Origin of the sequence: Brevibacillus reuszeri (assembly GCF_002897295.1) — a bacterium.
GTDB lineage: Bacteria > Bacillota > Bacilli > Brevibacillales > Brevibacillaceae > Brevibacillus > Brevibacillus reuszeri_A.
Window position 1 is genome coordinate 1 of the sequence record NZ_BEXF01000014.1, and the last position, 57,671, is coordinate 57,671.

At 48.3% G+C, this 57,671-nt stretch carries 49 protein-coding genes, 15 tRNA genes, 1 rRNA gene and 2 riboswitches (1 of these 67 running past the window's edge); of the genes, 55 read left to right on the forward strand and 10 right to left on the reverse strand.

Translation table 11 applies throughout. The annotated features are described in order from the left end of the window. The 43 genes from C3B52_RS20840 to ggt all read left to right on the forward strand — a co-directional run. Positions 1-114: ribosomal RNA gene (locus C3B52_RS20840) — 23S ribosomal RNA — on the forward strand; the annotation flags it as partial. Between the two features lie 53 nt (positions 115-167). Beyond that, positions 168-243, forward strand: a tRNA-Asn gene (locus tag C3B52_RS20845). 5 nt (positions 244-248) lie between these two features. Further along, positions 249-339 (forward strand) — tRNA-Ser (locus C3B52_RS20850). A 27-nt stretch (positions 340-366) separates the two neighbouring features. Next, positions 367-443: transfer RNA gene (locus C3B52_RS20855), tRNA-Met, on the forward strand. 9 nt (positions 444-452) lie between these two features. Further along, a tRNA-Leu gene (locus tag C3B52_RS20860) sits at positions 453-537 on the forward strand. A 20-nt stretch (positions 538-557) separates the two neighbouring features. Continuing rightward, positions 558-634 (forward strand) — tRNA-Glu (locus tag C3B52_RS20865). 3 nt (positions 635-637) lie between these two features. Next, positions 638-713, forward strand: a tRNA-Val gene (locus C3B52_RS20870). Positions 714-793: 80 nt separating this feature from the next. Continuing rightward, positions 794-870, forward strand: a tRNA-Met gene (locus tag C3B52_RS20875). Between the two features lie 76 nt (positions 871-946). Then, positions 947-1,023: transfer RNA gene (locus C3B52_RS20880), tRNA-Asp, on the forward strand. Positions 1,024-1,060: 37 nt separating this feature from the next. Further along, positions 1,061-1,136 (forward strand) — tRNA-Phe (locus C3B52_RS20885). An 18-nt stretch (positions 1,137-1,154) separates the two neighbouring features. Beyond that, positions 1,155-1,230, forward strand: a tRNA-Thr gene (locus C3B52_RS20890). A gap of 7 nt (positions 1,231-1,237) precedes the next feature. Continuing rightward, a tRNA-Gln gene (locus tag C3B52_RS20895) sits at positions 1,238-1,312 on the forward strand. A 5-nt stretch (positions 1,313-1,317) separates the two neighbouring features. After that, positions 1,318-1,393, forward strand: a tRNA-Lys gene (locus tag C3B52_RS20900). 38 nt (positions 1,394-1,431) lie between these two features. Further along, positions 1,432-1,513, forward strand: a tRNA-Leu gene (locus C3B52_RS20905). A 51-nt stretch (positions 1,514-1,564) separates the two neighbouring features. After that, positions 1,565-1,640: transfer RNA gene (locus C3B52_RS20910), tRNA-Gly, on the forward strand. Positions 1,641-1,643: 3 nt separating this feature from the next. Next, positions 1,644-1,720, forward strand: a tRNA-Arg gene (locus C3B52_RS20915). 201 nt (positions 1,721-1,921) lie between these two features. Continuing rightward, positions 1,922-2,875, forward strand: coding sequence for an AAA family ATPase (locus tag C3B52_RS20920; RefSeq protein WP_103108332.1), 954 nt, complete (start codon positions 1,922-1,924; stop codon positions 2,873-2,875). A 14-nt stretch (positions 2,876-2,889) separates the two neighbouring features. Next, positions 2,890-4,095: a DUF58 domain-containing protein gene (locus tag C3B52_RS20925; protein WP_103108333.1), complete on the forward strand. Its 1,206-nt coding sequence runs from the start codon at positions 2,890-2,892 to the stop codon at positions 4,093-4,095. 4 nt (positions 4,096-4,099) lie between these two features. Continuing rightward, complete coding sequence (locus C3B52_RS20930; RefSeq protein WP_103108334.1) at positions 4,100-6,334, forward strand: DUF4129 domain-containing transglutaminase family protein; 2,235 nt, start codon at positions 4,100-4,102, stop codon at positions 6,332-6,334. Positions 6,335-6,354: 20 nt separating this feature from the next. Then, positions 6,355-6,457: riboswitch (purine riboswitch) on the forward strand. A 167-nt stretch (positions 6,458-6,624) separates the two neighbouring features. Then, a complete protein-coding gene (gene guaA / locus C3B52_RS20935; RefSeq protein WP_103108335.1) occupies positions 6,625-8,163 on the forward strand; it encodes a glutamine-hydrolyzing GMP synthase in 1,539 nt (512 codons plus the stop codon). Between the two features lie 90 nt (positions 8,164-8,253). Further along, positions 8,254-8,355, forward strand: a riboswitch (purine riboswitch). Between the two features lie 143 nt (positions 8,356-8,498). Beyond that, on the forward strand, positions 8,499-9,875 hold the full coding sequence (locus C3B52_RS20940; RefSeq protein ID WP_103108336.1) for an NCS2 family permease: 1,377 nt from the start codon (positions 8,499-8,501) through the stop codon (positions 9,873-9,875). A gap of 324 nt (positions 9,876-10,199) precedes the next feature. Continuing rightward, a complete protein-coding gene (locus tag C3B52_RS20950) occupies positions 10,200-11,498 on the forward strand; it encodes a histidine--tRNA ligase (RefSeq protein ID WP_103108338.1) in 1,299 nt (432 codons plus the stop codon). 56 nt (positions 11,499-11,554) lie between these two features. After that, positions 11,555-13,054, forward strand: coding sequence for a M1 family metallopeptidase (locus C3B52_RS20955; protein ID WP_103108339.1), 1,500 nt, complete (start codon positions 11,555-11,557; stop codon positions 13,052-13,054). Between the two features lie 43 nt (positions 13,055-13,097). Next, entirely contained in the window at positions 13,098-14,639 is a 1,542-nt protein-coding gene (locus C3B52_RS20960) for a M1 family metallopeptidase (protein ID WP_103108340.1), read from the forward strand. A gap of 191 nt (positions 14,640-14,830) precedes the next feature. After that, positions 14,831-15,319, forward strand: coding sequence for a 5-(carboxyamino)imidazole ribonucleotide mutase (purE, locus tag C3B52_RS20965; RefSeq protein ID WP_103108341.1), 489 nt, complete (start codon positions 14,831-14,833; stop codon positions 15,317-15,319). Next, entirely contained in the window at positions 15,316-16,479 is a 1,164-nt protein-coding gene (gene purK / locus C3B52_RS20970) for a 5-(carboxyamino)imidazole ribonucleotide synthase (RefSeq protein ID WP_103108342.1), read from the forward strand. The genes purE and purK overlap by 4 nt, the downstream gene beginning before the upstream one ends. After that, positions 16,476-17,771, forward strand: a complete 1,296-nt coding sequence (gene purB / locus C3B52_RS20975; RefSeq protein WP_103108343.1) for an adenylosuccinate lyase — start codon at positions 16,476-16,478, stop codon at positions 17,769-17,771. Before purK ends, purB begins: the two co-directional genes overlap by 4 nt. A 135-nt stretch (positions 17,772-17,906) precedes the next feature. Next, complete coding sequence (locus C3B52_RS20980; protein WP_235615805.1) at positions 17,907-18,614, forward strand: ABC transporter ATP-binding protein; 708 nt, start codon at positions 17,907-17,909, stop codon at positions 18,612-18,614. Continuing rightward, positions 18,611-22,795 carry an FtsX-like permease family protein gene (locus tag C3B52_RS20985; protein WP_103108344.1) on the forward strand — a complete coding sequence of 1,395 codons (4,185 nt, stop codon included), beginning with the start codon at positions 18,611-18,613 and terminating at the stop codon, positions 22,793-22,795. The genes C3B52_RS20980 and C3B52_RS20985 overlap by 4 nt, the downstream gene beginning before the upstream one ends. Before the next feature lie 164 nt (positions 22,796-22,959). After that, a complete protein-coding gene (locus C3B52_RS20990) occupies positions 22,960-23,475 on the forward strand; it encodes a sigma-70 family RNA polymerase sigma factor (protein ID WP_103108345.1) in 516 nt (171 codons plus the stop codon). 948 nt (positions 23,476-24,423) lie between these two features. Next, positions 24,424-25,122 (forward strand): response regulator transcription factor, encoded by a 699-nt coding sequence (locus C3B52_RS20995; protein ID WP_103108346.1) that lies wholly within the window; start codon positions 24,424-24,426, stop codon positions 25,120-25,122. Beyond that, a complete protein-coding gene (locus C3B52_RS21000; RefSeq protein WP_103108347.1) occupies positions 25,119-26,135 on the forward strand; it encodes a sensor histidine kinase in 1,017 nt (338 codons plus the stop codon). The genes C3B52_RS20995 and C3B52_RS21000 overlap by 4 nt, the downstream gene beginning before the upstream one ends. Positions 26,136-26,202: 67 nt before the next feature. Then, positions 26,203-26,973 (forward strand): ABC transporter ATP-binding protein, encoded by a 771-nt coding sequence (locus tag C3B52_RS21005; protein ID WP_103108348.1) that lies wholly within the window; start codon positions 26,203-26,205, stop codon positions 26,971-26,973. After that, complete coding sequence (locus C3B52_RS21010; RefSeq protein ID WP_103108349.1) at positions 26,948-28,828, forward strand: FtsX-like permease family protein; 1,881 nt, start codon at positions 26,948-26,950, stop codon at positions 28,826-28,828. The genes C3B52_RS21005 and C3B52_RS21010 overlap by 26 nt, the downstream gene beginning before the upstream one ends. Positions 28,829-29,075: 247 nt before the next feature. After that, complete coding sequence (locus C3B52_RS21015) at positions 29,076-29,552, forward strand: Lrp/AsnC family transcriptional regulator (protein ID WP_049736503.1); 477 nt, start codon at positions 29,076-29,078, stop codon at positions 29,550-29,552. A gap of 124 nt (positions 29,553-29,676) precedes the next feature. Next, positions 29,677-31,242 carry an ABC transporter substrate-binding protein gene (locus C3B52_RS21020; RefSeq protein WP_103108350.1) on the forward strand — a complete coding sequence of 522 codons (1,566 nt, stop codon included), beginning with the start codon at positions 29,677-29,679 and terminating at the stop codon, positions 31,240-31,242. A 41-nt stretch (positions 31,243-31,283) separates the two neighbouring features. Further along, the gene (locus tag C3B52_RS21025; protein ID WP_103108351.1) at positions 31,284-32,240 is read left to right on the forward strand and encodes an ABC transporter permease; all 957 of its coding nucleotides are present in this window, start codon (positions 31,284-31,286) and stop codon (positions 32,238-32,240) included. Next, positions 32,240-33,070 carry an ABC transporter permease gene (locus C3B52_RS21030; RefSeq protein WP_103108352.1) on the forward strand — a complete coding sequence of 277 codons (831 nt, stop codon included), beginning with the start codon at positions 32,240-32,242 and terminating at the stop codon, positions 33,068-33,070. Before C3B52_RS21025 ends, C3B52_RS21030 begins: the two co-directional genes overlap by 1 nt. Before the next feature lie 36 nt (positions 33,071-33,106). Next, entirely contained in the window at positions 33,107-34,081 is a 975-nt protein-coding gene (locus C3B52_RS21035) for an ABC transporter ATP-binding protein (RefSeq protein WP_103108353.1), read from the forward strand. Continuing rightward, positions 34,078-35,064 (forward strand): ABC transporter ATP-binding protein, encoded by a 987-nt coding sequence (locus C3B52_RS21040; protein WP_103108354.1) that lies wholly within the window; start codon positions 34,078-34,080, stop codon positions 35,062-35,064. Before C3B52_RS21035 ends, C3B52_RS21040 begins: the two co-directional genes overlap by 4 nt. A gap of 20 nt (positions 35,065-35,084) precedes the next feature. Next, positions 35,085-35,666, forward strand: a complete 582-nt coding sequence (locus tag C3B52_RS21045) for a chromate transporter (RefSeq protein WP_103108355.1) — start codon at positions 35,085-35,087, stop codon at positions 35,664-35,666. Then, a complete protein-coding gene (locus C3B52_RS21050; RefSeq protein ID WP_103108356.1) occupies positions 35,663-36,193 on the forward strand; it encodes a chromate transporter in 531 nt (176 codons plus the stop codon). Before C3B52_RS21045 ends, C3B52_RS21050 begins: the two co-directional genes overlap by 4 nt. A 30-nt stretch (positions 36,194-36,223) precedes the next feature. After that, a complete protein-coding gene (gene ggt, locus C3B52_RS21055; RefSeq protein WP_103108357.1) occupies positions 36,224-37,834 on the forward strand; it encodes a gamma-glutamyltransferase in 1,611 nt (536 codons plus the stop codon). A gap of 64 nt (positions 37,835-37,898) precedes the next feature. Here the strand turns inward: ggt and C3B52_RS21060 are convergent, their stop codons facing one another. Then, positions 37,899-38,237, reverse strand: a complete 339-nt coding sequence (locus C3B52_RS21060; RefSeq protein ID WP_103108358.1) for a thioredoxin family protein — start codon at positions 38,235-38,237, stop codon at positions 37,899-37,901. Between the two features lie 157 nt (positions 38,238-38,394). Between C3B52_RS21060 and C3B52_RS21065 the strand changes: the two genes are divergently transcribed. Continuing rightward, a complete protein-coding gene (locus tag C3B52_RS21065) occupies positions 38,395-38,772 on the forward strand; it encodes a response regulator (RefSeq protein ID WP_103108359.1) in 378 nt (125 codons plus the stop codon). Between the two features lie 132 nt (positions 38,773-38,904). Here C3B52_RS21065 and C3B52_RS21070 read toward each other — a convergent pair whose 3' ends face one another. The 3 genes from C3B52_RS21070 to C3B52_RS21080 all read right to left on the reverse strand — a co-directional run bounded on the left by C3B52_RS21070 (position 38,905) and on the right by C3B52_RS21080 (position 41,068). Beyond that, positions 38,905-40,053: a response regulator gene (locus tag C3B52_RS21070; RefSeq protein ID WP_103108360.1), complete on the reverse strand. Its 1,149-nt coding sequence runs from the start codon at positions 40,051-40,053 to the stop codon at positions 38,905-38,907. A gap of 174 nt (positions 40,054-40,227) precedes the next feature. Then, a complete protein-coding gene (locus tag C3B52_RS21075) occupies positions 40,228-40,416 on the reverse strand; it encodes a CDGSH iron-sulfur domain-containing protein (protein ID WP_103108361.1) in 189 nt (62 codons plus the stop codon). Between the two features lie 64 nt (positions 40,417-40,480). After that, entirely contained in the window at positions 40,481-41,068 is a 588-nt protein-coding gene (locus tag C3B52_RS21080; protein ID WP_103108362.1) for a hypothetical protein, read from the reverse strand. Between the two features lie 190 nt (positions 41,069-41,258). Between C3B52_RS21080 and C3B52_RS21085 the strand changes: the two genes are divergently transcribed. Then, positions 41,259-42,035, forward strand: coding sequence for a DUF169 domain-containing protein (locus tag C3B52_RS21085; protein WP_103108363.1), 777 nt, complete (start codon positions 41,259-41,261; stop codon positions 42,033-42,035). On the opposite strand, the gene C3B52_RS21090 is transcribed toward C3B52_RS21085, so the two are convergent. Continuing rightward, the gene (locus C3B52_RS21090) at positions 41,999-42,976 is read right to left on the reverse strand and encodes a helix-turn-helix transcriptional regulator (RefSeq protein ID WP_103108364.1); all 978 of its coding nucleotides are present in this window, start codon (positions 42,974-42,976) and stop codon (positions 41,999-42,001) included. The genes C3B52_RS21085 and C3B52_RS21090 overlap by 37 nt on opposite strands. A 174-nt stretch (positions 42,977-43,150) precedes the next feature. On the opposite strand from C3B52_RS21090, the gene C3B52_RS21095 reads away from it, so the two are divergent. Then, entirely contained in the window at positions 43,151-43,675 is a 525-nt protein-coding gene (locus tag C3B52_RS21095) for a DinB family protein (protein ID WP_103108365.1), read from the forward strand. 68 nt (positions 43,676-43,743) lie between these two features. On the opposite strand, the gene C3B52_RS21100 is transcribed toward C3B52_RS21095, so the two are convergent. The 3 genes from C3B52_RS21100 to C3B52_RS21110 form a co-directional block, all read right to left on the reverse strand. Beyond that, on the reverse strand, positions 43,744-44,859 hold the full coding sequence (locus C3B52_RS21100; protein WP_103108366.1) for an aminopeptidase: 1,116 nt from the start codon (positions 44,857-44,859) through the stop codon (positions 43,744-43,746). Between the two features lie 116 nt (positions 44,860-44,975). Beyond that, positions 44,976-46,175: an iron-containing alcohol dehydrogenase gene (locus tag C3B52_RS21105; RefSeq protein WP_103108367.1), complete on the reverse strand. Its 1,200-nt coding sequence runs from the start codon at positions 46,173-46,175 to the stop codon at positions 44,976-44,978. Between the two features lie 76 nt (positions 46,176-46,251). Beyond that, on the reverse strand, positions 46,252-47,964 hold the full coding sequence (locus tag C3B52_RS21110; protein ID WP_235615806.1) for a methyl-accepting chemotaxis protein: 1,713 nt from the start codon (positions 47,962-47,964) through the stop codon (positions 46,252-46,254). A 254-nt stretch (positions 47,965-48,218) separates the two neighbouring features. Here C3B52_RS21110 and purC point away from each other — a divergent pair, with 254 nt between their 5' ends. The 8 genes from purC (at position 48,219) to C3B52_RS21150 (ending at position 55,645) form a co-directional block, all read left to right on the forward strand. Further along, complete coding sequence (gene purC, locus C3B52_RS21115; RefSeq protein ID WP_103108368.1) at positions 48,219-48,938, forward strand: phosphoribosylaminoimidazolesuccinocarboxamide synthase; 720 nt, start codon at positions 48,219-48,221, stop codon at positions 48,936-48,938. After that, on the forward strand, positions 48,931-49,179 hold the full coding sequence (purS, locus tag C3B52_RS21120; protein ID WP_103108369.1) for a phosphoribosylformylglycinamidine synthase subunit PurS: 249 nt from the start codon (positions 48,931-48,933) through the stop codon (positions 49,177-49,179). Before purC ends, purS begins: the two co-directional genes overlap by 8 nt. 3 nt (positions 49,180-49,182) lie before the next feature. Continuing rightward, positions 49,183-49,875, forward strand: a complete 693-nt coding sequence (gene purQ, locus C3B52_RS21125) for a phosphoribosylformylglycinamidine synthase subunit PurQ (protein ID WP_103108370.1) — start codon at positions 49,183-49,185, stop codon at positions 49,873-49,875. Further along, a complete protein-coding gene (gene purL / locus C3B52_RS21130) occupies positions 49,856-52,099 on the forward strand; it encodes a phosphoribosylformylglycinamidine synthase subunit PurL (RefSeq protein WP_103108371.1) in 2,244 nt (747 codons plus the stop codon). Before purQ ends, purL begins: the two co-directional genes overlap by 20 nt. After that, entirely contained in the window at positions 52,084-53,502 is a 1,419-nt protein-coding gene (gene purF, locus C3B52_RS21135; RefSeq protein WP_103108372.1) for an amidophosphoribosyltransferase, read from the forward strand. The genes purL and purF overlap by 16 nt, the downstream gene beginning before the upstream one ends. Positions 53,503-53,532: 30 nt before the next feature. Beyond that, on the forward strand, positions 53,533-54,573 hold the full coding sequence (purM, locus tag C3B52_RS21140; RefSeq protein ID WP_103108373.1) for a phosphoribosylformylglycinamidine cyclo-ligase: 1,041 nt from the start codon (positions 53,533-53,535) through the stop codon (positions 54,571-54,573). Then, positions 54,567-55,175 (forward strand): phosphoribosylglycinamide formyltransferase, encoded by a 609-nt coding sequence (gene purN, locus C3B52_RS21145; protein WP_103108374.1) that lies wholly within the window; start codon positions 54,567-54,569, stop codon positions 55,173-55,175. The genes purM and purN overlap by 7 nt, the downstream gene beginning before the upstream one ends. 86 nt (positions 55,176-55,261) lie before the next feature. Next, positions 55,262-55,645, forward strand: coding sequence for a helix-turn-helix domain-containing protein (locus C3B52_RS21150; protein WP_103108375.1), 384 nt, complete (start codon positions 55,262-55,264; stop codon positions 55,643-55,645). A gap of 112 nt (positions 55,646-55,757) precedes the next feature. On the opposite strand, the gene trxA is transcribed toward C3B52_RS21150, so the two are convergent. Beyond that, positions 55,758-56,069, reverse strand: a complete 312-nt coding sequence (trxA, locus tag C3B52_RS21155; RefSeq protein ID WP_103108450.1) for a thioredoxin — start codon at positions 56,067-56,069, stop codon at positions 55,758-55,760. Positions 56,070-56,184: 115 nt separating this feature from the next. Further along, positions 56,185-57,117: an NAD(P)/FAD-dependent oxidoreductase gene (locus C3B52_RS21160; RefSeq protein WP_103108376.1), complete on the reverse strand. Its 933-nt coding sequence runs from the start codon at positions 57,115-57,117 to the stop codon at positions 56,185-56,187. Between the two features lie 245 nt (positions 57,118-57,362). Between C3B52_RS21160 and C3B52_RS21165 the strand changes: the two genes are divergently transcribed. Then, positions 57,363-57,671 carry the 5' portion of an RrF2 family transcriptional regulator gene (locus C3B52_RS21165; protein WP_103108377.1) on the forward strand. 90 nt of this gene lie beyond the right edge of the window, so only the first 309 of its 399 coding nucleotides appear in the window; its start codon is at positions 57,363-57,365; the stop codon falls past the right edge of the window.

Sequence of the window (57,671 nt, forward strand, 5' to 3'; positions counted from 1 at the left end):
TCCCACAGCGTAAGCTGGTAAGACCCCTCATAGACGATGAGGTTGATAGGTTCGGTGTGGAAGCGTGGTAACACGTGGAGCTGACGAATACTAATCGGTCGAGGACTTATCCACACACTCTTAGCAAGCATGCGTATTCAGTTTTGAAGGAATGAATCCTTCAATGTTCCTCGGTAGCTCAGTTGGTAGAGCAATCGGCTGTTAACCGATCGGTCGGCGGTTCGAGTCCGTCCCGAGGAGCCACATATGGAGAGTTACCCAAGAGGCCGAAGGGGACGGTTTGCTAAACCGTTAGTATGCGCAAGCGTAGCGAGGGTTCGAATCCCTCACTCTCCGCCATATGTATTTTTAACCTCATAGTTTTATGGCGGTGTAGCTCAGCTGGTTAGAGCGTTCGGTTCATACCCGAAAGGTCGGGGGTTCGATTCCCTCCGCCGCTACCATCATAAGTTGCGGTCGTGGTGGAATTGGCAGACACACCATCTTGAGGGGGTGGCGGGGCGACCCGTGCGAGTTCGAGTCTCGCCGACCGCACCATATGTTTTCTAATATTGCATGGCCCGTTGGTGAAGCGGTTTAACACAGCAGCCTTTCACGCTGTCATACAGGGGTTCGAATCCCCTACGGGTCACCATAGGGAGGCTTAGCTCAGCTGGGAGAGCATCTGCCTTACAAGCAGAGGGTCGGCGGTTCGATCCCGTCAGCCTCCACCACTTATATATTAAAGGATAAGAAAGGTCAGCTAAAAGCACCACGTCCTGTGGTAACGCTGACACTCGATCGTCCTGATCGTCGCGGGATGGAGCAGCTCGGTAGCTCGTCGGGCTCATAACCCGAAGGTCGCAGGTTCAAATCCTGCTCCCGCAACCAAATTTTTCACTTGAACTACGTCGAATGTTCTTCTTGCTCAAGTGAGATGGGAGTGCCCTTGGGTGCAACCAAATATGGAGCTGTGGTGAAGTTGGAGTTCACGCCGGTCTGTCACACCGGAGGTCGCGGGTTCGAGTCCCGTCAGCTCCGCCATTTTTTATCTAAAGAAATGGCTAAGAATCATAATTGAGGCTCGGTAGCTCAGTCGGTAGAGCAGAGGACTGAAAATCCTCGTGTCGGCGGTTCGATTCCGTCCCGAGCCACCACTAATACTTTATAAATGTGCCGGTATAGCTCAATTGGTAGAGCACCTGACTTGTAATCAGGGGGTTGTGGGTTCAAGTCCTATTGCCGGCACCATTTATTTTGGGGTATAGCCAAGCGGTAAGGCAACGGACTTTGACTCCGTCATTCCTAGGTTCAAATCCTAGTACCCCAGCCATTTACGAGCCATTAGCTCAGTTGGTAGAGCATCTGACTTTTAATCAGAGGGTCGAAGGTTCGAGTCCTTCATGGCTCACCAGTTTTTACAACTAAATTGCTTTCTGTTTTAGTTTACATGCGGGTGTGGCGGAATGGCAGACGCACCAGATTTAGGTTCTGGCGGGCAACCGTGGGGGTTCAAGTCCCTTCACCCGCACCATACTATTACAGAAGGGTTTGCAGCCAGAGCAAGCCTTTTACTTTTTTTAATGCGGACGTAGCTCAATTGGTAGAGCGTCGCCTTGCCAAGGCGAAGGTCGAGGGTTCGAGACCCTTCGTCCGCTCCATCTGTGCCCTTAGCTCAGCTGGATAGAGCGTTTGACTACGAATCAAAAGGTCGGGAGTTCGAATCTCTCAGGGCACGCCACTATATTGTATGGAATCGAAGAGTAGGAATTAGTCCTACTCTTTTTTGCATAATTGCTTTCATAATTTTACAAATTTTAAGCATTTTTTCCTTGTATCTCCTAGTCTCATCTATTACTTTAGAATGAGGATGCACATTTTGCCTATGTAGTTGCTGTTTACACCTGACAGAAGAATACAATGGAACAGGAGTTGTATCTACATGAACCCAATAAAATTGGAACAAACGCATCCCTCTGTATTGAAATTAATAGACAATATAGAAAAAGTGTTAATTGGAAAAAGATCTGTCATCGAGATGATGGTGGCAGCTGTATTAGCTAATGGCCATGTTTTGCTGGAGGATGTACCAGGCGTAGGGAAAACCATGCTGGTGCGCGCATTAGCGAAATCAGTAGGTGGAGAATTCAAGCGTATACAGTTTACTCCGGATTTATTGCCGACAGATGTAACTGGGGTCGCTATTTTTAATCAGAGGAGTCTGGAATTCGAATTTCGCCAGGGACCGCTCTTCGCCAATGTGATTCTAGCGGATGAGATCAACCGGACTTCACCGAAGACGCAATCCTCCCTTCTGGAGGCTATGGAGGAGCGTTCGGTCACTGTCGATGGCGTAACTTATCGTTTGCCTGAGCCTTTTTTTGTAATGGCGACGCAAAACCCGTTGGAATATGAGGGAACTTTCCCACTGCCTGAGGCACAGCTTGACCGCTTCCTCATGCAATTACGTTTGGGCTATCCAAGCGTGGATGAGGAAATGCGCATGCTGTCCAGATTCTCCGATGCCAATCCACTCGACCAACTGGAATCAGTGATGACAGCAGAGGAGCTCGCGCAGCTGCAACAGCAGGTATCAGCAGTTAAAATATCAGAGGGCGTCAAGGAGTATATTGTACGTCTTTGCCACCGTACACGGGATCATCATCATGTTTATTTAGGGGTAAGTCCTCGTGGCTCGCTCGCTCTTTATCGGGCTTCACAAGCATTGGCCTTCGTTAGGGGACGGGAATACGTCATTCCTGACGATGTAAAAGAGCTCGTACCGCTCATTTTTGCTCACCGGATGATGGTAAAGCCGGAATCTCGTCTGGAAGGATCGACTGTGGAACGGATATTGACGGCGATCTTGTCTGAAACCCGCGTTCCAGTAAGTTGAGGCGGTGACTATGCATGAGACAGCAAAGATGGGGCAAAGCCAAAGTTATTGGATTAGTAGTTATCACCTATATATTCGCTAAGTTTCAAGGCGGGTTTTCTAGCTGGTTTTTGTTTTACAGCAGCCTAGGCTTTTTCGTGTACCAAATGCTGGCTTACTATCTGATGTATGCGACCTTGGAGGTCGTACGTGAAGTAGATCGAAACCGCTTGCAGGATGGGGATAGTGTGATTGTTACCATCCGCTTGCGTAGGCGGATTTGGTTTCCACTGGGATGGAATATGATCGTCGAGCCACTACCTGATCGGATTGCAGGTGTTTACGAGCCGCATCGACAGCTGGTATTTCCTTGGTTCAGACGGGAAGTAGAATTTCGTTATGTCATTCCAAATTTGCCGCGTGGTCATTACCGACTGACCAATTGTATTGTAAGTGGCGGTGATTTTTTTGGCTTTTTTGAGCGTAGACAAGTATTCCCGCTATCAGATGAATTTCTCGTCTATCCAAGATACAAGGAGCTGACCCATTGGGCATTAGGAGATGGAAGCTTCAGTGGAAATGTGCATGTGTCTCATCGGCGATCAGATGATGTAGCGGCTGTTCGAGGAGTCCGGGAGTATCACCGTGGCGATCGACTCAGTCAAATTCATTGGAGAGCCTCTGCACGGGGAACAGGTTTAAAAACAAAAGAATTTGAGCATCAGGCGATGAACCAGGCGGTCTTTTTCCTCGACGTAGAAAGAGAAAGCTATCGCGATAAGCCTGCGCAGTTATTTGAGACGGCCGTGAAGCTGACTGCGAGCTTGATCGCCTATGCGAACCGCAATCAGTATCATTATGGTCTCGTCTATAAGCAAATAGAGCGTATCTCCCTCGCACCATCCATTTCTCATGCGCATCTATTTCGCGTGTTCGATCAATTAGCGCGAGTAATGCCAGAAGGCAGCGATCCTTTCTCCAAAATCATTGGGCGCGAAGCATTGGAGCAACCGCAGGGGGTAACGCTCATCATTGTTACTCCTCGGGTCGAAAAAGGGCTCATCAGTAGACTCATTGCACTCACGCAAAAAGGCAGACGGGTTCAACTGTTTTACGTCCACGCTGATCAATCGCTCTCTGACGAGCAAAAGCGGGCGCTGCAGCTGCTTATGGCAAACAAGGTTACATGTACGTCTATTCACATGGAGAATCACGAGTGGAAGCGGATTGGAGGTGCCTAGACTCATGAACGTATGGAAACGTCCGACGAGCTTGGAGTGGGTCTCAGCGCTTTTGTTGTTCCTGTTGCTGCGAGAATGGCTTTTCCCCATGCAAGAGCTGACAGATACGGGCATTTTGTGGCCGTTCTTCATAATTGCCGCTGGCGTACTCATCATCGATGTACTTGTACCTTTTAGATGGATGACACTCCCCATTAAGCTGCTCGGACTGCTGTGGCTGCTACATGCAACGATGTTTGATACTCCCTTGTTTGGGACGGAATGGCTTGACGAGCTTTATGGGAACATCGTCCGTGATTTCCCGCTTGCTTTGCAGCAGAACTGGGCAGATATGTCACTGGTATCACGCAATGCCATGTTTGATCTGGCGCTGCTCATTTTGATATCCATGCTGACGTACCTGGTTCTGGAGCAAAGACAAGGACTCTGGTTTGTATTTCTGACAGAGCTCTATTTGTGTGTACTGGATACGTTTCTTCCTTATGATGCGAGTGCAGGGATTGTCCGTACGTTTATCTATGGCTTCTTGCTCTTGACCGTCAGTCATTTGACCAAAATGACAAGCATGGCTAGCTTGGCTGGAAAGAAAGTGCGAATTCTAGGGAATTCAGTGCTGGCCTCCCTTTTGATCATTGCTATCAGCGTTGGGATTGGTTATGCTGCTCCGAAAAAAGACGCTAGCTGGCCTGATCCGGTCGCCTTTTTGACGGGGAGTGATAACAATGCTCCCGTTGGAGTCATGAAGAAGGTTGGCTATGACAACAATGATGAACGACTGGGCGGTCCGTTTTTGCAGGATAATACGATGGTGTTCATTGCAACCACCAACGAGCGAAGCTATTGGCGCGGAGATTCCAAGGATGTTTATACCGGTGTAGGCTGGGAAAAGGAAAAAGCCAACTATGAATCCATTCTGGACCCGCAAAACCATGAATGGAAAGAAGTATTGTTCCACGGCTTTGAAACCAAAAAGGTAGATGCCACGCTGGAGTTTAAGGGACCGCAGCAGTTCGCAACCGTTTTTTACCCGGGGCAACTGAAAAAGGTCAGTGACTACGCACCACCAAATGCGACCGTGGTCTACGACATGATGAACCAGCAGCTAGAGGTACGTGCAGGGAAGACGACGCTGATCCAGCTGGAAGGGACACAGGAAAAGTCTGTGACCAGACCAAATGGAACACTGCTGAAGCTGAATCAATACAACGTAGAAGCAGAAGTACCGATTGTTAGTGAAAAAGCTGTTACGCAAGCAGGCACAGACTATCCAAGGGACATCAGGGAGCGTTATTTGCAGCTTCCGGCTACGCTTCCTCCGCGTGTCAAAGAACTTGCGCAAACGGTAACCAAGGATGCAAAGACGCCGTACGAAAAAGTGAGAGCAATCGAGAATTACTTACGCTCGAGTGGAAAATATAAGTATGAAACGAAGGATGTTCCTGTACCGCAAGAAGGTCAGGATTTCGTTGATCATTTCCTGTTTGACAGTATGCGAGGCTATTGTGACCATTTCTCTACCTCAATGGCTGTCATGCTGCGTACACTGGATATCCCGACACGCTGGGTAAAAGGCTTTGCACCAGGAGAGCGGGTAGGCACGGATGCCCAGAACAACGAGATTATGGAGATACGCAACAAGGATGCCCACTCTTGGGTAGAGGTGTACTTCCCGGGACATGGCTGGATTCCTTTTGAAGCAACCAGTACCTTTATGTCTCCGGTTCGGTTTAACTACGATCTCCAAACATCGCAGCCACAAATTCTAGTTCCGCTACCTGATTTGGGGAACACAGCATCTCCAGACCGTGGGGATGGTCGTTTCAATGAATTGGAGGAAGGGGACGCTGTATCGAGTAAACGTTTTTCGATTCCATGGCAGGTAAATGCTGGCGTGGTCGCTTTGCTCGCGGTGGCGGGTGTCGTAGCGTATCGTCGCAAAAAGGATCTGCAGATATGGTGGCTTCGCAGGCAAATTCATAATGAGCGGAGTACGCAATACAAGGATCGCTACAACCTGTTAATTCGCATGGTAGAAAGTGTTTACGCCCGCAGACAAGCAGGGGAAACCTTGCGCGAGTATGTAAGCAGGCTCACGATTCCGGGCGACAAGAGACAGGATCTGCGTTATCTGACCGAGATGTACGAACGAGCGATTTACGGCTTCAAGGAGATGGAACAGAAGGCACGTACAGTGGCAGAGCAAGTAATAGAAAGATTGATCCGTCAACTGAAGCCTTGAACAATGACGTTTCATCTGCTAGAATGACGATCAATGAGACTCGTATAATGATCAGGAATATGGCCTGAAAGTTTCTACCGCCCAACCGTAAATTGAGCGACTACGAGGATAGCACTTCGGATTTTTGTACATGCAAACCGCACATGTGTACACAAGCTGGGACGCTGCCTCCGTATGATTTTTCGGAGGTAACAGTCCCGGTTTTTTTGCAAATATGCGACAACTTGTATCTACATCCGGGGGAAGCGGAAATTTGCACGTCCTGTGCATTACAGGAGAAGGGGGAAGTCATGGACAAGTCAGTGGAAATGGTCGTCGTACTTGATTTCGGAGGCCAATACAATCAGTTGATCGCACGTCGTGTACGCGATCTGGGTGTTTACAGCGAATTGGTACCATTCAATACGCCTGTGGAAAAAATCAAGGAAATGAAGCCAAAGGGCATTATTTTCTCCGGTGGTCCAGCGAGTGTCTACGAAGAAGGAGCGCCAAAAGTAGACCCTGCTATTTTTGAACTGGGCTTGCCAATCCTGGGTATTTGCTATGGTATGCAATTGATGAGCCATATGCTCGAAGGAAAAGTTGAGCGCGCTGGCAAACGCGAGTACGGTAAAGCCGAGCTTCGTTTGCAAGATGCACACAGCCTGTATGAGAAATGGGATGCAAGTGAAATCGTTTGGATGAGCCACTCTGATAAAGTAGTAGAGCTCCCAACCGGTTTCCGCGTAGATGCAGTGAGCGACAGCTGCCCGGTAGCTGCGATCAGCCACCCAGAGCGCAAGCTGTACGGTGTTCAATTCCACCCAGAAGTTCGCCATACGGTAAAAGGAACGGAGTTTATTGGCAACTTCTTATTTAACGTTTGTGGATGTGAAGCGACCTGGAGCATGACTACGTTCATCGAGGATGAAATTGCTCATATCCGTGAAACAGTTGGCAACAAGCAAGTACTGTGTGCACTGAGTGGAGGAGTAGATTCCTCTGTAGTAGCAGCGCTGATCCACAAAGCAATTGGCGATCAATTGACTTGCATGTTCGTTGACCATGGATTGCTGCGTCAGGGAGAAGCTGAAGGCGTAATGGAAACATTCGCTGACAAGTTTTCTATGAAGGTAATCAAAATTGATGCTCGCGAGCGATTCTTGGGCAAGCTGAAGGGCGTTTCCGATCCAGAGCAAAAACGTAAAATCATCGGTAATGAATTTATTTACGTATTTGACGAGGAAGCTGGCAAGCTGACAGATATGGACTTCCTGGCACAAGGAACACTGTATACTGACATCGTTGAGAGCGGAACGGCAACGGCTCAAACGATCAAGTCTCACCATAACGTCGGTGGTTTGCCTGAAGACATGAAGTTTACTTTGATTGAACCATTGAAAGCACTGTTTAAGGATGAAGTACGTAAATTGGGTACAGAGCTGGGCTTGCCAGATGAAATCGTATGGCGTCAACCGTTCCCAGGTCCAGGACTTGGCATTCGCGTTTTGGGCGAGGTTACAGAAGAAAAGCTGAAAATTGTTCGTGAATCCGATGCGATTCTTCGTGAAGAGATTGCCAAAGCAGGTCTCGATCGCGAAATCTGGCAATACTTCACGGCTCTGCCGAACATGACAACAGTTGGGGTAATGGGCGATGTGCGCACGTACTCTTATACGGTTGGTATTCGTGCCGTTACTTCCATTGATGGTATGACTGCTGACTGGGCACGTATTCCTTGGGATGTATTGGAGAAAATCTCTACTCGTATCGTAAACGAAGTAGATAACGTAAACCGCATCGTCTATGATGTGACCTCCAAGCCACCAGCAACAATCGAGTGGGAATAGTAAAAACACGGATGTTTGTTGGTAAGTAAAAATTAACGTTCGTATTTTCGTTGACATATGTATGCGCACCTGTTACACTTCTCAATGTGTAAGAGGTAACATAGGAAGGTTCGTATATTCTCGGGAATATGGCTCGAGAGTTTCTACGGGGTCGCCATTAACGACCTGGCTACGAACAAAATGTCAACGGGATGCGTTATTGTTATTATTTTTGAAATTGTTCCCGATGTGTTTTGTGAAAAGGCCAGGCGCATACTAATAGCGTCTCGGCCTTTTTCTGTAAAAAACGGTTATGACCGTTTTGTTACCACAACCATGACATGGGGGGACTAGAGGTGCGGAAGTATTTTGAGTTCGACAAACTAGGCACCAATTACCGCCGCGAGATTATCGCGGGTATCACAACGTTTTTGGCAATGGCATACATCTTGGCAGTAAATCCTTTCATACTTAGTGGTGCTGATCTGCCGCCTGAACTGAAGGCAAATTATCCAGAATTCAATTCGGTGTTTACGGCTACAGCTCTTGCAGCAGCAATTGGCTCCCTGTTGATGGGGTTCCTCGGACGTTTGCCAATTGGACAGGCACCAGGTATGGGTTTGAATGCTTTTTTCACCTATACAGTTGTTTTAACGATGCAAATTCCTTGGCAGCAGGCTCTCGCCGGAGTTTTCCTGTCTTGTACAATCTTTTTGATTCTCTCTCTTACAGGTGTTCGTGAAGCGATCATCAAGGCGATTCCACAAGGCTTGAAATATGCTGTATCTGCAGGGATTGGACTTTTTATTGCTTTTATCGGTTTGAAAAATGCAGGGATCGTGGTAGCAAATGAGGCAACGTTTGTAGCGCTCGGCCACCTGACCTTCTTCCATGAAGGAATGAAGCCAGAAGAGATTCTAGCTGCGAAAAATGCACTGCTGGCTGTTTTTGGTCTGATTGTTACCGTTGTTCTGCTTTCTCGTAAAATCAACGCAGGTATTTTTATCGGTATGGTAGTAACTGCAGTGGTTGGGATGATTTTTGGATTGGTAAGTCTGCCAGGCAGTATCGTTGCGCCAGTTCCAAGTATCGCGCCTACGTTTGGTGCGGCGTTCCAATACCTTGGAGATCCTTCCTCATTGTTCACTATGAACATGCTGATTGTTGTCCTGACGTTCTTGTTTGTTGATTTCTTTGATGCGACAGGTACTCTCTTGGGAGTTGCCAGTCAAGCTGGTTTATTAAAAGAGGATGGCAATCTGCCGCGACCAGGAAAAGCGCTTGCTTCTGATGCGGTTGCCGGTATGGCAGGTGCAGTTTTGGGTACATCAACAACGACAGCTTATGTTGAATCAACAGCGGGTGTAGCTGCAGGTGGTCGCTCCGGTTTTACTGCGATTGTAGTAGGAGTAATGTTCCTCTTGGCATTGTTCTTCTCACCGATACTTGCGATTGTGACGCCAGCTGTTACAGCCCCGGCATTGATCATTGTTGGCGTACTGATGGCTTCCCACGTTGCCCATATTGCGTGGAAGGATTTGGACGAGGCGTTCCCGGCATTCCTGACCATTCTTCTGATGCCACTGACTTACAGCATCGCGACAGGTATTGCTGCTGGTTTCATCGTTTATCCAGTGATGAAGGTGTTGAAAGGCAAAGCACGTGAAGTACATCCAGCCATGTACGTATTGTTCTTCGTCTTCCTGGCTTACTTCATCTGGCTGCGCGAATAGAAGAAAAGAATAGCAGCTTCCTGTCTATGAGACGGGAGCCGTTTTTTGTTTACCTAAACTCCGGCGCTTGCATATTTGCCTCGATCTGATGTATGATGGGAAAAATCTTTTTGAAGAGGGATCCACGATGAGATGTAATTACGTATTCCTTCAACAGCATCACCACGGCTAGAGCGTTTGTATCTTCGGAAATTTTTCCGCAGGTGCAAGCGCTTATTGTGCTTTGTGCCTGCGGTGGTGACTTTTTAAGCCATGCGGGCATGTAGCTGCCCTGCATGGCTTTTTGCATTTTCACAATAAAAAGAAGAGAAGGAGCGATCAACTATGGAAAACGGAATACTGAGAAGCGTAAAAGGAACCAAGGATTTCATGCCACAGGAGCAAATGATTCGAAACCGGATTCGCCGCACGCTGGAGGGCGTATTTGAGGCATATGGATGCAAGCCGTTGGAGACGCCTATGATTCAGTATTACGAACTGCTCGCATCGAAGTATGGAGGCGGTGAAGAAATCCTGAAGGAAGTATATCGCTTAAGTGATCAGGGAGAGCGGGAGCTGGCACTGCGCTATGATTTGACAGTTCCTTTGGCCAAAGTAGTCGGCATGAATCCCGAAATACGGATGCCTTTCAAGCGCTATGAAATTGGGAAGGTCTTTCGCGATGGTCCAGTAAAACCGGGCAGATTCCGTGAATTTATCCAGTGTGATGTCGATATTGTCGGGACGTCCTCGATGCTGGCGGAAGCAGAGCTGATCAGTATGGCTTTTGCTGCCTTTCAAAAGCTGGGCCTTCTGGTTTACATCGAAGTGAATAATCGCAAGCTGCTCTCTGGTGTACTACAGGAGCTAGGCGTCCCAGAAGAGCTGGCTGGGGATGTCATGCTGTCACTCGATAAGCTGGAGAAGATCGGTGTTGAAGGCGTAGAGGAGGATTTGCGTGAGCGAAAAGTGGAGGAGTCGATCGTTGTTGCGATTACGTCCTTTTTGCAAACGGGTGCTCTCTCGCTGGAACAGCTGACAGAGCGTTTCTCTTCGGCGCTCGTGCAAGAAGGTGCGTCTGAGCTCAGACAGCTGCTTGCCTATTTACAGGAGGCAGAGGTGGAGGGTGACGTACGATTTACGCCATTTTTGGCACGTGGCTTGGGTATCTACACGGGAACGGTATACGAAATTTTTCTGCAGGATCGAAGCATCACATCAAGCATCGGGAGCGGCGGACGATATGATGAAATCATCGGGCGGTTTCTCGGGGATGGCAGAGAGTATCCGGCGGTAGGAATATCGTTTGGACTCGATGTGATTCTGACTGCGCTTGCGATGCGACCCGCGGCTTCGGAAGAACGTGCGGCTGATGTACTGGTTGTGCCGCTCGGGACGGAAGCAGCCAGCCTCGCATTGGCCAATCAGCTGCGAGCCAGCGGAATGAAGGTAGAGCTTGAGCTGACGGGCAAGCGACTGAAAAAAGCACTGGATTATGCAAATAAAGAACAAATTCTTTTTGTTGCCATTTATGGAGAAAACGAAGCCAATAGCGGGAATATCGTAATAAGGGATATGCGCCGTGGGGCCGAGCATGTCATGCCTTTGGATGAAATACAGCAGTGGCTTAAGACAGCTCAATAAGGTGGTATTCATTTTTTCCATATTCAGGTAGGATAGGGGAAAAGGGAGGCGATGGCGTGAGGAAATCGGTCTTTGTGCTAGGCTGTATGGCGTTATTTTTGGGGCTGGTGTTGCCCGCACAAGCGGAGGAACAAGCAGGCTCTGACAAAGCTATTTATCAGGCAAAAGTGAATATCGACCCTCAAAGGAAGCATATTACGGGCAGCGTAGACATTACATTTTGGCCAAAGGATAACAAGCACGCATACCTCCACCTCTACCCATATGCCTTTGCGAGCGAACATTCTGGTGCGCAATGGGATCAACTTTTAGGCAATGATCCATCACTTGCGACGTATGCTAGTACAAAGCTCTCTGTAGATGGAAAGCTGGTAGAGGGAAAGCGTTCGGGGACGATTCTCGAAGTGCCATTGGCTGAGGCGGATGACAAGAAGGCCAGATCAACTCCGACGAAAATTGCGCTAGACTTCGATCTGACACTCCCGCATAACGATGGCAGGATGTCCTATGATGATCACTCCATATGGCTGGGCAATTGGCTTCCAATCCTGGCGGTAGAGGATCAGCATGGCTGGCACCTCGACCCGTACGAGCCAACCGGTGATCCCTTTTACAGCAAGAACGCAGACTATGAAGTAGATGTAACCTTGCCAGAGGGCTATCAGCTTGCTAGTTCGGCAACAGATTCTAATGCTGAAGTAAACACTTCTCAATCGGGAAACAGGACTTATCTTTTGCGAGCAGATGATGTACGGGATTTTGCCCTCGTCATCATGGACGGGACCTATAAACGACTGGAGGGAAAAGTTGGGGATACTGTTATCAGAACGTGGTGGAGAAATACAGATGACGAAGAGGGAGCAAAGCATGTTCATGATGCAGCAGCCGCGTCACTGGAATATTTCAATAGCCAGTTCGGGACCTACCCCTATAAGGAATATGATGTGGTCCGTGTTGGAGGAAAGATTAATGGCATGGAATACCCTGCTTTAGTCTTTTTGGATGGCAGCCATTTCACATTCGGTGGGACAAATGCTACGGCAACTGTCGTACATGAAACCGCACATCAGTGGTTTTACGGCTTGATCGGAAATGATCAAATCCACGAAGCCTGGCTGGATGAAGGGTTCACAGAATATGCCTCACTCGCTTTTCTATCTAACAAATATCCGGAGGTTGGGTTCGAGCGTGTTCGAAAACGGTTGATGTATGGAACGATTGTACCGTTCTATGTGCAGGAAGAGCTGCGTCCCTGGCAAGAGCTCGCTGCCTTTCCAGACAATCAGAGCTACAGTGATTTGGTCTACTCGCGTACATCGTCCATGCTCTGGATGCTGCGAGGAGCTTGGGGGGAGAAGCGACTGCATGAGGTGCTCCACCAGTATGCCCGGAAATACAGGCTAGGAATTGCCGATGGTGAAGCATGGAACACGGTGCTTTCTGATGCTGCAGGAGAAGACGCTAGTAGCTTCCTTGATTACTGGCTGAAGCTCGATATGAGCCAGCAGGATAAAGCAGCGGCATGGTTAGAGCGTCAACGCAAGGCACCAAAGTAGTATCGAACAAGAACGGTGAGATGTGTAAAGGCAGGGGATCGCCATGTGGCGAAATAGGTGGGTGCTCAGCGTAGTGGTGGGGGTAGTGCTTGTCGGATTTCTATGGGAGAAGCCATGGACATCACTGGCTGGAGCGGGTGATAAAAGCGGCAAGTCACAGGAACCACCGCCTGCTCAAGTAACGTATCGGGCAGACGTATGGATGGATATGAAGGAACGGGTTGTAACGGGCACGCTGGCTGTTCGTTTTGCGCCACAGGATGACAAGGCTTTTTTTCACTTATACCCAAATGCGTTTCAACCAACTGCCGATTTAAGCGGTGTGAACTGGGAGCAGGTGCTCGGAAAACAACGTGAGCCAGGCGGAATTTCCATTACCGATGTTCGCGTGGACGGTCAGGCAGTTGATGTGGTTTACGCAGGGAAGACGAACACCCTGCTGCGAGTCCCGCTCCCTGTCAGCAAGCAGCAGCTGAGGCAGACAGAAGTAGAAATGAGCTTCCGTCTGCAGGTCCCGTATAATAACGGACGTCTGTCGTTCAACGATCACGCCATGTGGCTAGGCAACTGGCTGCCGATTCTTTCAGTCAAGGATGCGGACGGCTGGCGTCTCGACCCGTATTCCTCCATTGGCGATCCCTTTTACAGCAGTATGGCGAATTACCATCTGCGCGTGCATCTTCCGGCAGGCTTTCAGCTCGCTACCAGCGGAATCGAGAGTGTAGCTGTCGTCACCGAGACCCGTCCAGAGCGCCGAAGTACATATGAGCTGGATGCGTGGAACGTTCGTGATTTTGCGATGGTGATTATGGATGATACGTATCGCCAGACGAGTAGCAAGGTAGGGGATACGACCATCAATACATGGTGGCAGCTAGGAGATGATCCTGCAATCGTAGAGCGTCTCCATCAGATTGCCAGCAAATCGTTAGCCTATTACAGTGAGCAATTCAGTGCCTACCCTTATAAAGAATACGATGTCGTCAAAACGGGCGGCTTTTTTGGCGGGATGGAGTATCCATGCATCGTTTTTATCCAAGACGACCTATTTAACCGCAGTGACCCGATGGGCGAGGCTGTAGTGGCACATGAGACCGCACATCAATGGTTTTACGGGCTGATAGGTAGCGACGAGGTACGAGAGGCATGGCTAGATGAGAGTTTGACAGACTATGCGACGATGGCGTTTCTGGAGCAGCTGGATGCCGATCGTGCGAAAGGCTATATCCATTTGAGACTCAGTCAGTCACGAGCGGCCGAGGCTTATGCTGCTCGCGGCTTGACCGCATGGCATAGTGTAGAACAATACCCGGACTGGAAAAGCTATAATGATCTCGTTTACGGGCGGGCTGGCGTCATGTGGTGGACTTTAAAGGAAGCGTGGGGCGCTGAGCAGCTGCATCAAATTTTGCGAAATTATGTAAAGGAGCATCAATACAGCCAAGCAAGCGGAAAACGACTCGTGAAAATTTTCTCGGATGCTTCTGGTGCGGATGCCACCCCATTTTTTGATTACTGGCTTGGATTGAAGCTGGATAAGGCGGCTTTAGCAGAAGAATGGGTAAAAAGGGTTAAACACGAATGATGAAATGAAACTCTTTTTACAATGTTCGGAAGCGAGGTTGACAGGCAAACTTTCTCCCTGATAAACTGAATATGTTGAAAGCGAACGAGTACGAATAGCCCAGGCGATGAGTACGGCAGAAAAGCCGTTAGTCGGTTGGGTTTTCTTTTGAGGATACCACTTTTATGAAAAAAGTAGGGGGCGAAGAGTGCATGGTCAAGCCGTTGGTTGGGGTTATTATGGGCAGCACGTCGGACTGGGAAACGATGAAGGAAGCTTGCGCAATTCTGGATGAACTGCAAGTGCCTTATGAGAAAAAGGTAGTGTCGGCTCACAGAACGCCAGACCTGATGTTTACGTATGCAGAGAGCGCCAAAAGCCGCGGTCTAGAGGTCATCATCGCTGGGGCAGGCGGTGCAGCTCACTTGCCGGGAATGGTAGCTGCCAAAACGGAGCTGCCTGTTATCGGGGTACCGGTCAAGTCTTCAAACCTGAATGGCTTAGATTCGCTTTTGTCTATCGTACAGATGCCAGGCGGAGTACCGGTAGCGACTGTAGCGATCGGGAAAGCGGGAGCAATCAATGCTGGACTGTTGGCAGCACAGATTTTGGGAATCAAATATCCGGATATTCAGGAGCGCTTCGTCATCAGACGTGATGAGGTGCGGAATAAAGTGCTGGAAGCGAGTGAACTGGAATGACAAACAGGGATAGCAAGCTGATAAAACCAGGATCAACGATAGGCATACTTGGCGGAGGACAGCTTGGACGGATGATTGCGCTGGCTGGACGAGCTATGGGCTACCGTTTTGTTACGATGGACCCGACAGAGGATGCACCATGTGCACAGACCGCCGACAGGCAAATTGTCGCCAGCTACGATGATGTAAAAGCAGCCATGCAGCTTGCTTCTCTCAGCGATGTGATATCATATGAGTTTGAAAATGTGGATGCACAGGTGGCAGAGGTTTTGGAAAGTCAGGCGTATGTTCCACAGGGAAGTCGTCTGTTGCGCATTACCCAAAACCGAATTCGGGAAAAGACAGCTATCCGAGAAATTGGAATTCCGGTTGCTCCTTTTTGCGTAGTGAACAGCCTGGAGGATTTGCAGGCAGCTGTTCGCGAGCTGGGCTTGCCAGCCGTCATGAAGACCGCCACAGGTGGGTATGACGGAAAAGGACAGTGGGTATTGAGAAGTGAAGCAGAGCTTACGGAAGCGTACGAAACCTTAGCGAAGGCGGGAACTGAGCTGATCGTAGAGCAGTTCATTCCATTTCAGCTGGAGCTTTCCGTCATTGCGGCACGCAATCCTGCTGGTGAGCTGGCTGTATTTCCAACCGCCGAAAACATTCATAAGGAAAACATTTTGCATTTGAGTATTGTACCTGCGCGCGTCTCGGACGAAGTAAAGAAGCGTGCCGAGGAAATCGCCCGCACGATCGTGGAAAAGCTCGATGTAGTCGGCTTGATTGCGGTTGAGCTGTTTTTGACCGCCGACAATCAGCTGTATGTGAATGAGCTGGCTCCGCGCCCGCATAATTCTGGACATTACACCATGGATGCGTGCGTGACCTCGCAGTTCGAACAACATGTCCGCGCGGTGTGCAATCTGCCTTTGGGATCAACAGAGTTGCTCTCGCCCGTCGTCATGGTTAATATTTTGGGAGAGCATCTACAGCCTGTTATTGATCGAATCGACAAGCTGCCGCCTACTGCCAAGCTCCATCTGTATGGAAAGGCAGAGAGCAAGGAGAAGCGGAAAATGGGGCATATCAACGTGCTTGCCCCTACTGTGGAGGAAGCACTCGCCCGCATAGAAGAACTCGAAATCTGGACCAATCAAACGGAGGTATCATCATGATTGAACGTTATTCCCGACCAGAAATGCGTGCTATCTGGACTGAAGAAAACAAATTCAAGGCTTGGCTGGAGGTCGAAATCCTCGCATGTGAAGCATGGTCCAAGCTTGGCGTTATCCCGGAAGAAGACGTAAAAAAGCTGTGGGAAGGCGCTAGCTTTGACATTAACCGCATTTACGAAATCGAGGAGGAAACTCGCCATGACGTAGTGGCGTTTACCCGTGCGGTTTCGGAAACATTGGGCGAAGAAAAGAAATGGGTACACTACGGACTGACCTCTACAGATGTGGTGGATACAGCCCTGTCTTACCTGCTGCGCCAGGCAAACGAGATTTTGGAAAAAGACATCGAAGACTTTATCACGATTTTGGCAGACAAGGCTCGTGAGCATAAGGATACAGTATGCATGGGCAGAACCCACGGTGTACATGCCGAGCCAACGACATTTGGCTTGAAGCTCGCACTGTGGCATGAAGAAATGAAGCGCAATCTGGCTCGTTTCCAGGCTGCCAAGAAAGAAGTAGCTTTCGGTAAAATTTCTGGTGCGGTAGGTACGTATGCCAACATCGATCCGTTCGTAGAGGCTTATGTATGTGAAAAGCTTGGACTGTCTGCGGCTCCGATCTCTACTCAAACCTTGCAGCGTGACCGTCATGCGGAATACATGGCAACACTGGCACTGATCGCGACATCCCTAGAGAAGTTTGCGACTGAAATCCGCGGTCTGCAAAAGAGCGAAATGCGCGAAGTAGAAGAAGCGTTCGCCAAAGGACAAAAAGGCTCCTCTGCAATGCCTCACAAGCGTAACCCGATCGGCAGCGAAAACATCTGCGGACTGGCTCGTGTCATCCGTGGACACATGCTTACTTCCTATGAAAATGTATCGCTCTGGCATGAGCGGGATATTTCCCACTCTTCTGCTGAGCGCGTGATTTTGCCAGATGCGACACAAGCGCTGAACTACATGCTGCGCCGCTTCATGAACATCGTGAAGAACCTGACTGTCTTCCCTGAAAACATGAAGCGCAATATGGATCGTACATTCGGTCTGATTTACTCTCAACAGGTTATGCTGAAGCTGATCGAAAAAGGCATGAGCCGCGAGCAGGCTTACGACACTGTACAGCCGCGTGCGATGCAGGCTTGGGAAGAACAACGCTCCTTCCGTGCGATTGTAGACGAGGATGCGACGGTAAGCTCTACGCTGACCAAGGAAGAGCTGGATGAGTGCTTTGATTATCGCTACCATTTGAAGCATGTGGATACGATTTTTAAGCGTCTTGGTTTGTTGTAATTGAATAGTCGAGTGAGATTGGACGCCTCCATTTTCGTGGGGGCGTTTTTTTGTTTTCCTTTATCTTAACTAGTTACCAATTTAAGGGATTATCGTCTTATGTTGTAGAGGGCAGATGAACAGGGGGTATTCGCTTTGAGATCTATAAGCAGTGCTCACATTCAAGTACGTGATGTTACCAAAACATATAGTGGTGATGGAGTAGGTACTACAGCGCTCGAAAACATAAATGTAACCTTGAATAAAGGTGAAGTGACAGCTATTGTTGGTCCTTCTGGATCGGGTAAATCGACATTGTTACAAGTAATTGGCACACTGGACATTCCAACGACCGGAACGATTCATTACGATGAAGTAGAGATAGGTACATTAAAGAGAAAACGTCTGGCTGATTTTAGATTTGATTGTATAGGTTTTATTTTTCAGCAATTTCATTTGCTGCCGACTCTAACGGCATTGGAAAATGTTATGTCTCCCTTGTTACCACGACGAGTAGCTTATGACAAGATGAGCAGGGCAGAGGAATTACTAGGCTGGGTAGGCCTGGAACATAAACGAACCGCATTGCCCTCCCAAATGTCTGGAGGGGAGCAGCAGCGTGTTGCAATTGCCCGCGCACTGGTTAATCAACCATCTTGGCTTTTTGCTGACGAGCCTACAGGCAATTTGGATACGAGCAATGGGGAGATGGTTTTCCAATTACTGCGTAAGTATCAGAAAGAATATGGGAGCGGAATCGTCTTTGTCACGCACGATCAACATTTAGCGAGTCAGGCAGACAGATTGATTGAAATGCGGGATGGACGAGTCATTTCTGATGTACCCAAGGGGTGGCATGCGTGATCCGCTTTATTTGGAATAATTGGTGGCGTCACCCTGAGCGATTTCTCCTCCTGCTAGTCGGCATGCTTATTATCAGCTCGACCCTCAGCTATTTTGTCGGTGTGACTGAGAGCAACAACGGGACGACTCAAGAGATTTTGCAAAAGCGCTGGAAGGCTGCCTATCATATCGTGGTTCGACCAGAAGGATCGCGCAGTGTGACGGAACAGGACCAGCTATTGGAGCCAAATTATTTGAGTGGGCTTTACGGAGGGATCAGTTTAAATGATTACACCTTGATCAAGAATATGCCTGACGTTGAAGTAGCGGCTCCACTGGCTCCAGTTGGATATTCAGGGACGTCATTTTCATATGGAAAAGTAGAGAAGCCAAAAGAGCCGGGAATCTATCGCCACATTAGAGCAGCTTACAGCAACGACGGGGTACAAATTGTTCCAAGGTTTGAACGGACTTTTTACTATACTCAAGGGCTTTGGAGTATTTCCAGAGAAGAGCAGGATGCTCTCCAACGGGGTGTGCTTGAGCCATATGGAGTAGAGACGTGGATACTGGAGCTTAATGGATTCTTCGGTCAGCTACTAGTGGGCATCGATCCAGAAGCGGAGGCTCGTCTTATTGGCTTAGATCAGGCTATCGTGCCGGTAGGAAAAAGCCGTTACTTTTCCGAGCATGACAAAGCAGAGACCACAGATTCAGGCGATGGAAGAAAGATGACAAAACTGCCTATTCTGATGAGCAGCCGGATGGATAGCGATTTCTGGTACGAAGATAGGTATGAAAGATTGAACCTGCCGTTTTCCACCAAAGATAAGGCCGATCAGACCATGAGAGAGGTGAAGAACAAGGGGGGAGTATCATTTCTGGATCAGCAAGAGACGGTGGGAGAACCTCTTAAATATTCTTTTGACTCCAATCAAGCACATGCGCTTTTGCTATCTAGTTTGTCAGGAATTGATAGTAAAACGGGAAAACCATTTCTCGCTTACCAGAATAATAATCAAAGTGCAAGGATAAGTCCCGTTTTAAGCGAGAAGCCTAGTTCGCTTTTTTTTGAAAAGGTAGCCAGTCCTTATCCAGAGCGCTGGAATTATGCTTTTAGTGTACAAGCAATTGAGCCGAAAATTCCGCAGGACGTACAAGAGCATTATTTATACACAGCAGATGATTTCCCCAACTCCTTCCGTCCCTTTCAGCTTGTAGAAAACTGGAACTGGAGTCATCTGATAGATCCATATTGGATAGGCTTTTACGATCCAGAGCGATTGGCCATTTCCAAAGACCCAATTAACGAATTACCTATGGAAACGTATCGTCCTGCAGAGGCGCGCTTGGTCTTGGACAAAGACGAGAAGCCGCTGAATCCATCTATCCCCTTGTACCCGAGCCTTAATCCGTTTGGGTTGCTTACCAGCCCGCCGTTGCTGTTGACCACAATTGACGCAGCAGCACAGCTAGTGGGGGACAAACCGATTGCATCCATTCGACTAAAGGTGAAGGGGGTGGATAGCGTCAATGAAGCTAGCCAGCAGAAGCTGGAGGAAGTGGCGAAGGAGATTGAAAAACGAACAGGGCTGATAGCTGATATAACGCTTGGTTCTTCTCCCCAGCCTGTCCTTGTACGCGTTCCGGAAAATGGCGCTTTTCCAGAGATGGGCTGGCTGGAGCAAATTTTTGTGAAACTGGGTACCGTTTTTACGCTGTTTCACGAGACCAAGCTAGGCTTTTCTGGCATTATGGGTATCGTTATGCTTATGGCGGCTACATACGTCTTTGCCACAAATTTGGTGACGCTTTACGCCAGAACGAGCGAATTTGGATTATTGGTGAGTATAGGATGGCGTCCTATCCATGTAGTAGGCATCATCTTTTTAGAAGCATGCATGCTCGGAGGGATGGTCACCCTCATCAGTTGGGCAATCGTAGGGGCGGTCGTTCTCCAACATAACGCCATGATTTCGCTTGGTCGTGTTTTTTTGATCGGATCTTTTGGCTTTGTCATTTACGTCCTTGCAGCGGTTCCAGCAGCTTTTATGGTTGGCAAGATTTCTCCTTTTGCCATGCTTCGGACAGGAGAGCTACAGCCAGGCACTCGCCGGATGGTTCGGGTACAAGGAATCTTTTCATTGGCACGAGGGCATTTACTTGCCAAGTTTCGTCGGAGTCTGCTCTCCATATTTGCTATGGCGGTCCCCACAGGACTACTGGTTTTTTTTGGCTTCGTCACCTTCCGTCTACAAGGAATGATGTATACGTCCTGGCTAGGTCAATTTGTCGCCGTAGAGATCGGGCAAGCGCATTACGTTGCGATGGTTCTTGCGCTGGTGATCGCGATATTGACCACAGCGGAAATTATTTGGCAAAACGTCATGGAACGCAAAGCAGAGTTGCTGCTGCTTAAAGCGATGGGGTGGCGAAACGGGGCTATTTTTCGCCTGATCCTCTGGGAAGGGCTGCTTTGCGGTTTACTGGCGGCATTCTGCGGACTAGGGCTAGGAGTTTTGGTGATTGTAGCGATGTATCAGCAGTTTCCGACGGAAGACATTTTGTTGCTCTTGAGTGCAGGATTGATTCCTATCCTGGTGGGGATGTTGGGTGCTGCCTTTCCCGCCGTGATGGCAGTGCGGTTTCATCCTGCAGAAGGGATGCGTGGTTCTCAGAAAAACCGCAGAAAGGCAGAACGGATGCTGCGCTTGATGATGGCTGTACTCCTCATGTGTTGTATAGTTGGGGCGACTGTCAGTGCGATCCTGCTGTGGCAAACTCCTGCGTCACAACAAGAAACTGTGTCAGAGCAACCCCCAATTGTGCAGCTTGTACCATCGGGTGATGCTGCTTCTATAGAAGGAGGTTCTTCTAAGGAGGAGGCAGGACTGGGCAACCTGACCGGATTTGTTCCACAACCTATACCAGACGGCAGCAAAGCCAACTATGATCTTTCCCTGCATATGAAGCCAAACGGATCTTTCGTTGCAGAAGCGACAATCCAGGTGGAAAACCGTTCGGCAGATACGTGGGATTCAGTCGTGTTTTATTTCATCCCCAACGTGTTTACGAAGGAAAATAAACCCGGTTCGATAAAAGGTGACGCCGATGTAAGAATCATAAATGTGGAGTTAAACCAGGAGCAGGCAAAGTATCACCTCACGTATGACACGCTCGAACTTCCGTTAGAGAACAAGATGGCTCCTGGGCAAAAAAAGGAGGTACGAGTCTCATACACGTTCACGGTCCCAGAAGATGGACTACGTTTTGACAAGATGGGCCAACGTTACTTTCTCGCCCAATTCTATCCGATGCTGGCGACCTACCAGAACGGATGGAGCAAGCATGACTACCGGGTAAATGGAGAGTCCTATCATACAGATCATGCAGACTTCAAACTTCGCTACGAGGTGCCGCCAGGTTATCAGGTCATTACCACTTCTGATGAGGATGGAGCGGAAGCTAAGGAGTCGGGGGAAGTAACTGTTTCAAAAGTCCGTGAGCTTTATGTGGCTGTAGTAAAAGGCGTGGATTCTCTTTCTCAAGAAGTAAATGGTGTCCAAATTCGGGTATTCGGAGAAAAGACCAACCCAAACCAATTGGAAGCAGCACTGCAGGCGGCATCGGATGCTCTTCCTTATTTCTCGAGCAAAATTGGTTTATATCCTCACAAGCAGCTAGACATTTTGGTGGATGGCCGAGTCAGCATGGAGTATCCTGGAGTGATAACGGTAGCCGCACAAGAAAATTTGGCGTCTTTAAGACAGACTATCGTTCACGAGCTCGCCCATCAATGGTTTTACGGAGTGGTGGTCAATGATTCCTACCAGGAAGGATGGCTGGACGAGGGATTTGCTGAATTGTCGAGTATGATGTTTTTCATGGATCACGACAAAATAAGCGAACAAAAGGTGTGGGAGAGGACAAAAGCAGCTGCCCAGTTGGCGAAAGGGAAGCCCTCAAACTTGGCGTTAGACGCTTATAAAGGTGAGATATATGGAGCTTTTTATGCCGTACCATCGCTGAGACTGTGGGAGTTGATCTCAACTTATGGGGATGTATCAGATGGATGGCGCTTTTTACAGTCCTATTATGAACAGTATGCCTACAAGCAGGTCGACACCAAGGAATTTGTACGCTTCGTCACCGCCTATTTCCCTGTAAAAGAAAATTATTTTTCCGATTGGCTCAAACTGTAACGAAATGAAAGGCTCTCCCGTACCTATACATGCGAGAGCTTACAAGCACTCTATAAGTACCTTACAAAAGTGTAAGCTTCTTGAAAGTTAACTCGATGGTTCCCTTTCTACATCCGTTTTAGAATGAAATCAACTCATACGGATCATGAAATGGGAGATCGATTATGAAGACTGCACTTATATATCCAAAACTCAATCATCAGCAAATCTACGAAGAATACTCTGCCAAAATATATCGCTATTTCCGTTACCGCGTGAAAAATGTTTGGGACGTGGAGGATTTGACCACGACCGTATTTATCAAGGTATACTCCAAGCTGGAGCAGTACGATGGACGTCATCCGTTCGGAGCCTGGATTTTCCGCATTGCGCACAATTCATTGATTGATTACATGCGCAAAAAGAAAGAGTGCCCGGTGGACCAGGATACATTCGCTACGATGAAAGCGACCGATCAGCTGCCGGAAGAGTGCCTGCTGACGCAGGAGTCAACTGAAGTGCTGTGGCAAAAGGTACATACCTTGACCAAAGACCAGCGCAACGTCATTTCACTTCGTTACCTTGCTGACCTGAGAATGAACGAAATCGCTGAGATTCTGGGGAAAACAGAAGCCTCGGTAAAAATCTTGCACTTCCGTGGAATCAAAAAGCTGCAACAAATGATGATTGCTCATGCTTAGGGTGGACACTAGTCCCACCCTTTTTTGCGCGAACTGCTTGAATACCTATACAACGGTTCGGGAAAAGGAATGAAAGAATACTTGATCGTGGCTTTTGGTGGAGGAGAGGAAAGAGGAGAAAACGCTCTAGCTTCTTGGGATACTAGCTGGAGGTGTCCGAGCCCAGCTCCGAGGATGGTATCCCAAAGAGCTCACGCTTGTTTCTCCTCTTTCCTCATCACAAGCTTTGCTATTTGGCACGAGGCTAGCTTGCAAAGATTCTTTTTAAATATCTTTTGATTGCCACTTCAATGGAAACTGCTCAATTTCCTAAGCCTTTAAAAATGCTTCATGGTTCTAGTTGACCAAAGCAATTCATCCGTGTTTAACAAGTTATGTCGTTCAAGCTTCGAATGTCTCTACAGCTTGCATAGGAAACAGTGGGAAAGAGGGAAACACGCCCTTAAGCGTCCACCACTGAGCAATCATCTTTGGGAGGACCACTTTGGACGCGGTTTCCCTTTTTTCTCGTAAGCGGACAGTGCACACTCCCTGCTAGAGGCCCAAGTACCTGGAGCGTTTTCCCCTGTTTCCTCCCCACCACTGAAACTACGAATAACAGCAAACAAAGACGCCTTTGTTCATCGGCTAAACCGCGGTCGCTCATCCACGATTAGCCTCGTTCAAGGTTTTCTTACTGAATCAGAAAGCAAAGCTTCCCGGGACCTACATCCTGATTCAGCAAGAATAACCAACCTCTAAATCGCGGTAGCTCATCCTCGATTAGCCTCGATCAAGGTTTTCTTACTGAATCAGAAAGCAAACGCTTCCCGGTACCTGCATACCTGATTCAGCAAGAATAACTTACCTTTAAATCGCGGTCGCTCATCCACGATTAGCCTCGATAGAAGTTTTCTTATATAGTAGAGAGTAATAAAGAATGGAGACTCAAAGTGGGAGGAACGATTGATGTCAACCATTATGATTGTGGAAGATGATCCGAAAATTAACCAACTGCTGCAAAGTCAGTTGGAGAAATACGGTTTTCGTACTGTGAATGTGGAGCATTTTGATCGCGTCATGGACGTGTTTTTAAGTGCGCGCCCGGATCTTGTCTTGCTGGACGTGAACCTGCCCAAGTTTGATGGGTTCTACTGGTGCCGGCAGATGCGGCAGGAATCGAAATGCCCGATCCTGTTTATCTCAGCACGTGAAAGCAAGATGGACCAGGTAATGGCACTTGAAAACGGAGCAGATGACTATATCACGAAGCCGTTTGATTATGATGTCGTGCTTGCCAAAATCCGCAGCCAGCTGCGCCGTGCCTATGGTTTGTATGCACCTCAGGAAGGGGAGCGAACTGTAGAGGTGTCTGGTCTCAAGCTGTTTTTAGAGCGGATGGAGCTAAACATGCAGGATCAAAAAGTGGAGCTGAGCAAAAAAGAAGCACTTTTGCTGGAGGCACTGATGAATCAGTATCCGCGGGTTGTCAGTCGGGAGCGACTATTAGAAAAGCTGTGGGATGAGCAGTTTGTCGATGAAAATACGTTGAATGTGTACATCACGCGTGTACGTGGAAAATTAAAAGATTTGGGTCTGGAGGGCGCTGTGGAGACGGTCCGTGGCTCCGGCTACCGCTTGCGGACGATTTGGGAGGATGGGCAATGAGTCTGTTCCTTCGGGATCAATGGGCTTTCGCAGCCTTTTTTCTCGTCCAGCTGATTCTTTTAATCTTGATTTTTGCCATGGATGGCTATTGGAATGAATCGTTAATCATTTACGTAGTCTTTTTGTCTTTGTTTTTTGCAGGAGCATTTCTCGTGGTTCGGTATTTGACGCACCGAACGATCTATCAGCGTCTGAGCAAGCCAGTGGAATCACTGGAAGAGCTGACGCAAACTCATGGTAATGCTGCCCTGTGCCGCGCGCTGGATGAAAACTGCCTGGAGCATTACCGCTTGTACAAAGAGCAGCTGCATGCCTATGAGAATAAGCAGCGCGATCACACTACGTTTATTCAGCAATGGGTGCACCAGATGAAAACGCCGATTTCGGTTATTCATCTTCTGCTCCAGGATGAGGATGATTCGACTGCGGAGAGCATTCGGGAAGAAGTCGATCGAATTAAACGCGGGCTGGAAACCGTACTCTACATAGCTCGTCTCGATCGTTTCGAGCAGGACTTTCTCATCGAGCCCGTATCTTTGCGGGGGATGGTGCAAAACGTACTCGCCGAAAACAAACGTCTGTTTATCCGCAACCAGGTTTATCCGGAGGTAAAAATCGATGAGCGGTGGAGAGTGGAGTCAGACGAAAAGTGGCTGTCCTTTGTGCTCAATCAGCTCTTGACCAATGCTGTGAGATATTCAGCGGGCAAAAGCAATAAGGTGACAATCCGTGCCTATGAACGAGGAGCTAGCGTTTTGCTGGAGGTCCAGGACTATGGCATCGGCATTCCACCTGAAGATATTCGGCGCGTGTTTCAACCGTATTTTACGGGAGAAAATGGACGTAAGTACCCGGAATCCACGGGGATGGGGCTCTATTTGGTCAAGGAAATTTGCGGCCGATTGGAGCACAGCGTCGAAATGGAATCGGAGGTAGGCGTGGGTACGACGATTCGGATTGTCTTATCTGCGGTTGTTCCAATCTTACAAGATCGTAAGCTTCCTGAAAGTTAATTCGATAGCTAGGTAACACACGATTTTCGTATAGTTGGAGCATGATGAAAGAAAAAGGGTGAATCGCATGGAAATGCTTGCAGTAAAAAGCCTTAGCAAAATATACGGGGGCAAGGTAACTTACCGCGCGTTGACTGATATTGACTTTACGATCCGCAAGGGAGAGTTTGTAGGCATCATGGGTCCGTCAGGGAGTGGAAAGACTACGCTTCTGAACATGATTTCCACGATCGACAGCCCTACTTCTGGCGCTGTCTTACTGAATGGAACGAACCCTCATCTACTGAAAAAGCAAAAGCTGGCTTTATTCCGCAGGCGTGAATTAGGTTTTGTCTTTCAAGACTTCAATCTCTTGGATACACTGACGATTGGAGAAAATATAGTATTACCGCTCACACTCGATGGTGTGGATGTCACGACGATTGAAGAAAAGCTGCAGACGCTCGCAGCCAAGCTGGGGATTGCGGAAATATTGGAGAAGCGCACCTATGAGGTCTCCGGCGGTCAACGCCAGCGAGCAGCGATTGCGCGAGCTATTATTCATACACCATCACTCTTGCTGGCGGATGAGCCGACAGGCAATCTCGATTCAAAGTCTTCTCGCAATGTGATGGAGACGCTGGAGGCTATCAATAAGTCCGAAAATACAACGATGATGATGGTGACGCATGATGCCCTCGCCGCAAGCTACTGTCATCGTGTCATTTTTATCAAAGACGGCCAGCTGCACAATGAAATGTACCGTGGCGAAAGCCGGCAGGTCTTTTTCCAGAAAATCATTGACGCGTTGTCGTTCTTGGGGGGCAATACGTATGACCTTTCGACAATTCGCGTGTAATAACGTCTTACGGAACAAGCGCACGTACGCAGCCTTTTTCTTGAGCAGTGTCTTTTCCGTTATGATCTTTTTTGTTTACGCGATGTTTATTTTCCATCCAGCTATTGCGGATGAGGCAATCCATGAATCGGTTGCTACAGGAATGATGGTTGCAGAATACATCATTTTTCTGTTTGCGTTTTTCTTTTTGTTTTATTGCGTGGGGGCTTTTTTGAAGAAGCGGGAAAAAGAATTCGGGATTTTGTTCGTACACGGGATGACTCCGATGCAGCGAAACTGGCTCGTGATTCTGGAGAACATGTTAATCGGTATCGTGTCGATCATCTTCGGAATTGGACTCGGGCTTGTATTGGCCAAGCTGTTTTTCCAATTTGCGGGCTTTTTGCTTGACGTAAAGGCTCTGCCCTTTTACCTTCCGTGGCAGGCGATTGGCTTGACGTTTGTTGCCTTTATGGTCTTGTACGCGGCGATTTCGATATTCACGGTGCTGCTCTTGCGCAAACGAAGCTTATTGGACTTGTTACAGGGGAGCCAACGCCCAAAGCGGGAGCCTAAGGCGTCTGTGTTCCTGTCTATTTTGGCTATTGGCTTGCTAGGTACAGCGTACACGCTAGCCCTAACTGCTGACGGGATGTATGTAGCGGTATTGCTTTTTCCAGTGACCTTCATTACGATTGCGGGCACCTATTTGCTCTTTACGCAATTGAGCGTGTTTTTAATAGGTATTCTAAAAAAGAAGAGATCCATTTACTGGAATAAAACGAACCTGCTTACACTGTCAGATTTGGGCTATCGCATGAAGGACAATGCCCGGATGTTTTTTCTGGTGTGTATCGTCTCAACGGTAGCATTTTGTGCAATTGGAACGCTGGCTGCATTGGCAGGGTCTATACAGGAAACGGTCTTGAAAACGAACCCGTTTGCTTTTGAATATCAAACCAAACAAGGAAATCCCGAAGCGGCCAAGCATCTCTCCTTGATTGAAACAAGCCTTCAGCAGGGCGGTTTCTCTTTTGAAAAATATCAGATCTCGATGAAGGTATTGCCGAAAACCGAAAAGGAAGAAAGCATTGGCGTGGTCAAGCTGGCGGACTACAACAAGATTGCGGTTGCCGCTAATGCAGGACAGCTGCAGGTTGCCGACAATGAAGTGTTTATGCTCGTCAGATGGTTTGGAGATGCTATCGAAACGAAAACATTGGATGTAGGAAATACGACTTTGATGGTCAAAACGGATGCGAAGCTAAATCCGCTTTTGGGTGGGCTTGATTTCCAGCGTCTGGCTGTCGTGCCGAATGTTGTATACGATCACCTGACAGGATTGAAGGAAGAAACGAGGTACAACTATGCTGTACCAAGATGGAAAGAAACACAGGAATTAAGCGTAAAGCTGCAAGAGCAGATCTCACACTTAAATGATGAATACTACTATACGGCACGCGCTCCGATCTATCGAGAAATGAAGCAAATGGCAAATACGATGCTGTTTATCGGATTGTTTGTTGGAGTTTTATTTTTTGTAGCAGCAGCCAGCTTTCTTTATTTCCGGCTGTATACCGATCTGGAGAATGACAAGCGGCAGTATGGAGCGATATCGAAAATTGGATTGTCTGACCGAGAGCTGTCCCGGATTGTGACGACACAAATTGCGTTGTTATTTTTCGTTCCGATTGTAGTGGCGATTGTTCACAGCATCGTAGCGTTTGTCTCGCTACAAAGCTTTCTAAAGCTTATCATGATCACATCAGTTGTAAAGCCGACAGCGATTGTGCTGCTTAGCTTTGTAGTGGTCCAGGGAATCTACTTCTGGATCATCCGAAACCGCTATTTGTTCCACCTGAAGCGTTCCATGTAAAAATTAGAAAGCAGACAGCCTCTTCGAAATGGAGAGGCTTTTTTTCTTTATTTATATAAATAATATCGTTAACAAAAATAAAAGAATGAAAATGCTTTCAACAATAAATTTTCTGAATTAATATTGCATGTTGTCGAAATTCGTATTATAGTAACAACAATCATTACGTAATTCGACTGTATTTTATACAAATCTACTGCCTGAAGGTTATATTTTCGAAAAACAAGACGAATAAAGGTGTGATTATATGGAAGAGATGTTCCGCCGTTCGCTTTATCCCGAATTAGACGATACCGATTATGGCATTATTCGGGCCTTACAGGAAAATGCGCGACTGCCATTTACTCAAATCGCAAAGGACCTCGGCGTCACGGAAAAAACAATTCGGATGCGTGTTCAGCAAATGCAAGACGAAGGTATTCTGAGTCTGGTCGGCATCGTCAATCCGGTCAAGGCAGGTCTTCACGTACAAGCCATTATTCATATCGCCACTGAAGCGGATAAATTGGATGAGGTCGTTGCTGCACTGAACGCGATCATAGAGGTTCGCCTGATTGTCCTTACCTCGGGAGAGTATCAACTGTTCACACAGGTTCTGGTCAGAAGCTACGATGAATTGTCGCAATTTTTGATGAAAAAGCTCAACAAGATCCCGGGAATTACACGCATGAACGTAATTAATGAACTCAAAATATTGAAATCGAAGTACAACTTCGTCCGCTAAAGACAGGAACTACCTTGGAAGGGGGAATGCCATCGGAGAGTTAGATTCCGCTGGGATTTTAATTTTCAAAAGTATTGTATTTATCACAAGAGAAAGCAAAGAAAAAAGAAAAGGGGTCATTTACATGTTTTCTAACAAGATGAGCAAAGCAATGCTCAGTGCCGTTCTGGGGACCATGCTTTTGGTAACTGGATGTGGAGGAGGCGGAGGCAGTGCTAGCACAGATGGCGGCAATGCAGCGGCACCAGCACCAGCGACTGGCAAGAAAGTAATTAACATCGGGTTAAAAGCTGACCCGCCGTCCATGGACCCGAACAGCTCTACTTCTCTCTACGATCGTCAAGTATACGCGAGTCTTTATGACAAGCTGTTTGATATCGATGCAGACGGGAAAGTAGTGCCGATGCTGGCTGAGTCTTATGAAGTAACGCCAGACGGCAAAACGTATACGCTGAAGCTGAAGCAAGGCGTAAAATTCCACGACGGAACTGATTTTGACGCAGAGGCAGTCAAATTCAACTTTGAGCGCAACATGACTGGTGAAAAATCCCGTCGGAAGGGCGAATTGAAATTCGTAGATTCCGTATCGGTTGTAGATGCACATACAGTGAAAATCCTGATGAAAGAACCGTTCGCTCCATTCCTGTCTGTATTGACAGACCGCTCAGGTATCATTGTTTCCCCGAAAGCGGTTCAGGAGCATGGCGAACAATATCTTAACCATCCAGTAGGTACTGGCCCGTTCACTTTTGTTGAACAAGTGAAAGGCGACCACGTAACACTGAAGAAAAATGAAAACTACTGGAACGGTACCGTAAAAGTAGATGAAGTGAACTACAAAGTATTCACGAACGGAACAGCGAAGGTACAAAACCTGCGCTCCGGTATGCTCGATATTATCGACGACACACCTGTAAAAGAAATTCCGGTTGTTAAGGGTGATGGAAATCTGCAGCTCATCGCAGAATCTGGACTCGGCTTCCAGGGTATCTACCTGAACAACTCCCGTGCACCGTTTGATAACAAATTCCTGCGTCAAGCTGTTGACCGTGCGATTGACCGTGAAGCGATCGTAAAAGTATTGTTCAACGGCTACGCAGCACCAGCACATACTGCATTTACAAAAGGAAGCCTGGCTTACAATGAACAGCTGAACACACCAGTTGCGCCAAATGCAGATGAAATCAAAAATCTTTTGGCACAGGGTGGTAAACCGGACGGATTTGGCTTCAAGCTCTACATCACGACTTCTCCTGAAAACGAGCAGCTGGGTGCTGTGTTGCAAAATATGCTTAAGCAATACAACATCAACGTGACTTTGGAAAAATTGGAATATGGTCAATTGATTGAAACAGGCGACAAAGGTGAATTCGATGCTCTGCAGCTTGGCTGGTCCGGTCGTTTGGACCCAGACCTGAACATCCATGACTGGGTTGTAACTGGCGCTAACAACAACAATGGACGTATCTCTATTCCGCAGCTGGATGAACTCATTTTGAAAGCACGTGGGGAACTGGATGAGGCAAAACGTAAGGCACTGTATGACGAAGCAGCAAAGCTCCTGCAAGATGAAGCTGGCTATGCATACATGTACCACCAATACGTACTGCTCGGCATGAACAAAAAAGTAACCGGATTTACGTTCGTACCAGATGGTATTGTCCGTACTGCAACGTTGGACAAGCAATAAAAGCCGTAACACTATAACAGCAAGAGCTAGGAGGAATTGTCATGATGTTCGTGTTCAGACGCCTACTGCTGACAATCCCGATTCTCCTGCTGGTGTCGATTATGACCTTTTCTTTAATCCATATGATCCCGGGCGATCCTGCCCGGGTCATTTTAGGACAAGAAGCGACACCGGAAGCATATCAGGCACTGCGAAGCGAGCTGGGATTGGATCAGCCGATCGTAGTGCAATATTTTTCCTGGCTGGGAAAAGTGATACAGGGTGATTTGGGAATTTCGATTACAGACCGAGTACCGGTCTCACAATTAATCATGCAGAGGTTGCCCGCAACGGTAGAGCTTACGATCGGAACGTTTCTGGTAGCTATTCTGATCGCTTTTCCGGCGGGAATTCTGGCGGCTGTACGCCGCGGCACCTGGATTGACTACACAAGCACCTTCACCGCACTGGGCGGTATGAGTATTCCGAGCTTTTGGCTGGCTATGATGATGATTATCTTTTTTGCGGTAAACAATCAATGGCTGCCTTCGTCAGGGTATGTACCCTTCTTGGAAAATCCGACTCAGAACCTGCTAGCGATGGTACTGCCTTGTTTGGCGACAGGATTGAGGGAATCAGCGGTTTTGATGAGAATGCTGCGTTCTTCTTTGCTCGATGTCGTGAGCATGGACTTCATTCGGACAGCGAAAGCGAAGGGATTGAACGAAGCAAGAACGATTCTGGGACACGCGCTGCGTAATGCGATGGTTCCAGTGGTGACGACTTCTGGTTTGATGATTGCTGGTTTATTAGGTGGTCTCGTCATTACGGAGTCTATCTTTTCGATTCCTGGCTTTGGTCGTTTGATTGTTGAATCTGTTTTTAAACGCGACTATGTAACCGTACAAGGTGCGATTCTCGTATCTGCGGTGCTGGTTGTCATCGTGAACCTGGCAGTAGACATTTTGTACGCCGTCATTGATCCGCGCATCAAGGCTGGGAAAGGAGCAGGTGAGTGATGAAAACCGTACGCAAGTTTCTCCGAAATGGTTTGGGCGTCATCGGAGCGGTGATTATCCTCGGATTGATTATTGTGGCCATCTTTGCACCACAAATCGCTCCATTTGACCCTAACGCACAAGACTATAACAAAATTCTAATTGCTCCTGATGGTGAGCATTACTTTGGCACTGATGATCTGGGGCGCGATATATTTTCCCGCGTCGTGTACGGTGCACGTATTTCGATTGAAGCCGCACTCATTTCTGTTGGAATTGCCATGCTTATCGGCGTACCAATTGGTCTCTTGTCTGGTTACTACCGAGGCTTCTGGGATGAATGGGTGGTCATGCGAAGTGTGGATGCCATGCAAGCTTTCCCGTTTTTGATTTTGGCCCTGGCGATTTCAGCTGTTCTTGGTTCCGGATTCGGTAATGCCATGTTTGCGATTGGTATTGGTTTTGCTCCGGCATTTGTCCGAATTACACGCGGTCAGGTCTTGTCTCTGCGGAATATGGAGTATATTCATGCGGCACGTTCTGTTGGAGTTAAGGATGCACGCATTATTTTCCGCCATATCCTGCCGAATGCGCTCAATCCGATTGTGATTCAAGCTACGCTGGCGATGGCATCGGGTATTATTGCGGAGGCGTCACTGTCTTACCTCGGGTTAGGTGTTCAACCCCCGACACCATCGTGGGGCAGCATGCTGAACCAAGCGCAAACACTCATGTCCGTTGCGCCATATGCAACGTTTTATCCAGGTATTGCAATCTTTTTAGTCGTGCTCGGTTTTAACTTGTTAGGGGATGGCCTGCAGCAGGTTCTAGATCCACGCGCACGCAAATAATAAATGTCCTAACACGGGATAAAAGGAGTGGAGCAGATGACGACCATCTTGGAAGTTGAACAACTGAGAACCCGGTTTCGTACCGACAGCGGTGTCGTCAGTGTCGTTGACGGCGTCGACTTCTCCATCCGTGCCGGCGAAACGCTGGGCGTCGTGGGTGAATCAGGCTGTGGCAAAAGCGTAACCAGTCTGTCGATCATGCGTCTCTTGCCGCCAAACGGAAGCACAGGCGGAACCATTCGTTTTAACGGAAAAAACGTATTGGAGCTGTCGGAAAAGGAAATGCAGGGCGTTCGAGGAAACGAAATCGCCATGATCTTTCAGGAACCAATGACCTCGCTCAATCCGCTGCATACAGTAGGCAAGCAGATTGAGGAAGCAGTCATGCTGCATATGAATGTAAGCAAAGCACAGGCAAAGGAGCGGGCAATCGCCATGCTCAAAGCGGTGGGAATGCCGCGAGCTGAAGAAATTTACGGAGAGTTTCCACACCAGCTATCTGGCGGGATGCGTCAGCGTGTGATGATTGCTATGGCGATGTCATGTGATCCCAAGCTGATTATTGCCGATGAACCGACAACGGCACTGGACGTGACGATCCAGGCGCAGATTCTCGATCTTATGCGTGATTTGAAAGAAAAGACTGGGACTTCGATCATGCTGATTACGCATGATTTGGGTGTTGTAGCCGAAATGTGCGACCGCGTCATCGTCATGTACGCGGGGCAGGTGGTGGAAGAAACAGATGTCGATACATTGTTTGAAAGTCCAAAGCATCCATATACGATCGGGCTCATGAACTCGATCCCTGAATTGGATGAAGAGCGCGAATATCTGGAAACCATTCCGGGAGCAGTTCCATTGCCCCATCAAATGCCGGTCGGCTGTCGTTTTGCTCCGCGCTGCACGCAGGCAATGCCTATCTGTCATGAAAAGCCGCCAGAGCTTTTGCAACTGAACGGGCAAAAATGCCGCTGCTGGTTGTACGAAGATAAGGGGGAAGAGGCATGACAACACCTCTGTTGGAAGTAAAAGGACTGCAGCAGCATTTTCCGATTAAAGCCGGTTTTTTGAAGCGGACGACAGGACATGTAAAAGCAGTAGATGGCATTGATCTTACGGTGTACCCTGGCGAAACGCTCGGAATCGTAGGTGAATCGGGATGTGGCAAGTCAACGACAGGTCGCACCATTCTCCGTCTACTGGAGCCAACTGCCGGAGAGGTTTGGTTTGATGGCAAGGATCTGGCGAAGCTGTCAAAAGAAGAGATGCGTCAAATGCGCAAGGACTTGCAAATGATTTTTCAGGATCCGTACGCTTCCTTGAACCCGCGCATGACCATTAAGCAAATTTTGATGGAGTCTCTGATGGTACACAATATTGGCACCAAGGAGGAGCGGGAGCGCACGATCGAAGAAATCATTCAGGTGGTGGGCTTGCGCAAAGAGCATCTGAATCGCCACCCGCATGATTTTTCTGGCGGACAGAGGCAACGGATCGGAATCGCTCGTGCACTTGTCGTGAAGCCAAAGCTGATTATTGCCGATGAGCCTGTATCCGCTTTGGACGTATCGATTCAGTCACAGGTGCTCAATCTCTTGAAGGATTTGAAAAAGGAATTCAATCTGACCCTGATGTTTATCTCGCATGATTTGTCGGTAGTCAAGCATTTGTGCGACCGAATTGCGGTCATGTATCTGGGCCGTGTAGTAGAAATTGCTGACAAGCGGACGTTGTTTGAAAACCCGAGCCACCCGTATACACGCGCGCTTTTATCGGCGGTACCAGTCGCCAAGCCGCGTCAAAAACGGGACCGGATTTTGTTGACAGGAGATTTGCCAAGCCCGGCGAATCCACCAAGTGGCTGCACATTCCACCCGCGCTGTCCATACGCGACGGAAATGTGCAAAACACAGGTGCCGAGTCTGTCTGACATCGGTGAAGGACAACTGGTCTCCTGCCATCTGGTGCAATCTGGCGAGATCTTCCGCTAGGCAAGGACGGAGGTACAAATATGGTTTACTGGCATTTGTTTATCGCTTTTTTTCGCATCGGTATTTTTGGATTCGGGGGAGGACCAACCATGGTTCCCCTGTTTTATACCGAGTGTGTGAAAAAGTACAAGTGGGTTACCGACGAGGATTTTTCGGATAACCTGGCACTGGGAAATGCGCTTCCCGGACCAATTGCCACCAAGCTGGCGGCGTTTATCGGTTATCGGGTCAAAGGCTGGACAGGTGCACTCGTGGCGAATATCGCTGTGGTGATGCCTGTCGTACTGGTGATGATTGGGTTATTGCAAGTCATCTATCAATGGAAGGACGCACCGGGTGTTTATGGCATGATTCAGGCGATTGGGCCAGTCATTGCTGTGATGACGGGCGTTCTGACGTGGGAGTTTCTATCCAAAGGGTGGAAGGGTGCGTCCAGCAAATCCGGTGTGAGCGTTTCACTCGGCCTTTCGCTTATCGCGCTGCTCTTTCTTGATTGGCACCCTGGCATCGTGGTAGGGATCGCTCTGGTCATTTCGTTTGCCTACTCTACCTGGTCTGTCCGCAAGCGCAAGAAGAAGGACGGCAAGGAGGGAGTAGCATGATTTACTTGCAATTGTTTTGGGCTTTTTTCATCTCCAACATCTTGGGGTACGGTGGCGGCCCACCAAGCATTCCGCTGATCCAGAATGAAGTGGTCGATCATTACAACTGGATGACGATCAAAGAATTCGGTGAAGTGCTCGCAGTAGCAAATGCACTGCCAAGTCCGATCGCAACAAAACTCGCGGGCTATATCGGTTATCAAGTAGCGGGAGTTCCAGGCGCAACTGTTGCCCTGTTTGCTACGGTAGCTCCAACAGCGATTGCGATGATTCTGCTGCTCCAATTTATTAATCTGTTCCGTAATGCACCGCAGGTGAAAGCGATGACCCAATCGGTACGGCCGATTGTTACTGTACTGCTTGGAACCATGACCTATCAATTTCTCATGGGTGCAGTCGAAGGAATTGGTTGGATGCAAACAGGAATTTTGACTGTTGCCTCCTACCTTCTGCTCGAAACATGGAAGGTGCATCCTGCTATTGTGATGGTAGCAGCGATGGCGTACGGGTTCATTTTCATCGGCTAGAATCTACTCTGATAAAGGGAGCAATTAACTATGGTTAACTATGACGTAATGGATTATCCGTACGCATCGAAGCGTGTGACAACTTATGCGAAAAATGGCATGGTAGCTACCTCGCAGCCATTGGCAGCGCAGGCTGGCCTCGATATTTTGAAAAAGGGTGGAAATGCGGTTGACGCGGCAATTGCTACGGCTGCTTGCCTGACTGTAGTCGAGCCGACCTCGAATGGCATCGGCGGCGACGCGTTCGCCCTTGTATGGATCAAAGACGAATTGCACGGTCTTAATGCGAGTGGTCCTGCTCCACAGGGCATTTCGATTGAAGCCCTCAAAGCAAAAGGACTTGAGGAAATGCCGACATACGGGTGGACACCAGTAACAGTACCAGGCGCACCTGCTGCTTGGGCTGAGCTGTCCAAACGCTTTGGTCGCCTGCCGCTGACGGAAGTATTGCAGCCTGCGATTGACTACGCGGAAAACGGATACCCGCTATCCCCGACCCTTGCTCACTACTGGAAGGTAGCGCATAAAAAGTTCTCGCAGCTGTGCACGGGCGAGGAGTATGCACACTGGTTCAAAACATTCACGCCTGACGGCAAAGTGCCAAAGGCAGGAGACATTTGGAAATCGCCAGGTCATGCAGAGACGCTGCGCCAAATCGCACAGACAAACGCAGAAAGCTTTTATCGCGGAGAACTCGCGGACAAGATTGATGCTTTCTCTCGTGAGTGCGGTGGCTATTTGCGCAAGGAAGATTTGGCAGCGTACCAGCCAGAGTGGGTGAAGCCAGTAGGTGTGAATTACCGCGGTTACGATGTATGGGAGATCCCGCCGAATGGTCAAGGCATGATTGGTCTTATGGCACTGAACATTCTGAAGGGCTACGATTTTGCCGCAAAAGAAACAGTAGAAACGTACCATAAACAAATCGAAGCGATGAAGCTGGCATTTGTGGACGGGCTGAAATACATCACAGAAGAGAGCAAGATGAAAGTATCGGTAGCGGATTTGCTCTCCGAGGAATACGCGAATACTCGCCGTGCCCTGATCGGTGATGAAGCGCTCACACCAGAGCCAGGACAACCGAAATCAAGCGGTACCATCTACTTGGCTACAGCTGATGGCGAGGGCAACATGGTGTCATTTATTCAAAGCAACTATATGGGCTTTGGTTCAGGAGTTGTGATTCCGGGGACAGGTATTGCCATGCAAAACCGCGGTCACAATTTCTCGCTTGATCCTCAGCATGATAATTGCCTCGAGCCTGGCAAAAAAACGTTCCACACCATTATTCCAGGCTTCTTGACCAAGGACGGAAAAGCAGTTGGTCCATTTGGTGTGATGGGTGGATTCATGCAGCCACAGGGACATGTGCAGGTCGTGATGAACACTATCGACTTCCATCTCAATCCTCAGGCTTCGCTGGATGCTCCGCGCTGGCAATGGACAGAAGGCAAGACAGTGGAGCTGGAGCGTCACTTCCCCGAGCATCTGGCGTTGGCTCTGGAACGCAAGGGGCATACAATCAAGTGGGCACAGCTTGGCAACTACTTTGGCCGTGGACAGATCATTTGGCGTGATGAAAATGGTGTGTTAAGCGGTGGAACCGATATGCGGACCGATAGTGCCATAGCAGCTTGGTAATACAAAAAGCAAACCGTACACGCAAATAGGGTGTACGGTTTTTTCTTTTTCATGAAAGTGAACGTTAACCAGGTGGATTAAGGGAGGCTGCCTCAACTACATTCTTTAATACGTGTTCAAACTCCCCAAAAAGGACAAAACGGGATTGGCGGAATACTTCCTTTCCATCAAAAAACAATAGGATAGTAGGCGCCGTAAGCACCAGATATTCGCCTGCAAGACTAGGGATTTGTTCAATCGATGCGGCGATTCTATGTACCTGCTGGTAGTTATCCAGCAGCTTGATTGTTTTTTCGTAAGTGACATCACATACACCGCAGTTTGCCATTTTAATAAACAACAGGCAAACTGTATGCCGCTCGATCTCTGCTTTGATTTGGGATAGCTCCGTATAGTCTCTCAAGGCTTCCTGTCTCCCTCTTTATCGTGTCGTTCTCCTCTAGTGTATTTAGCGTATCAAAAAATCATTTGTTCAGAAATGGTTGAGATGCACCTAGTACAATAAAAAGTGTTGGAAGATGTGAGCATGCTATGAATGTAAATAGAGGAGAAAAGATTCCATGAGGAGTATTATGATTGTCGATGATACAGCGTTTACGCGTCTCGTGCTGCGAAACATATTTGAGTCTTTGGGGTATGTTGTGATTGCCGAAGCCGACACAGGCGAGGATGCCGTCAAAAACTATTGCTTGTTTAAGCCCGAGCTCGTGTTCATGGATATCTCCATGCCGGGAATGAATGGTTTGAATGCCTCTCGCAAAATTATGGAGATAGACAGTGACGCGAAGATTATTATCTGTTCAGCACTCGTGCATCGTGAAACGGTCATCAAAGCCATCCAGGCAGGAGCAAGAGACTTTATCGCCAAGCCTCTCCAGACAGAGCGGATTGAATGGGCGATCCAAAATGTACTGGGGACGGATATGTATTTGCAATAAGTAAGTAAATATTTTTTCACACGAGGCTATGGAGGCATAGGCTCATTTGCAGTTGTGAGACATGAAAACCCTTCTTTTGACACGAAGTCAATCAGAAGGGTTTTTGGTATGTAATGAGATTGCCCTCGGACCTCACAGAGGTGATGAACTAGGCTGCTGCTTCCAAGCCCTGTACCACGCGGTGATGTCAGGATTCACAGGGGTATCGAGCTCCTGTTCCCATCTGAAAGCTAACAGATCGTATTGTTCCTCTACAGCTGCGTGATTACCTGTCGATGCATACAGCTTCATTAGATGGATGTAGCTGTCTTCCACGAGCGGATGAAGAGACTGCATGAGCAGGTTCACTTTTTCTGCCGCTTGCGTCATCTCTTGTTCAAAGTAAAAGCTGCTTAAATTTTTCGCCAGTTGCAGCCATAGCCGCCGCAGACGTTCGCGCTCATGCTCTGCCCATAAATACTCGTGTTCTCCCAGATAATCGCCAGTATACATCTCCAAAATACGTTCATACACCTGTGCGTTATGTATGGCAGGAGGGCTTAGCTGGGAAGCGTGATTCTCCCATTCTTCTACATCAATCTGAGCAGGTCCGACGGAGAGCTTGTAGCCGTTTTCCAAATTTCCTTTTGTGATAGAAACGGATTCAAGCCCGTGCTGCTTCAATGTTTGGCGGATTAGATAAATCGTTGTATAGAGCTGTGTGACACCCTTGGACAAATCACATTCGGGCCAAAGCAGCTCGATAATTGTATCCTTGTCGATCATCCGGTTACGGTGGTGCAGCAAATACGCAAACAGCTCGCGAGCTTTTGCTGTACGCCACTTGATCGTGCTCGGTTCTTGATCCTGAAGCTGGAATTGAATATAGTTAAAGCATTTAATTGTGATCAGAGGCTTTGCTTCTACGCTGATCTCATTTTTCAGTCGCTTTCTCAATCGCTCAATCGTTTTTTGCAAACGATTAAGCTGCACAGGCTTCATGATGTAATCCAGAGCACAAAGCTCGAAGGCCTCTACTGCATATTTATCATAGCCAGTCACGAAGACAATCTCAGGTGGAGCATCGAAGGTTTGAAGCTGCTCTCCAATTTCCAGACCACTGATGCCCGGCATATTAATATCGAGGAACACGACTTCAGGCTTGAGAGTTTTCGCCATTTCGATCGCCAAAAGAGGATCTGAATACGCTCCGATAACCTCAATGCCAGCTATATCGCGTTCCAGCACTTTTTGCAGATGCAGCAAAGGTAGCTGTTCGTCATCAACCAATATCGCTTTCATCGAGTGATCCCTCCCTTCTATCTACTCTATCATTAATTATCCAGTTGTCCAAACGTAGATTTCATGGAGGATATGTAAAAAAAGTGGTTTAGCAGTAGGCTGACCCTGCTTAACCACTTTTTTTACTTACGATAGATAACAAAACAAGAACAGGTCTATCCCGTTGGCTTATTGCTAGGCTCTCACCGTGCTTTCAAATTGTCCTTTGTGAGCGCCGTTGCAGTAAGGCTTGTTAGAGGATAGACCGCATCTACAGAGATGAACCTGGCTTTTTGTCTCCATCGGATTTCCTTCGCCATCTAAAAGCGTAAACTCACCCGTGACAAGCAGTGGGCCGTTATCTTGAACTTTAATATCTGCCATTTTTTCACCTCCATTTTACTATTACCTTTCCCTGTCAGGAAAAGGATTAGTCGTCGGAGAGGTTTTAATCATAGGTGAAGGTTACTACTTGTTGCAGATCGGTATCCACACCGATCGCAATGGCATGTTGTCCGTCTGAATAATAGAAGTAGCGTTTCGAGGTTTGGGTGCTCACATCAGAGGTTTTCACGAGTTCAAAAGAAGCAGGAGCAAGCAGCTTTTGGGTTCGAATAAAGTCGGCAGCAGCCTTTTCGAGAGCTTCCTCTGGCACTTCTTGTGTCGCCCTTTCTCCATCTGTGCCGATCACGTCAACAGACAAAGAAAGAACCTGTCTCGTCTGGGGCTCGATAATCGCATGGAATCCATATATATCTCCAGCAGCTGGCTTATCCTTCAATAGAGCGTGTACGGGTATTCCTTTGTATATGGGTTTGCCTGTAGCGGAATCAATTAATTGGGACGGGTCTTCGAGCGTAATTTCGCGGTTTTTTGTATCTACCTGCAAATGGTAGTACTTTCTGACAGCGGTAGCGGCAATTTGTGCAGCCTCTTCTTTGCTAAGACCTTGGACTTGTTCCAGTGGAGCTTGTGCTCTGCAGCCCGCAAGCAAGCAACAGAGAACGAAAATGCTGATATAAACTAGCTTTTTCATGCAGATCCTCCAAGCCGTTCGTGTGGTTATCCTTATCCTAGCAAGGATCGGGCAAAGTCGAAATGGATTTACCTTTCCCGAACCTTACGATTTTGTAAGCTAAGTAACGGTAAAAAGAAAAGAATGAGCAGGGAATCTGTATGGAAAAGACGAAAAATTCGGAGTACAGCCATTTGGAGGAGGTAAGGACATGAATGCAAAAGAGCTAAATCAAGCGCTTCAAACGTATGTAAGAACGGAAACTTTTCCAGTTGGGGTCAAAATCATAAAAGAAGAAGCAGCGCTGCCAGCCAAAGCAAAACGACCGCAGCGCGATCTGGGCTATCAGATTACCATTTGCCAGTCCGTCAGTTTTTCGCGCCGTTATGGCTGGAGTATTGCGATGAATGGGGCTGATTTGTCCTGTCCGATCGCGCAGGTAGCTTTTGGATACGAAGAGCAGCCTGCTTTTTACACGGAAGGTAATCTCGCCTGTGGGATGTACACGGATACGCTTGAGGCGGGAGCGAAAAGTGAACTAGACGTACCGAAGTTTTCTGCAGAGGAAAGTGGCTACTATGTATCGTACCCACTAGAGCGGGCAGAGGTTGATCCTGACGTGGTTGTGATCTATGGAAACGCGGCGCAGGTCATGCGATTGGTAGCCGGGATGCTCTACAAGCGGGGCGGCTCTATTCCGTCGACGTTTTCTGCCCGTGCCGATTGTGCAGACATCGCCATCAAGCCACTGCAAACAGGCGAGCCGCAGGTCATTGTTCCCTGTTATGGAGATCGCTTGTTTGCCCAGACGCAAGACCATGAGATGGCATTCAGCTTTCATTTCCGTGATGCGGCTGAATTGGTAGAAGGCCTGGCTGGGACACAAAAAGGGGGAGTGCGTTACCCGATCCCGTCCTTTTTGCGCTATCAGGCAGAGTTTCCCCCGACGTATCAAAAGCTCGCGGGATTGTTTGGGGAAGGGAAGTAGTGCTGCAGCATTTTTTCTGCTTCCTCGCGAATGCGTGTACGCAGCGAATCTGGCTCCAGAACAGTGACTTGTGCTCCCCAACCGAGTACCCAGGAGACGATTTCCTCAATTTGTCGCACACGCAGAGTGACAATCACTGCTTCTTGATGCTCCGCGATTTCTTCGATAAAAAATGGGTTTGATTCTTTTACCTTGTCGACGATCGTACTGTTTACTTGTATACGTACGAGCAGATCCCGATCATCCTTTGGCTTATACGACTCCAAATCAAAATCTGCCGGGCACGTAAAGTGGTCATCCAAAACGGTAAGCTCGTTCATTCGTGACAGACGAAAGTTGCGGATGTCCTGGCGCAGATCACATTGAGCAAGGAGTATCCATGAGCCCCGTACGAGCACGAGTCCATAAGGTGCAACATCCCGTACGCTATCCCGGTTGCCATTTGCCTCCGGGATACTTTTTTTATAGTGGAACCTTACCTTTTGGCGGTTTAAAATCGCTTGTCTGAGCGTTTCCATATATTCCTGTAATTGACCTTTTGCCGCATACCCGCAAGTATTCAGCAGGCGAAAGGTGGAGCGGACTCGGGCGGTCTCTTGACGTACCGGCTCTGACAGGAGCGACTCCAGCTTGCGTTGCGAGGATTTGGCATGCTCCCCGTATGAGGGATCAAAGGCTTGCTCCACAAGACCTGTACCGATCAAGAGAGTGACCGCTTCCTCAATCGAAAAGCTCACGGGAGGCAGAAAATAGCCCTCCATCAAGGAATAGCCGAGGCCAGGGGAGCCGACAATGGGGACACCAGCCTCACTCAGCGCTTGCATATCACGATAAATGGTTCGGACACTGGTCTCAAATGTTTCGGCCAGATCTTCTGCGCGCAGCAATTGCTTGCGTTGAAGCTCGAGTACGATGGCCAGCAGACGGTCCGTTTTATTCATAGAGGGTGCCTCCTTTTGTCGTGATCATCTAAACCAAGTTTATCTGATTCTAAGCACATGACCAGATCAAATTGTTTACATGGCTGCAAATGCTACTGACATGATGCTGTCAGGAGCGGTGCGTTATGATGGCACTATAGATGGATGAACTGAAATGAGAAAGGGTGTTCCTACATGAATACAGTGGAAATGTTGAGCCGTTTTGAAGAGGTTGCCGAGCAATATGTAAAAGCTTTGGACGGGTATTCTGTCGAGCAGTTCACAAAAAAGCCTGCAGCAGATGAATGGTCGCTTGGGCAGCTGTACAATCACCTGATACAATCGGCTGTTTATATGCAAATCCAGGCGATTGAGCAATGTGCATCTGGGAATGGAGTAGTCGAGGGAGACAAAACAGAGAATGGTGTAATGATTATCGGGGCAGGAAAATTTCCGCCAATATCGATCAAGGTTCCTGATTCACCCCAGTACACGCCAGCTAACCCTGAGTCTATAGAAGAGGTAAAGCCAAAATTGCTTCAACTGATTAATCAGGTACGTGAGCTTGAACCGACCCTAGCAGCGATTTCACCTGATCAAAAAATGCCACATCCTGCACTCGGCTATTTGAATGCTGCCGAATGGTACCAGCTGATTTCTATGCATTTTGTACATCATTTGCGTCAAAAGGAAAAGCTCGATAAATTTATTCAAGCCTAAACTCTCTTATATGCAAAAAGCTACCCATATCACTAATGTGGGTAGCTTTTTGTTGTAGCAAGCATGATTTAAACCAGATTTTCAGGGTTCAAGCCTTCTAGCTCTGGCAGTACAAAGCGTCCGTCTTTGCGGATCAGGACATCATCAAACCAGATTTCGCCGCCTCCGTATTCAGGACGTTGGATTTGCACCAGATCCCAGTGAACAGAGGAACGGTTTCCGTTATCGGCTACTGTATACGCATTACCTGGCGTGAAGTGGAAGCTGCCTGCGATTTTTTCATCGAACAGGATGTCCAGCATCGGGTGCAGGATGTGCGGGTTAAAGCCAATCGCAAACTCACCGATGTAGCGAGCGCCTTCATCTGTATCGAGAATCTCGTTCAGAGCTTTTGTATTGGAGCTTGTTGCCTCTACGATTTTTCCTTCTTTGAATGTGAACTGAACATCCGTGAAGGAAATGCCATGATAGTTCGTAGCGGCGTTGTAGAAGATCGTTCCTTCTACAGAGTCACGCACAGGAGCAGTGTAGACCTCACCGTCTGGAATGTTGCGTTTGCCATCGCATTTTACTGCGTTTATGCCTTTGATGGAGAAGCGCAGGTCTGTGTTTGGACCGACGATACGCACGCGGTCTGTGCGATCCATCAGCTCTTTTAGTGGTGTCATCGCTCTGGACATTTTTTCATAGTCCAGGTTGCAAACGGAGAAGTAGAAGTCTTCGAAGTTCTCCAGACTCATGCCAGACAGCTGGGCCATGGATTTGTTCGGATAGCGGAGCACTACCCAGCGTTTGTTCGGCACGCGCTCGTTCGTATGTACTGGCTGGTAGAGGATGCGCGAGTAGATACCCATCTTGTCTTCCGGAACATCTGCAAGCTCATTGATGTTGTCATAGGCACGGATTGCAATGTACGCGTCCATGTCCTTCATCCGGTCATACTCGTACTTGGCCATGAGTGCCATATGCTCTTCGCTTGTACCCTGGTAGAGTGCGCGAAGAATTTCCTGATCTTTAAGAGTGACCAAAGGGAGAGCGCCTACCGCAAACGATTCACGGACGAGAGCGCGTACCAATTCAGGCTGCAGACCTGTATTTTCAATCAGTACTTTTTCTCCTTTTTGCAAATTGAGTGAATAGCGGACGAGACGGCTGGCTAATTCATTGATGCGTGGATCTGCCATTTTTACGCAACCTCCATAGATAGAAAATATGTAGCAAGTTCAGGCTTCGATAGAAGTTTTTTTACTGCTATTATGGCACAGCTACCTACAGGCTCGCTAGTAGATTATGCAAGGGCTTACAAGCAGGCTTCGTAGATCGCGATGATGTCTTCTGCATTCAGCTTTCGGGAGCTTGGCAGGTAGCCGACGCCTCTTCCGCCGATATGGACAGCTTCGTCAGCCATTCGCGAAATGACCTCGCGCGTTACTCCAAAATCGGACAGCTTCTCTGTAATGCCCATGCGCTCATACCAGTGACGGACAGCTTCGATCGTGGCACGAGCCGCATTTTGTGTGTCTTCTTCGGTGACACCTAAGCAGCTTCGTCCCATGCGTGCCAGCCGTTCCGGGCGATCAGGCAAAATGACCTGTTCGAAATAAGGAAGTGACAGGATAGCTAGTCCACGACCGTGCGCCATATCAAAAATTCCGCTTAACGGGTGCTCAATCCCGTGCAGTGGCATGCCAGCACCCCGACCGCCTGCTGCGAATGGACTGATTCCGAGTGTACTCGCCCACAATAGGGTCGACCGTGCCTCTTCATGGTCAGGCTGCTCGATGGCAGTAAGTGAATGCTCAACAACCAATCGAATCAATGTCTCGGAGATACCGTCCTGCACATTCGTTTTGTCTGCACTGATCAAATAGTTTTCAAATAGATGGGAAAAAATATCTGCACATGATTCAGCCGTGACGCGAGCCGGAACAGTGAACGTGATGGAAGGATCGAGGATTGCAATTTTGGGATAAAGGGCTGGCCCGTAAAATGAAGATTTTTCATGGGTGTCCCAGTGGGTCAGGACACTGATGCTGTTTGCTTCTGAGCCTGTAGCTGCCACGGTAGGGACAGTCATGAGCGGCAATGCTTCCATTACAGGTACAAGCAGTTGACTTGAACCAGTCGGATTCCCGCGCATGTAGTCATAGATTGGACGCCCGGTCTTGGCAGCTGCTGCAATCGCTTTGGAGGCGTCCATCACGGAACCGCCACCAACTGCCAGGATGAAATCACACTGATGCTCACGTGCCAGTGCAGCTCCCGCATCTACGGTAGCAGTCCGCGGATTGGGCTCGATTTTGTCAAACAAGACATACTCTACTTGTGCTTCTTTTAAAAGGGTCTGCACGCGTTCCAAGAGGCCAGTGCGCTTGGCAGCGCTCCCGCCTGTGACAAGCAGTGCTTTGTGACCAATCGTTTTGGCTTCCTGTCCCAATCGTTTTAATTCACCCATACCGAAGTAGATAAGGGTAGGAAAAGATACCTCAAACGGAAACATCTTTTATTCCTTCTTTCGCGAAAAGGTTACACCGAACCTTAGTTTATCACAAAAAAAGAATACGGGCTTACGTCAGTCATGCAACCCGAAACTTTTCGCTAATCTCATGAAGACGCTTTGACAATACTTGCAAATCATCTGCTAGCTGACGTGACCTCTCTATAGAAGAAAGCTGCTCGCATGATGCCTGCCACATCTCCTCTGTGCTGCTTTTTGTCTCCTGGGAGATGGCGACGAAGGTTTCCAACGATTGATCCACTTCATTCAAGCCAATCGATATCATTTCAAGTCCTGCATGGGCAGCGTGCAGCTCGCCAGTCGTCTGATCTACTGCGTCTTTCATTTGCATGAAGGACTGTTCTGCTTCGGAAAGCTTCATTTTGCTTTGCTGAAGCTGGGTACTAGCCAGAATGCTTTCACTAGAGATTGTATTTGTTTCGGTTTGCACCTGCGTCATGATGCTTGTAATCTGAATAGTCGCCTTCTCCGATTCATTAGCCAGCTTGGTTACTTCATCTGCCACTACAGCAAAGCCTCTGCCATACTCTCCTGCACGCGCCGCTTCGATCGCTGCATTCATCGCGAGCAGCTTGGTCTGTCTGGCGATCGCTTGTATCAACAAAATTATCTGACCGATTGATTCCGATTGCAGGCGAAGATGTGCCATCCGTTTATCCAGCTGGGCATAAGTCTCGGCAAAGGCAGCTATCGTAGAGGTCAGGTCGGAAATTCGCTCATGACCCGATTTTGTCGCACGCTCCATCTGTACTCCTGCTTGCAAAATGGAGTTGATTCGAAAGAAAAGCTCATCCAAGCCTTTTTTCATTTCGTGGAAGGTGTTGTTAGCTGTTTCTGTGGAGACAGCCGTTTGCTCTACACCCTTATTTACGGATTCAAGCCGAATAGCAAGAAGGGAGGAGAGCTGGCTCGTATCGTCGGCATTTTGCTGGATATGCACCCCACCTTGCCCTAGCTCAACCATCATCTTTTGCATTTCCCGAATCATCTGGGCCATCTGCGTGATCATATGGTTGAAGCTGTCTGAGATAGAACGGATTTCAGGTCCCTCGTGCTGCATGTCCAATCGCTGAGTCAAATCTCCAAAGCTTACCTGCTGCATGCTTTTTGTCATGACAGAAAAGGGAGCTGTGATTCCCTTGGTGATAAACCAGCAAATGACGGCAGAGAGAAGGAGGCTGCCAGCCACAGTCAGCAGGATGAGTCTGGTTGTCTGATGCAGCGGTCCAAGGTATTGATCCTGCAAGACATCAAGTACATAAATCATATTTTCATCAGGAGAATGGGTAAAAGCCAATGTATGTATGACGCCGTCAACAGGCAAATGGAGGACACCAAAGCGCTCCGCCTCCAGTTGAGAGGCTACTTCCTTGGGAATCGTGATGGGTTTGTTGGTTACGTTAGTAATGGGGTTAAACGCACCGTCAGATACTATAAACTGCTGAACGGTAAGACCTTCTTGAGCGAGACTTTCCCGCTGCTGCACCAGCTCGAATTCCAAACGCTTTTGATAGGTTGCTTCATCAGCGGCAAACATGAATTTCATGAGAGAAATCTTTTCTATGATTTTATCGGTTTCCGAATCGAGCCTTGCTTCCATTTGGGTAACGATCATGCTCTTCACCTGAATGTAGAAGGTTCCGCCGATGATGCCTGAAGCAGTAAGGAGAATGGCAAGTAGTGGGAACATTATTTTCGTGCCGAGCCGGGTACGTCTATTTAGCTGGAAAAAAGGTGAAAGAAGAGTAGAAAATAATGTCTGAGTCTTCAAGAAAAATCCCCCTAATCAAATTAACAATGCTACTAGGACTATTGTAAGGAGAAAGTGTAGAGCTAGTGTGGAGGGTATGTAAACGAATGTTTACAAATAAAACACAATGCAATTTACGCCAAAAACCGAACGTTTGTCGAAGTGTGATTCTGCTTTTTTCGTTGATAAATGCGTATGATTGTGTTTTAATGTATTTGAAACGTTCGTGTATTTACCGTAACTTAACCTTTTTACCTAGGAAGGTGACTCCTACAGTGGAAAAACAAGAACAACTCTACGAAGGCAAGGCGAAACGTATTTATCGGACATCAGTGCCTGATCAATACTGGGTGGAGTATAAAGACGACGCAACGGCATTCAATGGAGAGAAACGGGCGCAAATCACCGGAAAAGGTGAGCTGAACAATCGCATCACCGCTATTTTCTTCACGATGCTGAAAGAGAGTGGCATCGACAACCATTTTGTTCGCCTGCTGTCTGCAAACGAGCAGGTCGTACGAAAAGTGGAGATTATTCCTTTGGAGGTAGTCGTGCGCAATATCGCGGCTGGCTCACTAGCCAAACGCCTGGGAATGGAAGAAGGTACTGCACTTCCACAGCCGGTTGTTGAGTTTTACTACAAGGACGACGCACTAGGTGATCCGCTGGTGAATGCTTCCCACATCAAGGTGCTGGGAATCGCTAGCGAAAGCGACCAAGCGACTCTTGAGCGTATGGGGCTTGAAGTCAATGAAGTCCTGCGCCCATATTTGCGGGAGCGTGGCATTACACTGGTCGACTTTAAGCTTGAATTTGGCAAAACTGCGGATGGGGAGATTCTCCTCGCCGATGAAATATCGCCGGACACATGCCGGTTCTGGGATTCAGAAACGAACGAGAAGCTGGATAAAGACCGCTTCCGTCGGGATTTGGGCAACGTAGAAGAAGCGTATCAAGAAATGCTTAAGAGACTGGGAGGAGACGTACATGTTTAAAGCTGTTGTTTATGTAACTTTGCGCGAGAGCGTGCTTGATCCACAAGGCCATGCAGTAAAAGGTGCTTTGCACACACTCGGATTTGATGAAGTAAACAATGCACGCATCGGTAAATATATGGAGCTCACGCTGGATACAAAAGACCGTGCTCAGGCAGAAGAACGTGTACGTGAAATGTGCGAAAAGCTGCTGGCCAACACGGTGGTTGAAGACTATCGCTTTGAGATCGTGGAGGGCTAATAAATGCGAGTAGCGGTTATCGTTTTTCCAGGTTCCAATGCTGACATCGACTTGTACAACGCAGTTGAGGATGTAATGGGTGTGCCGGTTGATTACGTGTGGCACTCTGATACCGACCTTTCTCAGTATGATGCGATTCTGTTGCCAGGTGGCTTCTCTTATGGCGACTACTTGCGCTGTGGTGCAGTTGCTCGCTTTTCTCCAGTCATGGAGCAAGTAGTGAAGGCGGCAGAAGCAGGCAAGCTGGTCATGGGAATCTGTAACGGATTCCAAATTCTGACCGAGGTAGGCCTTTTGCCAGGCGTTCTGTTGCGCAACACTTCACTCAAGTTCCGTTGCAAGCTGTCGGGACTGCGTGTAGAAAATAACCAAACCGCGTTTACTCTTGATTACGCGGCAGGGGAAGAAATTCAAATTCCGATCGCACATGGCGAAGGAAACTACTACTGTGATGATGAGACACTGGAAAAGCTTAAAGCGGGCAATCAGATTGTATTCCGCTACCATGGCGAAAATCCGAATGGCTCTCTTGAAGATATTGCAGGAATTTGCAACGAAAAAGGCAATGTGCTGGGCATGATGCCTCACCCGGAGCGTGCTGTGCATACATGGATGACCTCCGATGACGGCCGCCGCATGTTTACCTCGATCCTGAAGACGTGGAGGGAAAAAAGCAGTGTCACAACTCACGCATAAAGAACCGACAGCTGAACAAATTGCAGAACAAAAGATCTATCGTGAAATTGGTCTGACAGAGGAAGAATACCAGCGTGTAGTCGATATCCTCGGCCGTAAACCGAACTGGACGGAGACAGGTCTTTACAGCGTTATGTGGTCTGAGCACTGCTCCTATAAAAACTCCAAGCCTGTTCTGCGCCGCTTCCCGACTAAGGGACCTCGCGTTTTGCAAGGACCAGGGGAAGGTGCGGGTATCGTAGACATTGGCGATAACCAAGCCGTTGTTTTCAAAATCGAAAGCCATAACCACCCATCTGCAATCGAGCCGTACCAAGGCGCTGCGACTGGTGTGGGCGGAATCATCCGTGACGTATTCTCCATGGGTGCTCGTCCGATTGCTGTACTGAACTCGCTTCGTTTCGGGGAGCTGACTACTCCTCGCGTAAAATATTTGTTTGAGCACGTAGTTGCTGGTATCGCAGGGTACGGCAACTGCATCGGGATTCCTACTGTAGGCGGCGAGGTCAACTTCGATCCTACTTATGAAGGAAATCCTCTCGTCAACGCTATGTGTGTTGGTCTGATTGACCACGAGAAGATTCAAAAAGGGGTAGCCTCTGGTATTGGCAACCCAGTGATTTACGTTGGTTCCAGCACAGGACGCGATGGTATTCACGGAGCGACTTTTGCTTCTGAAGAGCTGACCGAAGAATCCGAGAAAAAACGTCCTGCTGTGCAAGTAGGCGATCCATTCATGGAAAAGCTGCTTCTTGAAGCATGCCTGGAGCTGATCGACACAGGTATCGTCGTAGGGATTCAGGACATGGGCGCGGCAGGCCTTACCAGCTCCAGCTCTGAGATGGCTTCCAAAGCAGGAAACGGTATCGAGATGAATTTGGATTTGGTGCCACAGCGTGAAGTAGGTATGTCTGCCTATGAAATGATGCTCTCTGAATCTCAAGAGCGTATGCTCGTTGTCGTGGAAAAAGGCAAGGAAGCAGAAGCCATTGCGATTTTTGACAAATGGGGCTTGGCGTCCGCTGTCGTGGGTAAAGTAACAGAAGACAGCAAGCTGCGTCTATTGCACAAAGGCGAAGTCGTAGCAGAAGTACCAGTAGACAGCTTGGCTGATGATGCGCCTGTATACCATCGCCCATCTGCGGTACCTGCTTATTACGAAGCAAACGCAAAAGTAGATGTTCTTGCAGGAATCGCCGAGCCAGCTGATTTGAACGAAGCATTGAAAAGCCTTTTGGCACAACCAACTGTTGCGAACAAAGCATGGGTTTACGAGCAGTACGACCATATCGTTCGTGCCAATACTGCTGTAAAACCAGGCTCTGATGCTGCTGTCGTGATGGTGCGCGGAACACGCAAAGCACTCGCGATGTCGACAGATTGCAACGGACGCTATGTTTACCTCGATCCAAAAGTCGGAGGTGCGATCGCTGTAGCAGAATCTGCGCGCAACGTAGTATGCTCGGGTGCAGAACCACTTGCGATTACAGACTGCCTCAACTTCGGAAGCCCGGAAAAGCCAGAAGTATTTTGGCAGTTCGAGAAATCATGCGAGGGTATGAGCGAAGCGTGCGTAGCACTGGACGCACCGGTTATCGGCGGAAACGTTTCTTTCTATAATGAACGCAGCGGTGACGCCATCTATCCGACTCCAACTGTCGGCATGGTTGGTTTGATCACAGATGTTGACCATATCACAACTCAAGATTTCAAAAACGAAGGCGATGTCATCATCTTGCTCGGCGAAACTTTCGCAGAGCTAGGTGGATCTGAGTATCAAAAGCTGGCTACAGGCTCGATCTCTGGTAGACCGCCACAAATTGATCTGAACAAGGAAGCAGCTGTTCAAAAGCTCGTTTTGACTGCTATCCGCAAAGGTCTGGTAAGCTCGGCTCACGATCTGTCCGAAGGCGGTTTGGGTGTAGCTTTGGCAGAGTCTTGCTTCGGCAAAAACGTGGGCGCACAAGTGTCGCTGGATTCCGAGCTGCGTCATGATGTTCTTTTGTTTAGTGAGTCGCAGTCTCGCATTTTGCTCAGTGCATCCAAAGAGCAGGCAGCAGCGATTCTCGCATTGGCAGGTGAGCATGGCGTACCGGCAAAAGAGATCGGAACCATCGGTGGCGAGCGCCTAATAGTGAATGTGAACGGCAGTGAAGCGATCAATGCTTCTATTCAAGAGGTGAAAGCAGCCTGGAAGGATGCGATTCCATGTTTGATCGGTTAATCTGGGACAAACTGAATGAAGAATGTGGTGTCTTTGGCATTTACAACCACCAGGAAGCATCCCAATTAACGTACCTGGGGCTTCATGCCCTTCAGCATCGCGGTCAGGAGAGCGCAGGCATTTGCGCCTCCGACGGCGAGAAGTGGTATAAGCATCGCGGAATGGGACTCGTATCTGAAGCGTTTGGCAAGGGTGATCTGGAGAAATTCAAAGGTCATATTGCCATTGGTCATACTCGGTACACAACTGCCGGGTCCAGCAAAATCGAAAATGCACAGCCGCTGTTTTTCCGTTACGCGCAAGGCAGCATGGCTGTAGCTCACAACGGTAACCTGGTGAATGCGGCTGTTCTCAGAAAAGAGCTGGAAGCAAAAGGCTCCATTTTCCAAACGACCAGCGATACAGAAGTAATCGCCCACCTGATCGCGCGCTCCGAAAGCCGTGACTTGCCTGGGGCAGTAAGAGATGCACTTCAGCACATTAAAGGTGCTTATGCACTTCTCGTCATGAACGAAAATCAACTGGTTATCGCGCTTGATCCAAATGGATTGCGTCCGTTGTCTTTGGGACGATTGGGAGACGCGATTACCGTTGCCTCGGAGACCTGTGCTTTTGACATTATCGGAGCGCAGTACTGGCGCGATGTTCAGCCAGGTGAGCTGATTGTCATTGATAAAAATGGCGTGAGTGAATCGAAGTTCACCGAGACTACACAGCGCTCGATCTGCACGTTTGAATACATTTATTTTGCACGTTCTGACAGCGACATCGATGGAATCAACGTACACATGGCACGCAAGCGTCTCGGCAAACAGCTGGCTTTGGAGTCGGCGATTGAGGCAGATGTCGTGACAGGTGTACCTGACTCCAGCATTTCCGCAGCGATTGGCTTTGCGGAAGCGACAGGGATTCCATATGAAATCGGATTGATCAAAAACCGCTATGTTGGTCGCACGTTTATCCAGCCGAGCCAGGAGCTTCGCGAGCGCGCTGTTTACCTCAAGCTCTCTGCTGTACGCAAGGTAGTCGAAGGAAAACGCGTGGTCATGATTGACGATTCGATCGTTCGCGGTACGACCAGCAATCGGATTGTGCGTATGCTGCGTGAGGCGGGAGCCAAGGAAGTTCACGTACGCATCAGCTCTCCGCCAGTCATGAATTCCTGCTTCTATGGCATTGATACGTCGACTCGGGATGAGCTGATCGCGGCAACCAAATCCATTGAGGAAATCCGCCAAATCATTGAAGCAGATTCGTTGTCCTTCTTGTCAGTCGAAGGCATGATTGAAGCAATCGGGCGTCAGGATTCGGCTCCGAATAAAGGACACTGCCTCGCATGCTTTACCGGGGAATATCCGACTGAGATTGAATTTGAAGAGGCGCTACCTGCGCTCAAATGCTAATACAAGGAACCTCTGGTAGGGGGAGAAACGATGAGTGAAGCATATAAACAAGCAGGCGTCGACATCGATGCGGGGAACGAAGCAGTCGAACGCATGAAAAAGCACGTGAAGCGCACATTCCGTCCAGAGGTATTGACGGATTTGGGCGGCTTCGGTGCCTTGTTCCGTCTGGATACAACCAAGTATGAAAAGCCGATCCTCGTCTCTGGTACAGATGGTGTAGGTACCAAGCTGAAGCTTGCCTTTGCGATGGATAAGCATGATACGATCGGGATTGACGCCGTAGCGATGTGCGTCAATGACGTCGTTGTGCAAGGGGCAGAGCCGCTTTTTTTCCTCGATTATTTGGCAGTAGACAAGGTCATTCCAGAAAAGATTGAGGCCATTGTCAAAGGGATTGCAGAAGGCTGCTCTCAGGCAGGCTGCTCCTTGATCGGTGGAGAAACAGCTGAGATGCCTGGAATGTACGCTGAGGGCGAATACGACATTGCTGGCTTTACCGTAGGTGTCGTAGACGAAAGCAAAATGATTACAGGAGCTTCTGTTGAAGCAGGCGATGTATTGATTGGGCTTGCTTCCAGCGGTGTGCACAGCAATGGCTTCTCTCTCGTGCGCAAAGTGCTTTTGGCTGACAAAGGCATGTCGCTTCACGATCATGTGGACGTGCTCGGCAAAAAGCTCGGAGAGGAACTGCTGACCCCGACTCGCATCTATGTCAAGCAGGTGTTATCTGTACTGGAATCTCATGAGATCAAGGCGCTGGCGCATATTACAGGCGGCGGCTTCACAGAAAACATCCCGCGTGTGCTGCCAGAGGGTACACAGGCGACGATTGATGTTGGCTCGTGGCCTGTTCTGCCGATTTTCCAACTGGTTCAAGAAGCAGGCAACATTTCTTATCCAGACATGTACAAAACGTTTAACATGGGGATCGGCATGATGCTTGTTGTCAAAGCGGATGACGTGGATTCTGTCGTAGCCAAGCTGAAAGACCTGGGCGAAGAGCCATACGTCATTGGTAAAATTGAAGCTGGCGAGCGCAAAGTCGTATACAACGGGGTGGAATGGTGAGAAGGCTAGCCATTTTCGCCTCAGGAAGCGGCTCCAACTTCGAAGCGATCGTGCAGGCGGTTCAGGCTGGACAGCTCCGTGGTGTAGAAGTAGCGCTTCTTGTCTGCGACAAGCCGGGAGCCAAAGTGCTGGAGCGTGCGGAACGGCTAGGAATTCCAGCCTTTGTGTTTCAGCCAAAGGAATATGCCGACAAGTCTGCCTTTGAGAAAGAGATTGTGGCGCAGCTTCAGAAGCTCGATGTTACGCTGGTTGTGCTTGCAGGATACATGCGATTGGTTGGCGAGACACTGTTGTCCGCCTATGAGGGAAAAATCATCAATCTGCATCCATCGCTTCTGCCTGCCTTCCCTGGAAAAGATGCGATTGGCCAGGCGCTCGACTACGGGGTAAAGATTACGGGGGTAACGGTGCATGTTGTCGATGCGGGTCTCGATACGGGTCCGATCATCGCCCAGCTCCCTGTAGCCGTGCAAGAGACAGATACAAAAGAAACATTGGCAGCACGCATCCACGAAGTAGAGCATGGCCTTTTGGTTGAGGTCATTGGCCTTTTGGTGGAAGAGCGTGTAAAGCTGGAGGGACGGCTTGTCCAGCTGACATAAGAGAGCATAAGAAAGCAGAGAAACCGACGCGAAAATTGTGTCGGTTTTTCCTTTTTCTAGTATATTTAATAACGGGGAGTGGTGATATGAGAGAGATGAAAAACATTTGGATGTTTTGCTTATGCGCTGTTTTACTGATAGGATCATGGCTGATCTCTGATGCAACAAAGAGCATAGCTGCATATGGGGATACAGCAACGCACAATACGGCACAGATGGCCAACATCCTGGTGACGATGAGCAATGAATTAAATGAATTGAACAACAAGAAGGCTCCACAAGAAAAACAAATACTTGATGCAGTAGAAGCAGCTGAATACTTAGGCATTACCGAGCAGATTCTCGCCCAGCTTTTAGATAGTAAGGATATTCCTGCTCTGCAGATCAACAGCACGTATCGGTTCTCCAAACGAGCTCTGGATGAGTGGGTATACGAGCAATCGAAGAAGCACACGACCTATCAAAAATGATAATGTTCTTTTCATAATAAGAGCCACAGTGAGACGCAAACGCAAGCTGGTGAATATGTAAACAGCAAAACCGACACGGTAGATGTGTCGGTTTATCACTGTCTTGCTCCTTTTATCTGGTAACGAATTTTTTCAGATCACTGAGAGGAAGGGCACCGATGACTTTGTCGATTGGTTCCCCATCTTTAAAGAGGATGCTAGTGGGCAGGCTCATGACTCCAAATTGATTGGCAACATCCGTTTCTTCATCTACATTGAGCTTGAGGATTTTGACATCATGGTTTCCTTCGGCTACGTATGCTTCAAGGACTGTGGTAAACATCCTGCATGGTCCGCACCAAGGCGCCCAAAAATTGACTAAGGTGAGTCCTTTTGTTTGCATTTCGTTCTTAAAAGTAGCATCGGTTACATGGTGAATTGCCATATCAATCTCTCCTTTATTAAACATGCTCGGGTACTCCGAGCTCGGAAACTCAAGGCTCTTCATAGCCTCGTAAGCAGCAGGGTTTACTTCGTTGTGAAGCATTCTTAATTCCATTTCAATTCCTCCCGAATTTAGTACGATTCATGTCATGGAAATCTTCTTCCGTTAATTCCTTGGTTACACTCATAGCTGCTTTACTTCCGCCGGCAGCAGCATAAATCAGTTGAGAAGGCGCGACATACGATGTGTCCCCTGCGGCGAACAAACCAGGGATGGAGGTTTTGCCTAGCTGATCTGTCTTAATTCCGCCCAGTGGGGTTTTTTCGCAGTCCAAGCTCTCGATAAACGGAGCGCTGTGTATAAATCTAGGAGCTACGAATCCTCCTGTCCTGGCGATCGTCGTTCCATCCGCAAAACGTACATGCGATAGTTGCCCGTTTTCCCCGATGAAGGCTGCGACGGGCTGCTCCATCACCTCGATTCCTTTGGAGAGAAGCTGCTCTTTTTGTTCATCTGAAAGTGGACTTTGACCATTGGTGCAGACGACTAAATCGTGGGTCCAATTGAGAAGCAGCTTGGCGGTATGGAAAACGGCCGGATCTGCGGAAACGACGACAAGAGGCTGATCTTGCAGCTCCCAGCCATCACAAAACGGGCAATTAAACAGACTTTTTCCATAGAATGAATGGAGGCCATCAATCTCAGGAAAGATTTCCTTTAAGCCTGTAGCCAGGATCAGCTTGCGTGCTTGAATCCGGGCGCCTGATGAATCATGCACCTCAAATCCCGAGTCGAGCGTTGTAATGGAAACGACTTCTGTTTTGAGTTGATGAACAGACGGATAGCGGAGCACCTCCTCATAGGCGATGCGGCGAAACTCGGCAGGTGTTACTCCATCTCTCGTCAGATAACCGTGGGATGCATGGGTGACCGCATTTCGAGGCTGATTGTTGTCGAGCAAGGCGACGTTTCTCCGTGCTCTGCCGAGTACCAAAGCGGCATTTAACCCGGCTGACCCTCCGCCAACAATCGCGAAATCATAAATCATAATGTTTAACTCCTTTATAGAGATATTAAGGACATTTCATATCTATGATTGAGTTGAAAGAAAAGCTTCATCTAATAAAGATAAAGCAAGTTAAGGTACTCATAATCGTAAGAGCGCTCTTAGATAATCGACTTATAGTATCTATAATATCCGTTATTTTATCAATGTCAAGCTGCATGTGACACTTGCTATCTTGTGAAATGGACCTTATCATAGATAAGTAAAGTCTACAATCGAGGTGTCTTATGAAGTTTTCACAGGCAACCGACAATGCGCTCCATGTGATGCTGTATCTCGTAATGGAAGCGCCAGACAAGCCCGTTAGTGTGCAGATATTAGCAGAGAAGCTGAGGGTTTCGCAAACCTATCTGTCCAAAATGCTGACCAAGCTGGTCAAGGCAGGTCTTATCCATTCTGTATCCGGTGCAAATGGCGGATACCGACTCAAGCGCAACTATGAGGAGATTTCCTTTTTGGATGTCATTCATGCGATCGAAGGCACTACCTCTTTATTTGAATGCAGCTTTAATCATGGGCAAGAGTGCCTGATTCAA

What these genes read in the sequence shown, in the direction of transcription:
- C3B52_RS20920 (WP_103108332.1), top strand. Translation starts at nt 1,922, where the DNA reads ATGAACCCAATAAAATTGGAACAAACGCATCCCTCTGTATTGAAATTA.
- C3B52_RS20925 (WP_103108333.1), top strand. Translation starts at nt 2,890, where the DNA reads ATGAGACAGCAAAGATGGGGCAAAGCCAAAGTTATTGGATTAGTAGTT.
- C3B52_RS20930 (WP_103108334.1), top strand. Translation starts at nt 4,100, where the DNA reads ATGAACGTATGGAAACGTCCGACGAGCTTGGAGTGGGTCTCAGCGCTT.
- guaA (WP_103108335.1), top strand. Translation starts at nt 6,625, where the DNA reads ATGGACAAGTCAGTGGAAATGGTCGTCGTACTTGATTTCGGAGGCCAA.
- C3B52_RS20950 (WP_103108338.1), top strand. Translation starts at nt 10,200, where the DNA reads ATGGAAAACGGAATACTGAGAAGCGTAAAAGGAACCAAGGATTTCATG.
- C3B52_RS20960 (WP_103108340.1), top strand. Translation starts at nt 13,098, where the DNA reads ATGTGGCGAAATAGGTGGGTGCTCAGCGTAGTGGTGGGGGTAGTGCTT.
- purE (WP_103108341.1), top strand. Translation starts at nt 14,831, where the DNA reads ATGGTCAAGCCGTTGGTTGGGGTTATTATGGGCAGCACGTCGGACTGG.
- purK (WP_103108342.1), top strand. Translation starts at nt 15,316, where the DNA reads ATGACAAACAGGGATAGCAAGCTGATAAAACCAGGATCAACGATAGGC.
- purB (WP_103108343.1), top strand. Translation starts at nt 16,476, where the DNA reads ATGATTGAACGTTATTCCCGACCAGAAATGCGTGCTATCTGGACTGAA.
- C3B52_RS20990 (WP_103108345.1), top strand. Translation starts at nt 22,960, where the DNA reads ATGAAGACTGCACTTATATATCCAAAACTCAATCATCAGCAAATCTAC.
- C3B52_RS20995 (WP_103108346.1), top strand. Translation starts at nt 24,424, where the DNA reads ATGTCAACCATTATGATTGTGGAAGATGATCCGAAAATTAACCAACTG.
- C3B52_RS21000 (WP_103108347.1), top strand. Translation starts at nt 25,119, where the DNA reads ATGAGTCTGTTCCTTCGGGATCAATGGGCTTTCGCAGCCTTTTTTCTC.
- C3B52_RS21005 (WP_103108348.1), top strand. Translation starts at nt 26,203, where the DNA reads ATGGAAATGCTTGCAGTAAAAAGCCTTAGCAAAATATACGGGGGCAAG.
- C3B52_RS21010 (WP_103108349.1), top strand. Translation starts at nt 26,948, where the DNA reads ATGACCTTTCGACAATTCGCGTGTAATAACGTCTTACGGAACAAGCGC.
- C3B52_RS21015 (WP_049736503.1), top strand. Translation starts at nt 29,076, where the DNA reads ATGGAAGAGATGTTCCGCCGTTCGCTTTATCCCGAATTAGACGATACC.
- C3B52_RS21020 (WP_103108350.1), top strand. Translation starts at nt 29,677, where the DNA reads ATGTTTTCTAACAAGATGAGCAAAGCAATGCTCAGTGCCGTTCTGGGG.
- C3B52_RS21025 (WP_103108351.1), top strand. Translation starts at nt 31,284, where the DNA reads ATGATGTTCGTGTTCAGACGCCTACTGCTGACAATCCCGATTCTCCTG.
- C3B52_RS21030 (WP_103108352.1), top strand. Translation starts at nt 32,240, where the DNA reads ATGAAAACCGTACGCAAGTTTCTCCGAAATGGTTTGGGCGTCATCGGA.
- C3B52_RS21035 (WP_103108353.1), top strand. Translation starts at nt 33,107, where the DNA reads ATGACGACCATCTTGGAAGTTGAACAACTGAGAACCCGGTTTCGTACC.
- C3B52_RS21040 (WP_103108354.1), top strand. Translation starts at nt 34,078, where the DNA reads ATGACAACACCTCTGTTGGAAGTAAAAGGACTGCAGCAGCATTTTCCG.
- C3B52_RS21045 (WP_103108355.1), top strand. Translation starts at nt 35,085, where the DNA reads ATGGTTTACTGGCATTTGTTTATCGCTTTTTTTCGCATCGGTATTTTT.
- C3B52_RS21050 (WP_103108356.1), top strand. Translation starts at nt 35,663, where the DNA reads ATGATTTACTTGCAATTGTTTTGGGCTTTTTTCATCTCCAACATCTTG.
- ggt (WP_103108357.1), top strand. Translation starts at nt 36,224, where the DNA reads ATGGTTAACTATGACGTAATGGATTATCCGTACGCATCGAAGCGTGTG.
- C3B52_RS21065 (WP_103108359.1), top strand. Translation starts at nt 38,395, where the DNA reads ATGAGGAGTATTATGATTGTCGATGATACAGCGTTTACGCGTCTCGTG.
- C3B52_RS21070 (WP_103108360.1), bottom strand. Translation starts at nt 40,053, where the DNA reads ATGAAAGCGATATTGGTTGATGACGAACAGCTACCTTTGCTGCATCTG.
- C3B52_RS21075 (WP_103108361.1), bottom strand. Translation starts at nt 40,416, where the DNA reads ATGGCAGATATTAAAGTTCAAGATAACGGCCCACTGCTTGTCACGGGT.
- C3B52_RS21080 (WP_103108362.1), bottom strand. Translation starts at nt 41,068, where the DNA reads ATGAAAAAGCTAGTTTATATCAGCATTTTCGTTCTCTGTTGCTTGCTT.
- C3B52_RS21085 (WP_103108363.1), top strand. Translation starts at nt 41,259, where the DNA reads ATGAATGCAAAAGAGCTAAATCAAGCGCTTCAAACGTATGTAAGAACG.
- C3B52_RS21090 (WP_103108364.1), bottom strand. Translation starts at nt 42,976, where the DNA reads ATGAATAAAACGGACCGTCTGCTGGCCATCGTACTCGAGCTTCAACGC.
- C3B52_RS21095 (WP_103108365.1), top strand. Translation starts at nt 43,151, where the DNA reads ATGAATACAGTGGAAATGTTGAGCCGTTTTGAAGAGGTTGCCGAGCAA.
- C3B52_RS21100 (WP_103108366.1), bottom strand. Translation starts at nt 44,859, where the DNA reads ATGGCAGATCCACGCATCAATGAATTAGCCAGCCGTCTCGTCCGCTAT.
- C3B52_RS21105 (WP_103108367.1), bottom strand. Translation starts at nt 46,175, where the DNA reads ATGTTTCCGTTTGAGGTATCTTTTCCTACCCTTATCTACTTCGGTATG.
- purS (WP_103108369.1), top strand. Translation starts at nt 48,931, where the DNA reads ATGTTTAAAGCTGTTGTTTATGTAACTTTGCGCGAGAGCGTGCTTGAT.
- purQ (WP_103108370.1), top strand. Translation starts at nt 49,183, where the DNA reads ATGCGAGTAGCGGTTATCGTTTTTCCAGGTTCCAATGCTGACATCGAC.
- purF (WP_103108372.1), top strand. Translation starts at nt 52,084, where the DNA reads ATGTTTGATCGGTTAATCTGGGACAAACTGAATGAAGAATGTGGTGTC.
- purM (WP_103108373.1), top strand. Translation starts at nt 53,533, where the DNA reads ATGAGTGAAGCATATAAACAAGCAGGCGTCGACATCGATGCGGGGAAC.
- purN (WP_103108374.1), top strand. Translation starts at nt 54,567, where the DNA reads ATGGTGAGAAGGCTAGCCATTTTCGCCTCAGGAAGCGGCTCCAACTTC.
- C3B52_RS21150 (WP_103108375.1), top strand. Translation starts at nt 55,262, where the DNA reads ATGAGAGAGATGAAAAACATTTGGATGTTTTGCTTATGCGCTGTTTTA.
- trxA (WP_103108450.1), bottom strand. Translation starts at nt 56,069, where the DNA reads ATGGCAATTCACCATGTAACCGATGCTACTTTTAAGAACGAAATGCAA.
- C3B52_RS21160 (WP_103108376.1), bottom strand. Translation starts at nt 57,117, where the DNA reads ATGATTTATGATTTCGCGATTGTTGGCGGAGGGTCAGCCGGGTTAAAT.